General features: G+C 69.6%; 45 protein-coding genes (2 of these 45 only partly in view). 22 read left to right on the plus strand and 23 right to left on the minus strand.

Features of this window, described 5'->3' with window-relative positions; genetic code table 11:
- The 3 genes in view from AC0NZN_RS08220 to AC0NZN_RS08230 are tightly spaced (each overlapping or abutting the next) and all read left to right on the plus strand, a layout consistent with a single transcriptional unit that may run on beyond the window.
- Nucleotides 1-282 carry the 3' portion of a circularly permuted type 2 ATP-grasp protein gene (locus AC0NZN_RS08220; protein ID WP_474591803.1) on the plus strand. 1,410 nt of this gene lie to the left of the window's left edge, so only the last 282 of its 1,692 coding nucleotides appear in the window; its start codon lies off the left edge, out of view; the stop codon is at nt 280-282.
- Nucleotides 276-1,208: an alpha-E domain-containing protein gene (locus tag AC0NZN_RS08225; protein ID WP_474591804.1), complete on the plus strand. Its 933-nt coding sequence runs from the start codon at nt 276-278 to the stop codon at nt 1,206-1,208. The genes AC0NZN_RS08220 and AC0NZN_RS08225 overlap by 7 nt, the downstream gene beginning before the upstream one ends.
- Entirely contained in the window at nt 1,205-2,050 is an 846-nt protein-coding gene (locus AC0NZN_RS08230) for a transglutaminase family protein (RefSeq protein WP_474591805.1), read from the plus strand. The genes AC0NZN_RS08225 and AC0NZN_RS08230 overlap by 4 nt, the downstream gene beginning before the upstream one ends.
- Before the next feature lie 4 nt (nt 2,051-2,054).
- Here AC0NZN_RS08230 and AC0NZN_RS08235 read toward each other — a convergent pair whose 3' ends face one another.
- The 7 genes from AC0NZN_RS08235 to AC0NZN_RS08265 form a co-directional block, all read right to left on the minus strand.
- A complete protein-coding gene (locus AC0NZN_RS08235; RefSeq protein ID WP_474591806.1) occupies nt 2,055-2,816 on the minus strand; it encodes a hypothetical protein in 762 nt (253 codons plus the stop codon).
- A 126-nt stretch (nt 2,817-2,942) separates the two neighbouring features.
- Entirely contained in the window at nt 2,943-4,202 is a 1,260-nt protein-coding gene (locus AC0NZN_RS08240; RefSeq protein ID WP_474591941.1) for an MFS transporter, read from the minus strand.
- Between the two features lie 5 nt (nt 4,203-4,207).
- Nucleotides 4,208-4,642, minus strand: coding sequence for a MarR family winged helix-turn-helix transcriptional regulator (locus AC0NZN_RS08245; RefSeq protein ID WP_474591807.1), 435 nt, complete (start codon nt 4,640-4,642; stop codon nt 4,208-4,210).
- Nucleotides 4,643-4,754: 112 nt separating this feature from the next.
- Nucleotides 4,755-6,161, minus strand: coding sequence for a rhamnulokinase (locus AC0NZN_RS08250; protein WP_474591808.1), 1,407 nt, complete (start codon nt 6,159-6,161; stop codon nt 4,755-4,757).
- The gene (locus AC0NZN_RS08255; protein ID WP_474591809.1) at nt 6,158-8,212 is read right to left on the minus strand and encodes a bifunctional aldolase/short-chain dehydrogenase; all 2,055 of its coding nucleotides are present in this window, start codon (nt 8,210-8,212) and stop codon (nt 6,158-6,160) included. The genes AC0NZN_RS08250 and AC0NZN_RS08255 overlap by 4 nt, the downstream gene beginning before the upstream one ends.
- 80 nt (nt 8,213-8,292) lie before the next feature.
- Nucleotides 8,293-9,459: an L-rhamnose isomerase gene (gene rhaI / locus AC0NZN_RS08260; RefSeq protein ID WP_474591810.1), complete on the minus strand. Its 1,167-nt coding sequence runs from the start codon at nt 9,457-9,459 to the stop codon at nt 8,293-8,295.
- Entirely contained in the window at nt 9,452-9,853 is a 402-nt protein-coding gene (locus AC0NZN_RS08265; RefSeq protein ID WP_474591811.1) for an L-rhamnose mutarotase, read from the minus strand. The genes rhaI and AC0NZN_RS08265 overlap by 8 nt, the downstream gene beginning before the upstream one ends.
- A gap of 164 nt (nt 9,854-10,017) precedes the next feature.
- Here AC0NZN_RS08265 and AC0NZN_RS08270 point away from each other — a divergent pair, with 164 nt between their 5' ends.
- Nucleotides 10,018-10,800 carry a nucleotidyltransferase domain-containing protein gene (locus tag AC0NZN_RS08270; RefSeq protein ID WP_474591812.1) on the plus strand — a complete coding sequence of 261 codons (783 nt, stop codon included), beginning with the start codon at nt 10,018-10,020 and terminating at the stop codon, nt 10,798-10,800.
- A gap of 25 nt (nt 10,801-10,825) precedes the next feature.
- On the opposite strand, the gene AC0NZN_RS08275 is transcribed toward AC0NZN_RS08270, so the two are convergent.
- The 3 genes from AC0NZN_RS08275 to AC0NZN_RS08285 all read right to left on the minus strand — a co-directional run bounded on the left by AC0NZN_RS08275 (nt 10,826) and on the right by AC0NZN_RS08285 (nt 14,063).
- Nucleotides 10,826-11,662, minus strand: a complete 837-nt coding sequence (locus AC0NZN_RS08275) for a carbohydrate ABC transporter permease (RefSeq protein WP_474591942.1) — start codon at nt 11,660-11,662, stop codon at nt 10,826-10,828.
- Nucleotides 11,663-11,730: 68 nt separating this feature from the next.
- Nucleotides 11,731-12,663 carry a carbohydrate ABC transporter permease gene (locus AC0NZN_RS08280; protein ID WP_474591813.1) on the minus strand — a complete coding sequence of 311 codons (933 nt, stop codon included), beginning with the start codon at nt 12,661-12,663 and terminating at the stop codon, nt 11,731-11,733.
- Nucleotides 12,664-12,734: 71 nt separating this feature from the next.
- On the minus strand, nt 12,735-14,063 hold the full coding sequence (locus AC0NZN_RS08285) for an ABC transporter substrate-binding protein (RefSeq protein WP_474591814.1): 1,329 nt from the start codon (nt 14,061-14,063) through the stop codon (nt 12,735-12,737).
- Nucleotides 14,064-14,312: 249 nt separating this feature from the next.
- Here AC0NZN_RS08285 and AC0NZN_RS08290 point away from each other — a divergent pair, with 249 nt between their 5' ends.
- From AC0NZN_RS08290 to AC0NZN_RS08310, 5 genes are all read left to right on the plus strand, one after another.
- Nucleotides 14,313-16,955 (plus strand): family 78 glycoside hydrolase catalytic domain, encoded by a 2,643-nt coding sequence (locus tag AC0NZN_RS08290; protein ID WP_474591815.1) that lies wholly within the window; start codon nt 14,313-14,315, stop codon nt 16,953-16,955.
- Nucleotides 16,956-17,005: 50 nt separating this feature from the next.
- On the plus strand, nt 17,006-18,007 hold the full coding sequence (locus AC0NZN_RS08295) for a LacI family DNA-binding transcriptional regulator (RefSeq protein ID WP_474591816.1): 1,002 nt from the start codon (nt 17,006-17,008) through the stop codon (nt 18,005-18,007).
- A gap of 141 nt (nt 18,008-18,148) precedes the next feature.
- Nucleotides 18,149-20,638 carry a beta-glucosidase gene (locus tag AC0NZN_RS08300; RefSeq protein ID WP_474591817.1) on the plus strand — a complete coding sequence of 830 codons (2,490 nt, stop codon included), beginning with the start codon at nt 18,149-18,151 and terminating at the stop codon, nt 20,636-20,638.
- A gap of 202 nt (nt 20,639-20,840) precedes the next feature.
- A complete protein-coding gene (locus AC0NZN_RS08305; RefSeq protein WP_474591818.1) occupies nt 20,841-21,854 on the plus strand; it encodes a LacI family DNA-binding transcriptional regulator in 1,014 nt (337 codons plus the stop codon).
- 64 nt (nt 21,855-21,918) lie between these two features.
- Nucleotides 21,919-22,926: a LacI family DNA-binding transcriptional regulator gene (locus AC0NZN_RS08310; protein ID WP_474591819.1), complete on the plus strand. Its 1,008-nt coding sequence runs from the start codon at nt 21,919-21,921 to the stop codon at nt 22,924-22,926.
- 25 nt (nt 22,927-22,951) lie between these two features.
- Here the strand turns inward: AC0NZN_RS08310 and AC0NZN_RS08315 are convergent, their stop codons facing one another.
- On the minus strand, nt 22,952-26,419 hold the full coding sequence (locus AC0NZN_RS08315; RefSeq protein WP_474591820.1) for a DUF7507 domain-containing protein: 3,468 nt from the start codon (nt 26,417-26,419) through the stop codon (nt 22,952-22,954).
- A gap of 185 nt (nt 26,420-26,604) precedes the next feature.
- Here AC0NZN_RS08315 and AC0NZN_RS08320 point away from each other — a divergent pair, with 185 nt between their 5' ends.
- Nucleotides 26,605-28,881, plus strand: a complete 2,277-nt coding sequence (locus AC0NZN_RS08320) for an alpha-L-rhamnosidase (protein ID WP_474591821.1) — start codon at nt 26,605-26,607, stop codon at nt 28,879-28,881.
- Nucleotides 28,882-28,957: 76 nt separating this feature from the next.
- Here AC0NZN_RS08320 and AC0NZN_RS08325 read toward each other — a convergent pair whose 3' ends face one another.
- Nucleotides 28,958-30,166: a sialidase family protein gene (locus AC0NZN_RS08325; RefSeq protein ID WP_474591822.1), complete on the minus strand. Its 1,209-nt coding sequence runs from the start codon at nt 30,164-30,166 to the stop codon at nt 28,958-28,960.
- 335 nt (nt 30,167-30,501) lie between these two features.
- Nucleotides 30,502-31,128, minus strand: a complete 627-nt coding sequence (locus AC0NZN_RS08330) for a 2'-5' RNA ligase family protein (protein ID WP_474591823.1) — start codon at nt 31,126-31,128, stop codon at nt 30,502-30,504.
- Between the two features lie 168 nt (nt 31,129-31,296).
- Between AC0NZN_RS08330 and AC0NZN_RS08335 the strand changes: the two genes are divergently transcribed.
- The gene (locus AC0NZN_RS08335; RefSeq protein ID WP_474591824.1) at nt 31,297-31,965 is read left to right on the plus strand and encodes a cation diffusion facilitator family transporter; all 669 of its coding nucleotides are present in this window, start codon (nt 31,297-31,299) and stop codon (nt 31,963-31,965) included.
- A gap of 125 nt (nt 31,966-32,090) precedes the next feature.
- Entirely contained in the window at nt 32,091-33,107 is a 1,017-nt protein-coding gene (locus AC0NZN_RS08340; RefSeq protein ID WP_474591825.1) for a synaptic vesicle VAT-1 family membrane protein, read from the plus strand.
- Nucleotides 33,108-33,139: 32 nt separating this feature from the next.
- On the opposite strand, the gene AC0NZN_RS08345 is transcribed toward AC0NZN_RS08340, so the two are convergent.
- Both AC0NZN_RS08345 and AC0NZN_RS08350 read right to left on the minus strand, forming a co-directional pair.
- Nucleotides 33,140-33,550: a hypothetical protein gene (locus AC0NZN_RS08345; protein ID WP_474591826.1), complete on the minus strand. Its 411-nt coding sequence runs from the start codon at nt 33,548-33,550 to the stop codon at nt 33,140-33,142.
- A 197-nt stretch (nt 33,551-33,747) separates the two neighbouring features.
- Nucleotides 33,748-33,984 carry a hypothetical protein gene (locus tag AC0NZN_RS08350; RefSeq protein WP_474591827.1) on the minus strand — a complete coding sequence of 79 codons (237 nt, stop codon included), beginning with the start codon at nt 33,982-33,984 and terminating at the stop codon, nt 33,748-33,750.
- Between the two features lie 186 nt (nt 33,985-34,170).
- On the opposite strand from AC0NZN_RS08350, the gene AC0NZN_RS08355 reads away from it, so the two are divergent.
- The gene (locus tag AC0NZN_RS08355; protein WP_474591828.1) at nt 34,171-34,548 is read left to right on the plus strand and encodes a VOC family protein; all 378 of its coding nucleotides are present in this window, start codon (nt 34,171-34,173) and stop codon (nt 34,546-34,548) included.
- A gap of 18 nt (nt 34,549-34,566) precedes the next feature.
- On the opposite strand, the gene AC0NZN_RS08360 is transcribed toward AC0NZN_RS08355, so the two are convergent.
- The gene (locus AC0NZN_RS08360; RefSeq protein ID WP_474591829.1) at nt 34,567-34,974 is read right to left on the minus strand and encodes a GNAT family N-acetyltransferase; all 408 of its coding nucleotides are present in this window, start codon (nt 34,972-34,974) and stop codon (nt 34,567-34,569) included.
- Nucleotides 34,975-35,170: 196 nt separating this feature from the next.
- On the opposite strand from AC0NZN_RS08360, the gene AC0NZN_RS08365 reads away from it, so the two are divergent.
- From AC0NZN_RS08365 to AC0NZN_RS08380, 4 genes are read left to right on the plus strand one after another with little or no spacing between them, the layout of a single operon-like run.
- Nucleotides 35,171-36,055 carry an alpha/beta fold hydrolase gene (locus tag AC0NZN_RS08365; protein WP_474591830.1) on the plus strand — a complete coding sequence of 295 codons (885 nt, stop codon included), beginning with the start codon at nt 35,171-35,173 and terminating at the stop codon, nt 36,053-36,055.
- A gap of 19 nt (nt 36,056-36,074) precedes the next feature.
- Entirely contained in the window at nt 36,075-37,124 is a 1,050-nt protein-coding gene (locus AC0NZN_RS08370; protein WP_474591831.1) for a lipoate--protein ligase family protein, read from the plus strand.
- A complete protein-coding gene (locus AC0NZN_RS08375) occupies nt 37,103-37,984 on the plus strand; it encodes a DNA-methyltransferase (RefSeq protein ID WP_474591832.1) in 882 nt (293 codons plus the stop codon). The genes AC0NZN_RS08370 and AC0NZN_RS08375 overlap by 22 nt, the downstream gene beginning before the upstream one ends.
- Nucleotides 37,985-38,014: 30 nt before the next feature.
- Nucleotides 38,015-39,001, plus strand: coding sequence for an LLM class F420-dependent oxidoreductase (locus tag AC0NZN_RS08380; protein ID WP_474591833.1), 987 nt, complete (start codon nt 38,015-38,017; stop codon nt 38,999-39,001).
- A gap of 75 nt (nt 39,002-39,076) precedes the next feature.
- Here AC0NZN_RS08380 and AC0NZN_RS08385 read toward each other — a convergent pair whose 3' ends face one another.
- Nucleotides 39,077-40,564, minus strand: coding sequence for a carboxylesterase/lipase family protein (locus AC0NZN_RS08385; protein WP_474591834.1), 1,488 nt, complete (start codon nt 40,562-40,564; stop codon nt 39,077-39,079).
- Nucleotides 40,565-40,614: 50 nt separating this feature from the next.
- Nucleotides 40,615-41,226: a TetR/AcrR family transcriptional regulator gene (locus tag AC0NZN_RS08390; protein ID WP_474591835.1), complete on the minus strand. Its 612-nt coding sequence runs from the start codon at nt 41,224-41,226 to the stop codon at nt 40,615-40,617.
- A 103-nt stretch (nt 41,227-41,329) separates the two neighbouring features.
- Here AC0NZN_RS08390 and AC0NZN_RS08395 point away from each other — a divergent pair, with 103 nt between their 5' ends.
- A complete protein-coding gene (locus AC0NZN_RS08395) occupies nt 41,330-42,622 on the plus strand; it encodes an MFS transporter (RefSeq protein ID WP_474591836.1) in 1,293 nt (430 codons plus the stop codon).
- A gap of 70 nt (nt 42,623-42,692) precedes the next feature.
- On the plus strand, nt 42,693-44,969 hold the full coding sequence (locus AC0NZN_RS08400) for a beta-glucosidase (protein WP_474591837.1): 2,277 nt from the start codon (nt 42,693-42,695) through the stop codon (nt 44,967-44,969).
- A gap of 199 nt (nt 44,970-45,168) precedes the next feature.
- Here the strand turns inward: AC0NZN_RS08400 and AC0NZN_RS08405 are convergent, their stop codons facing one another.
- The 3 genes from AC0NZN_RS08405 to galT all read right to left on the minus strand — a co-directional run bounded on the left by AC0NZN_RS08405 (nt 45,169) and on the right by galT (nt 48,424).
- Nucleotides 45,169-46,005 carry an alpha/beta fold hydrolase gene (locus AC0NZN_RS08405; RefSeq protein ID WP_474591838.1) on the minus strand — a complete coding sequence of 279 codons (837 nt, stop codon included), beginning with the start codon at nt 46,003-46,005 and terminating at the stop codon, nt 45,169-45,171.
- Nucleotides 46,006-46,067: 62 nt separating this feature from the next.
- Nucleotides 46,068-47,246 carry a galactokinase gene (gene galK / locus AC0NZN_RS08410; protein ID WP_474591943.1) on the minus strand — a complete coding sequence of 393 codons (1,179 nt, stop codon included), beginning with the start codon at nt 47,244-47,246 and terminating at the stop codon, nt 46,068-46,070.
- A 23-nt stretch (nt 47,247-47,269) separates the two neighbouring features.
- Nucleotides 47,270-48,424, minus strand: coding sequence for a galactose-1-phosphate uridylyltransferase (gene galT, locus AC0NZN_RS08415; protein ID WP_474591839.1), 1,155 nt, complete (start codon nt 48,422-48,424; stop codon nt 47,270-47,272).
- Nucleotides 48,425-48,502: 78 nt separating this feature from the next.
- Here galT and AC0NZN_RS08420 point away from each other — a divergent pair, with 78 nt between their 5' ends.
- Nucleotides 48,503-49,477, plus strand: coding sequence for a LacI family DNA-binding transcriptional regulator (locus tag AC0NZN_RS08420; protein ID WP_474591944.1), 975 nt, complete (start codon nt 48,503-48,505; stop codon nt 49,475-49,477).
- Between the two features lie 102 nt (nt 49,478-49,579).
- Nucleotides 49,580-54,163 carry a family 43 glycosylhydrolase gene (locus tag AC0NZN_RS08425; RefSeq protein WP_474591840.1) on the plus strand — a complete coding sequence of 1,528 codons (4,584 nt, stop codon included), beginning with the start codon at nt 49,580-49,582 and terminating at the stop codon, nt 54,161-54,163.
- A gap of 131 nt (nt 54,164-54,294) precedes the next feature.
- On the opposite strand, the gene galE is transcribed toward AC0NZN_RS08425, so the two are convergent.
- Together galE and AC0NZN_RS08435 are read right to left on the minus strand one after the other, a co-directional pair.
- The gene (galE, locus tag AC0NZN_RS08430) at nt 54,295-55,269 is read right to left on the minus strand and encodes a UDP-glucose 4-epimerase GalE (protein ID WP_474591841.1); all 975 of its coding nucleotides are present in this window, start codon (nt 55,267-55,269) and stop codon (nt 54,295-54,297) included.
- 91 nt (nt 55,270-55,360) lie between these two features.
- Entirely contained in the window at nt 55,361-56,050 is a 690-nt protein-coding gene (locus AC0NZN_RS08435; RefSeq protein WP_474591842.1) for a hypothetical protein, read from the minus strand.
- 124 nt (nt 56,051-56,174) lie between these two features.
- Here AC0NZN_RS08435 and AC0NZN_RS08440 point away from each other — a divergent pair, with 124 nt between their 5' ends.
- Nucleotides 56,175-57,025, plus strand: the 5' portion of a protein-coding gene (locus tag AC0NZN_RS08440) for an adenosine deaminase (RefSeq protein ID WP_474591843.1). 154 nt of this gene lie beyond the right edge of the window; 851 of the gene's 1,005 nt are visible here — the first part of the coding sequence; the start codon lies at nt 56,175-56,177; its stop codon lies off the right edge, out of view.

Below are 57,025 nucleotides of genomic sequence, written 5' to 3' on the forward strand. Positions count from 1 at the left end.
CTCGTGGTCAACTCCAGCCAGGGCGGTGGATCGAAGGACACGTGGGTCGTCGGCGGCATCGCTCCCGCGCACATCGAGTACGGCCAGGGCCTGGGGCTCGCGGGCCTCGTCGCCGACCAGGCGTCGGCGCCCGGCCCGGAGGCGACCGACGAACAGGACGCCGGCATCCCGGAGCCCGTGCATCAGGTCGCGCACTCGCCACAGGACCAGCCGGCGAGGAACCGCCGCCAGGAGGAGCAGCAGCAGCAGGGCTCCGACCGGAACGAAGGTGCATCATGCTGAGCCGGATCGCCGAGAGCCTGTTCTGGATCGGCCGCTATATCGAGCGCAGCGACGGCACCGCCCGCATCCTCGACGTCCAGCTGCAGCTCCTGCTCGAGGACCCGTGGATCGACGAGGACACCGCGTGCCGTTCCCTTCTCGCCGTCATGGGTGCGTCGCTCACCGACGACGTCGAGCGCGTGACGCGCGACCAGGTGCTGGCCCGGCTGGCGGTCGACCGCATGACCCCGTCGAGCATCGCGTACTCGCTCACGTCGGCGCGCGAGAATGCGCGCCGCGCGCGCGAGATCCTCTCGACGGAGCTGTGGGAGTGCCTCAACACGACGAGCGCGCGGATGCCGCGGCGCCTGCAGATCGACAAGGTGCACGACTTCTTCCACTGGGTGCGCGAGCGCGCGGCGCTCGCGGTCGGCATCGTCGACACCTCGACGAGCCGCGACGAGGCGTGGCAGTTCTTCACCCTCGGCCGCGCGATCGAGCGGGCCGACATGACCGCGCGCCTGCTGGCGACGCGGACGCTGACCGAGGCCTCCGGCCCGTCGTGGACCACCATCCTGCGCTCGTGCGGCGCGTACGAGGCGTACCTGCGCACCTACCGCGGCACGCCGAGTGCCCGCAACGCCGCGGAGTTCCTGCTGCTCGACCGCCTCTTCCCGCGCTCGATCATCTACTCCATCTCGCAGGCGGAGGGATGCATGAGCGCCATCGACCCCCGCGCCGACCGCGTCGGGCACTCCAATCAGGTGCTCCGGGCGCTGGGACGCATCCGCAACGACCTCGAGTACCGCCCGCTGGGCGAGGTCCTGAGCGAGCTCCCCGCCCAGATGGATCAGGTGCAGAAGGTAACCCGCGAGGCGTCGGAGGCGATCCGCCAGCGGTTCTTCCCCGCCCAGGCCGAGCCGAGCTGGATCGGAGAGATCTCATGAAGCGCCTCCGCATCGAGCATTCGACCGGCTTCTCGTACCCGGGCGATGTGTCGGCGTCGTACAACGAGGCGCGCATGCTGCCCGGCACCACCGACAGCCAGTTCGTGCTGAGCTCGGCGATCGACGTCGAGCCGTCGACATCGGTCAACTCCTACGTCGACTACTTCGGCACCCGGGTCACGGCCTTCGACGTCATCGCGCCCCACAGCCTGCTCGCGATCACCGCGCGCTCGCTCGTCGAGGTGCGGCCGCGCCCCATCGAGCACGCGGGCATCACGTGGGAGGGCCTCGCGCGCGAGGCGCAGCGCTCGATCGGCACGGTGGAGCAGATGGCGCAGACCGGCCGCACCCGGCCCCACGAGGAGGTCGTGGAGATCGCCAAGGCGATCGCCGCGCAGCATGACGACCCCGGCATGGCCGCGCACGAGATCTCGATGGCGATCGGGGATGCCGTCGAGTACATGAGCGGCGTCACCGGCGTCCGCACCACCGCGCACGAGGCGTGGGAGGCGCGCAAGGGCGTGTGCCAGGACATGGCGCACATCGCCATCGGCGCGCTGCGGGCGGTCGGCATCCCGGCGCGCTACGTGTCGGGATACCTCCACCCGCGCCCGAATGCCGAGATCGGCGTCGCCGTCACCGGCGAGTCCCACGCGTGGATCGAGTGGTTCGCCGGCGAGTGGCAGGGGTTCGATCCCACCAACAACATCGAGATCGGCGACCGGCACGTGCTGGTCGGCCGCGGTCGCGACTACGGCGATGTCCCGCCGCTGCGCGGCGTCTACGCCGGCCCGTTCAAGTCGACCCTCAACGTCAAGGTCACGATCACCCGCGAGGCGTAATCCGTCAGGCGGACGTCACCGCCGCGAGGTCGGCCTTCAGCTGCGCCATGTTGAACCCCTCGGGGCTCTTGCCGCTCTTGAGGTACTCCGCCGAGACATACGCGTAGCTCTCGTCGTTGTACTTCTGGAGGAAGGCATCCGTCATCGGGTGCTCCTTGCCCCACGTGACGATGACGAGCATCCCGTTCCGGCGCGCGACGCCGCTGATGTAGTGGCCGCCCTCGATCTTCGAGCCGGGCACGACGTCCCACGGCTTACCGGCGTTGAACTGGTCCATCGCGCTCTGCGGGAATTCGACGCCGACACCGACCGCGCCGAACAGGTAGAGGGCCAGCAGGTGCTCCTGCACATCGCCCGGCGTGAGGGCGAGGTAGGCGCCGATCTTGTGGCGCTTGCCGGCGGCGTCGAGGATGCCGGTCTTGCGGCGGTAGCTCGCTGCCTTGGCCGGGTCGGTGCCTTGATCGGTGTTCGGGTCGTTCGGGTTGTAGCCCGTGATCGCCGAGTAGTTCTTGATCGCGGCGTCGGTGGACACCGGGATCACGGTGCTGCCGTTCGCCGTCCAGAGCATCGTCTCGTGCAGGGCGCCCGCGATCACGCAGTCGCCGACGGTGTCGTTGCCGAGCATCTCCCATTGGGCGACGGTGGTGTCGTGCCCGAACTCGGGTGGAGGAGTGGGCAGCTGCGGCTTCTCCAGATACGTGGAGAGCTTGAGCTTCACCGCTCCCGGGACTGCGGGGAGCTTTCCGAGTTTGTATGTGCCGGGCATGTCGACCTCCTGCGGTCTGGCGGGTGGATTCCAACGCAGGGAAGAGGGCGGCGCGGCGGGTTCTGATACCGGCGGCGGCCTGACGACCCGTCCGGCGCGACCCCGTTGTCGCGTCGGCCGGGTGGCCTACTTCGTGACGACCCGCAGCGGTCGTGTCTCGTCGATCACGACGCCGAATCGGGTAGAGCTGTCGCGGTGGACGCGACCCGACCACAGCATAGTCGTGAGTCCGATCGCGCACGCGATGAGTCCGACGGTCGCCCCGAGCTGGATCGCCGTGCGCGGCCCGTAGGCGGTGGCGACCCATCCCGCGATCGGCGCGCCGATCGGGGTCGCGCCCATGAGGATCGCCATGTAGAGGGCGAGCACGCGACCGCGCAGCGCGGGGTCGGTCGTCGTCTGGACGTAGCCGTTCGCCGTCGTGAGCATCGAGACGGTGCTGAAGCCGACGAACACGAGCGTCACGGCGTACAGGCCGTACAGCGGCATGAACGACGAGATCATCGAGGCGATGCCGAAGCCGCCGGCGGCGAAGGTCACGACCCGCATCCGCGCCCGCTCGCGGCGGGCGGCCATGAGTGCACCCGCGAGCGAGCCGATCGCGAGGACGGAGCTGAGGAGGCCGTAGCCGTCCGCCTTCTGACCGAACTCGAGCGCCATCGTGGAGGCGAAGATGGGGAAGTTCATGCCGAACGCGGCGATGAGGAACACCATCACGAACAGCACGACGAGGTCGCGACGCCCCGCGACGTAGCGGAACCCGTCGGCCAGGCGCGCGCGGGTGTGGCTGTGGATGCGGGGGATGAGCTCCGCGGGGCGCATCACGAGCAGGGCCACGATCATCGCGAGGAACGTCACCGCGTTGACGATGAACATCCAGCCGGTGCCGACGAGGACGATCATGATGCCGCCGATGGCCGGTCCGATGAGGCGGGCCATGTTGAAGGATGCGGCGTTCAGCGCCACCGCGTTCGATGCGTTCTCGCGCGAGACGACGTCGGAGACGAAGGCCTGGCGGGCGGGCCCGTCGAACGCGTTCGCGATGCCGAAGCAGAGAGCGAAGACCCACATCAGCGGCAGGGTCATGACGTGGGTGAGCAGGAGCACGCCGACGGTGACGGCCAGCAGCATCAGGCTCGACTGGGTGATCATCAGGAGCTTCCGGCGCTCGAAGCGGTCGGCGACCCAGCCCGTGACGCTGACGAGCACGAGGGGAGGCCCGAACTGGAGCGCCATCGTGACGCCCATCGCCGTCGCGTCGTTGTGGGTCAGCTCGGTGAGGACGACCCAGTCCTGGGCGGTGGACTGCATCCATCCGCCGATGTTGGAGATGAGCGCGCCGATGATCCACACGCGGAAGTTGAAGAGCCCGAGCGACCGGAACATGTTCTTCACGCGTCGGCCACCTTCCGCAAGATCGCGGCTGCATCGGCGAGCGCGGCGCGCTCCTGGTCGCTCAGCGCGGCGAGCGCCTGCTCCAGCCAGGCGTCGCGGCGACGCACCGTCTCCTCGACGACGGCGAGACCCTCGGGCGTCAGCTCGATGTTGACCTTGCGCCGGTCGCCCTCGTCGGTGGTGCGGGTGAGGTAGCCCGCGTCCTCGAGGCAGTTGACGGTGCGGTTCATCGAGGGGGCGGTGACCCGCTCGCGGTCGGCGAGTTCGCCGAGGGTGTGGATGCCGTGCATCTTCAGCGCGGCGAGCACCGCGAACTGGCCGTCGCTCATACTGTCGACGGCGCGCTGCGCCCGAAGCCGGCGTGCGAGTCGGAAGGTCGCCATCCGCAGGTCGGTGGCTGTGCTCGTCTGCAGGTCGGTCGTCGCGCTCATACGACCCTCAGCATAACTCATTAGTTGCGCTAAGTAAACAATTGGCAGCGCGCAACCGCACTCGTCGCCGGTCACGCACCTGCCCTGCGGCCCGCGACGGTGAGGCGGCGAATCAGGCGCGCGGCAGGAAGACCGCGGGCTCGTGGGTGCGGGCCACGAGGTCGCGCAGCGCGTCGAGCGATCCGTCGACGAAGCCGGCCGCCCGCGCCTGCACCAGGACGTTGCCGAGCGCCGTCGCCTCGACCGGGCCTGCCGCCACAGGCAGACCCGACCGGTCGGCCGTGCGCTGGCAGAGGAGCGCGTTCAGCGCCCCGCCGCCGACGATGTGGATCGTGCGCACATCGACCCCGCCGATCCGGCCGGCGTCGGCTGCGGCATCCGCGAAGGCCTGTGCGAGGGACTCCACGATGCTGCGGGCGTACTCGGCGCGTGTGCGCGGGGCGGGCATCTCGCGCTCGGCGAACCACGCGTCGATGCGCGAGACCATGTCGCCCGGCGGGAGGAACCGCGGGTCGTCGACGTCGAGCAGCGGAGCGTGCACCTCGGCCGCCTCCGCGAGCAGCGCCGACAGGTCGATCGCCTGACCGTCGCGCTCCCACGTGCGCACGGTCTCGCTGAGCACCCACAGTCCCATGACGTTGCGCAGCAGGCGGACGCGCCCGTCGACGCCGCCTTCATTCGTGAACCCCGCGTCGCGGGCGGCGTCGGACAGCACCGGCCGCTCCACTTCGACGCCGACCAGGCCCCACGTGCCGCACGAGATGTAGGCCGCGGCATCCGGTCGCATCGGGACGGCGACCACGGCGGACGCCGTGTCGTGCGACCCCACCGCGGTCACGGTGGCGCTGCCGCCGAGATCGGCGGCCAGCTCGGGGCGCAGCGCGCCGAGCGCCTCGCCGGGCGAGATCAACGCGGGAAGGATGCGACGGGGGATGCCGAGCGCCCGCGCGAGCTCGTCGTCCCACTCGCCTGAGCGCAGCAGTCCGGTCGTCGAGGCGTTCGTGCGCTCGGCCCGCGCGACGCCGGTCAGCCAGTACCCGATGAGGTCGGGGATGAGCAGCGCGGTATCCGCGAAGGCCAGGACGTCGGCATCCTCCGCGGCGAACTGATACAGGGTGTTGAAGGGCAGGAACTGCAGGCCGTTGCGGGCGAACAGGTCGGGGTGCGGCATCCGCTCGTGCACGCGCTCCACACCCGTGGACGTGCGGGCGTCGCGGTAGTGGAAGGGCTCGCCGAGCAGGCGCCCGCCGTGCAGGAGACCGTAGTCGACCGCCCATGCGTCGATGCCGATGCTCGCGATATCGGCGTTGCCGCGGAAGGCCTCGCGCAGCCCGTTCGTGGCACCCGCGTACAGCGAGAGCATGTCCCAGTGCAGCCCGTCGGGCGTCTGCACCGGAGTGTTCGGGAACCGTGCGACCTGCGCTGTCTCGAGGGTGTCCGCGCCGACGCGGCCGACGATGACCCGGCCGCTGGTCGCGCCGAGGTCGATCGCCGCGACGGTCCCGCCCCGCGCATTCATCGGAGGAAGGCGGCGGCGACGCCGGAGTCCACGGGGATGTGCAGGCCGGTCGTGCGGCTGAGCTCGGGGCCGGTGAGCACGTAGACCGCGTCGGCGACGTTCTCGGGCACGACCTCGCGCTTGAGGATCGTGCGGTTCGCATAGAACTGGCCGAGGTCCTCTTCCTTGACGCCGTAGGTCGCGGCACGGTTCGCGCCCCAGCCGGAGGCGAAGATGCCCGAGCCGCGGACGACGCCGTCGGGGTTGATGCCGTTCACGCGCACCCCGTGCTCGCCGAGCTCGACCGCGAGCAGACGCACCTGGTGCGCCTGGTCGGCCTTCGTCGCCGAGTACGCGATGTTGTTCGGGCCGGCGAACACGCTGTTCTTCGACGAGATGTAGATGATGTCCCCGCCCATCCCCTGGTCGATCAAGGCGCGAGCGGCGGCCTTCGAGACAAGGAACGAGCCCTTGGCCATGACGTCGTGCTGCAGATCCCAGTCCTTCTCGGTGGTCTCCAGCAGCGGCTTCGACAGCGAGAGGCCGGCGTTGTTGACGATGAGGTCGATGCCGCCGAACGCGAGGAGCGTGGCGTCGATCGCCGCCTGCACGCCCTCGGCGTCCGCCACGTTCGCCGCCACGCCGATGGCGACGTCGGTGCTGCCGAGCTCCGCGGCGGCCGCCTGCGCCTTCTCGAGGTCGAGGTCGGCGACAACGACGCACGCGCCCTCGGCCGCGAGGCGGGTGGCGATGGCCTTGCCGATGCCGGAGGCGGCCCCGGTGACGAACGCGATGCGGCCCTGGTGGGTCTTCGGCTTCGGCATCCGCTGCAGCTTCGCCCCCTCGAGGGCCCAGTACTCGATGCGGAACTTCTCCGCGTCGGAGATCGGCGTGTACGTCGACAACGCCTCGGCGCCGCGCATGACGTTGATCGCGTTGACGTAGAACTCGCCGGCGACGCGGGCGGTCTGCTTGTTCGCGCCGAACGAGAACATGCCCACCCCGGGCACGAGGACGATCAGCGGGTCGGCGCCGCGCATCGCGGGGGAGTCGGCATCCGCGTGCGCCTCGTAGTAGGCCGTGTAATCGGCGCGGTACTGCTCGTGCAGCTCCTTCAGGCGGGCGATGGATGCCTCGACCGTCGCCGCGGCGGGCAGGTCGAGGATCATCGGCTTGACCTTCGTGCGCAGGAAGTGGTCGGGGCAGCTCGTGCCGAGCTCGGCGAGCGCGGGCGCCTTCTGCGACGCGAGGAAGTCGAGCACGACGTCGCTGTCGGTGACGTGGCCGACCATCGGCCTGTCGGTCGACGCGAGCCCGCGGATCGTCGGGGCCAGGGCCGCGGCCTTCGCGCGCCGCTCGCCCTCGGGCAGAGCCTCGAAGCCGGCGCGCACCGGGCCGAAGGGCTCGGCCTTCCCATGCTCGGCGATGTAGGCCTCGGCGGTCGCGATGATCCAGCGTGAGTTCTGCTCGGCCTCGTCGCTGGTGTCGCCCCAGGCGGTGATGCCGTGGCCGCCGAGGATCGTGCCGATCGCCTGCGGGTTCTTCGCCTTGATCTCCGCGATGTCGAGACCCAGCTGGAATCCGGGCCGCCGCCACGGCACCCACACGACCTTCTCGCCGAAGATCCGCCGGGTGAGCTCCGCACCGTCGGCCGCCGTCGCGATCGCGATGCCCGAGTCGGGGTGGAGGTGGTCGACGTGCGCCGCATCCACCAGCCCGTGCATGGCGGTGTCGATCGAGGGGGCAGCGCCGCCCGTGCCGAACAGGCAGTAATCGAACGCCGCGACCATCTCGTCCTCGCGGTCGACCCCCGGGTAGACATCCACAAGGGCGCGCATCCGGTCCAGGCGCAGCACGGCCAGGCCTTCGGGCTTGAGGGTGCCGAGGTCTCCGCCCGAGCCCTTCACCCAGAGCAGCTCGACCGGCTCGCCGGTGACCGGATCGATCGCGGTGCCCTTGGCGGACGTGTTGCCGCCGGCGTAGTTCGTGTTCCGGGGGTCGGCGCCCAGGCGGTTGCTGCGCGCGACGAGGTCGCCGGCCGTCGGGTTCGCGCTGACCATCGAGTGCGTCATGGGGTGGTCCTTTGTCGTTCGGGTCGAAGTGGAACACCGGGAAGGGCGAGATCGGGCGCGACCTCCCCGGTGGGTCTGTGTTACGCGCCCCAGCCGGCCTGGACGCCGCCCACGCGGTCGGCCTCGATCCGCTGCTGGTAGCCGGAGGCGGCGTAGGCGGCCATCGGGTCGGCGGGAAGGCCGCGCTCTTCGCGCCAGGAGGCCAGGGCGGGCCGCACGTCGGTGTAGAAGGCATCCATCAGCACCGCGTTCGCGGCGAGCACGTCGTTGGCCGTCTGCGCGGCGGCGAGCGCCGCGTGGTCGATGAGCAGGGCCCGCGCCGTCATCTCCTGCACGTTGAGGACGGAGCGGATCTGGCCCGGGATCTTCGCCTCGAGGTTGTGGCACTGGTCGAGCATGAAGGCCACGTCGGGGTTGTTCAGGCCGCCGCCGCGGATCACCTGGTCGATGATGCGGAACAGCTGGAACGGGTCGGCGGCCCCGACGATGAGGTCGTCATCGGCGTAGAAGCGCGAGTTGAAGTCGAACGAGCCGAGCTTTCCGAGGCGCAGCAGCTGCATCACGATGAACTCGATGTTGGTGCCGGGGGCGTGGTGGCCGGTGTCGAGGCACACCATCGCCTTCTCACCGAGCGCGGCGACCTGCACGTACGACGTGCCCCAGTCCGGAACGTCGGTGTGGTAGAACGACGGCTCGAAGAACTTGTACTCGAGCACGAGACGCTGGTCGTCGCCGAGCCGGTCGTAGATCGTGCGCAGCGAGTCCGCGAGGCGGTCCTGGCGGGCGCGCAGGTCGTTCTGGCCCGGATAGTTGGAGCCCTCCGCGAGCCAGATCTTCAGGTCGCGCGAGCCGGTGGCGTTCATGACGTCGATGCACGCGAGGTGGTGGTCGATGGCCTTCCGGCGGATCCGGTCGTCCTCGTGCGTCAGGGCGCCGAACTTGTACTCGTCGTGCTGGAACGTGTTCGAGTTGATCGTGCCGAGGCTGACGCCGAGGTCTTCGGCATGTTTGCGCAGGTCGTCGAACGAGTCGACCATGTCCCACGGGATGTGCAGAGCCACCGACGGGGCGAGGGCCGTGAAGGCGTTGACCTGGGCGGCATCCGCGATCTTCTCGTACGGGTCGCGCGGTGTGCCTGCCGTCGAGAAGACCTTGAACCTGGTGCCGGAGTTGCCGAACGCCCAGCTGGGGAGCTCGATGGCCTGCTGCTCCAGTGCGGCGAGGTGGTCAGGGGTGAGGTCAGCCATGTGCGTCGCCTTCTCGTGTGGTCGTGGTGCTCTGGGGGGAGTCGGATGCCGCGGCCAGCTGGTCCGCGAGGTGGAAGATCTCGGTCAGGACGGGGGCGTCCTGGTCGGGGCGGCCGCCGAGGCCCGCGAAGAAGGGGGCCATCTCGGCCTCCCAGCGGGCGGCGACCGCGGAGTCCGCGAGGTACGCCCGGGCCGCTTCGTCGTCGTCGGTCTCGTAGTAGCCGATGAGGCGCCCCTCGTCGCCGAGGAAGATCGTGTAGTTGCGCCGGCCGGCGGCCGCGATCTCGTCCAGCATCTCGGGCCAGACCGCTCGGTGCCGCTCGACGTACTCGTCGATCAGGTCGGGGCGGACGCGGAGCTCGAAGCACACTCGCTGCGGTGACGTCGTCGTCATCGTCGCACCTCTCGCCGGTCGTTCGCGGTCTCCGTCGGCGTCTGCGCCGATGGAGAATGAATCGTTTCAACGATAGGGGTCCGCGACCGATTCGTCAAGCCGCGGTATAACGTTTCATCCGACGGGCGCGCACGCCCGGGACGACGCGGTGCGAGGAGGCGTGGATGGAGCAGCAGCGGAGGGCGCTGGCGGCATACGTGGAGTCGGTGCGCGACGATCCGGACGTGATCGCGGTCGTGCTCGTCGGCTCCGTGGCGCACGGCCGGGCGCGCCCCGACTCGGACGTCGACGTCTACCTCGTCGTCTCCGACGAGCGCTTCGCGCAGGAGACGGCCGCCGACCGCTTCGCCTGGGTGGAGCGGCGGGATGCCGACTACCCCGGGTCGTACATCGACATCAAGCTGGCGTCCCCGGGGTGCCTCGAGGCCGCCGCGGAGCGGGGCGACGATCCGACGCGGGCCTCGTTCCAGGGTGCCGAGGTCGCCTTCTCGCGACAGGATGGCATCGCCGCGGTCGTGCGCCGCATCCCGGAGCTCTCCGACGATGTGTGGGACGACCGTGTGCGCTCCTACGTGGCGCAGGCCCGCCTCTACGGCGGCTACTTCCTGCGGCAGGGCGCCGAGCACGGCGACGCGTTCCTGGTTCGCCACGCGGCGGTCCACCTGACGCTCGCGGCGGCACGTGCCGCTCTCGCGAGGGCACGCGTCCTGATGCAGGGGCCGAAGTACGTGTCGCGGCTCGTCCGCTCGGTCCCCTCGCCCGACGGGTTCGTCGACGCGTGGGACCGAGCGGTGATGGAGCCGGGCACGGCGACGGCGGAGCCGCTGCTGCGCCTGCTCGACGACTGGCTCGCCGACGGGATGGACGGCGATGAGGCGCTCTCCACCTTCATCCGCGACAACGAGCTCGCGTGGCTCCGCGGTGGGGTACCCGTCGAGTTCTCCTGACGGCGACGCTGAGGGCGGCACGGGGTCATCCCTTGACTGCGCCGCTCGTCATGCCTGCGACGATCTGCCGGTTGAAGAAGATGTACATGATCAGCGGCGGGATCGTGATGAGCAGCATGTACATGAACAGCAGATTGAACTGGCTGACCGACTGGCTCTGGAAGTTGTACAGGCCGAGCTGCAGGGTCGGGGTGTCGCTTCCGGGGAGGAAGTACAGCGGTCCCTGGAAGTCGTTGAAGACGAACACCGACTGAACGACGATGATGGTCACGACGACAGGGCGAAGCAGCGGCAGGATCACCTGGAAGAACAGCCGCATGGGGCCCGCCCCGTCGATGATGGCCGCTTCGTCCAGCTCGCGCGGGATCGTGGCGACGAAGGCGCGGAACAGGAGCACGGCGAACGCGAGCCCGAACGTCGCCTCGATGAGGATCATGCCGGGAAGCGTCTTGAAGAGCCCGATGCCCTGCAGCACCCAGATCGTCGGCACGACGGCGGGAGGCACGATGAGCGCGGCGAGGAGCATGAAGTTGACGAGGGGGTTCCACCGGGACTTCTTGCGCTGCAGCACATAGCCGACCATCGCCGCGAGCACGACCATGATCGCGACGCTGAAGACGGTGATGATCACCGTGTTGATGAACGCCCACGCGACTTGGTAGTCGTTGTACTGGACGGCGGTGGAGAGGTTCTCGAAGAACTGCCAGTTCGTGGGGAGGCTGAAGGCCATCAGGCCCGCCTCGCGCGGATCCTTGGCGGCCTGCAGCACGATGAAGGCGAATGGCAGCAGGAACACGACGAACGACACGAGGATCGCGATGATCCCCACGAGGTACTTGCGCGCGAACCGGCGCGCGGTCATCGGACGGCGGTCGCCCTTGAGCTTGGGAAGGCCGTCGATGTCGGCGGTGGTGATTGCCCGGGTGACGCTCACAGCTCCGCCTCCCTTCTGTTGAGGAACCACGAGACCGGCCACATCACCGCCGTGACGACGATGAACAGGATGACGTTGCCCGCGGTGGACAGGCCGAAGAAGCCCGCCTGGTACTCCTTGTAGATCACCGAGGCGATGACGTCGCTGGAGAAGCCGGGGCCGCCATTGGTCATGGCCCAGATGAGGTCGAACGAGCGCAGGCCGCCGATGAGGGACAGGATGATGACCGTGCCCATCGCCGGTCGGACCAGTGGCAGGGTGATGTTGCGGAACACCTGCCACGCGTGGGCACCGTCGACGCGGGCCGCCTCGAAGTACTCGGACGGGATGGCCACGATGCCGGCCATGAAGATGAGCGTGGCGATGCCCACCCCCTTCCAGATGTCGACGCCCGCGATCGTCAGCAGCGCCAGGTTCGGATCCGTGTACCAGCCAGGCTGCGGGAGGTGCAGGAAGCCGAGGAACGCGTTCACCGGTCCGTGGAACGGGTCGAGCAGGGCCTTGAAGGTGAGGCCGACGCCGACGGTCGACACCAGCACGGGGAAGAACACCACGGCTCGCAGGTATCCGCGCCCCAGGACCGGGCTCGTCAGGAGCAGCGCGAGGGCGAGGCCGAGGACGACCTTTGCGCCGGAGGTGACGAATCCGTAGATGAACGTGTTGACGAACGCCTGCGACAGCGCGGGGTCCTGGAAGAACTGGACGAAGTTGTCGAGGCCGATGAACTGCTGGGTGAACAGGGTCCACCGCGTCAGCGAGAAGTAGAACGATGCGAACGTCGGGACCGCGAAGAAGATGAGGAACAGCACGGCCGCCGGGATGTAGAACCAGGACGGGTAGGGGCTGCGGATGCCTTTGCGCTTCTTCGCCGAGCGCTCGGCCTTCTTGTCCCCTCGGACGGTGCCCGTGGGGGCGATTGCGGTTGTCATGTCACTCCTTCGTGAAGAGGGGCCGGCGGCGACCTGCGCCGCCGGCCCCTGCGCTCCCGATCAGGTCGGGCTCACCAGCCCTTGATGCCGAGCTGCTGGGCCTGCTTCTTCACGTCGGCGTCGTACTGCGCGGCGCCGTCCTTGGCGGAGGTGATGCCGGAACCCACGGCGACGAGGATCGTCTCCAGGTTCGGGCCCTTGATGGGCGAGAGGAACTCGAGGGCCGGGCTCGCCTTGCCGTCCGAGATGTACTTCTGGATGTCGCCGATCAGCGCCGGAACGTCCGAGGGCAGCGTGCACGACGAGATCGAGTACGGGCCCGACGCGGCACCCGTCTTGTTCTGCACGTCGCAGCCCTCCGGCGAGTTGACGAACGCCACGAACTTCTTCGCCGCATCCAGCTTGTCGCCGGCGGTCTTCGCCGAGATGTAGACGCCGTTGGGCTCCCAGATCGTGAGCGAGGTGTCGGAGGCGTTGGCGGCCGGGATGGCGAACACGCCGATGTCGTTGACGGCATCCGGCTCGTTCTGCTCGACGGTGGCGATCGTGGCGGACAGCATCGGATATTGCGCGCCCTCGCCCTTGGCCAGGGCATCCATCGCCTGCGCGTTGGTCATCGAGGCGAAGTCCTTGTTGACGAGCCCCTTGCCCTTGATCTCGGCGGTGTGCTCGAAGCCGGCGAAGGCGGGCTGGTTGACGTACTTCGCGTCGCCCTTGTTGTTCGTGTAGTTGTCGGCCCACTTCGGGTCCTGCTTCGCGACATTGGCGAAGTCGCCGAGCACGAGCAGCTGGCTCGTCCAGGTGTCGCCGTAGGACTGCAGGATGGGGGCGACGTTCGGGTCGGACGCCTTGATCTTCTCGCTGTTCGAGATGAACTCGTCCCAGGTCGTCGGCACCGAGAGTCCGAGCTTGTCGTAGATCTTCTTGTTGTAGAGGATCGCGCCGGCGAACGACGTCCCGACCGGTGCGCCGTAGACCTTGCCGTCGGCGGAGACGACTTCCTTGAAGTTCTTGTCGAGATCCTTCACCCAGGCCTCGTTCGAGAGGTCGGCCATCGTGGTCTTCGGGTTCAGCGCCTGGAACAGCGAGCCGGAGTTGTAGTGGAACACGTCGTCCATCGACCCCGTCGACAGCTTCGTCTTCATCAGGTTGTCGCCCTGGGTGCCGCCGGGCTGGGTGTCCATCTTGACCGTGATGTTCGGGTACTTCTTCTCGAACGCCTGGATCAGGGCCTTGCCCTGGGCGGTGTTGGCGGCGTCGTTCTGGGTCAGGTAGCTGATCTGCACCTTGCCGCCCGAGCTGCTGCCGCCCGAGCCGCCGCTGCAGGCCGCGAGGGGAAGCGCGAGTGCGGCGAGCGCCGCGGTGGCGACGACCACTTTCCGCGTGGGGGAGCTGTTCATCCCGTACCTCCTTGTAAGTCGGCGGTCCATTCCGCCGATTCGGGTATGTCTTGCTGTCGAGGGCTATTGAAACCATTCAACTGACGCCCACCGTACGCGGAGGGGCCCGGATGGTCAAGGGTGGAATTGAAACGCTTCATCACGAATCGGTAACGCTGTCGCCGTGGCGGTGCGCGCGATTGACATCGTTGCATGAATCGTTTCAGGATGGGGGCGGGAATGCGATGGCGCTTCCCGGAAGGATCAACGATGCCCGCTCTTCCCGACCTCTCGACGGTCGACTCCACCACCCGCGTGACCGGGCTGCGGTCGCAGTACGGCGATCTTCTCGGCGTCCCGGCGAAGGGCCTGCGCCTCGATTGGCGCATCGAGGCCGACGATCCCGCCGCATCCATCCGCCAGGTGGGCTACCAGCTCGCAGATGCGCCGATCGGCGACCCCCTCCGCGAGCACGAGCCGGTCGCCGGCAGCGCATCGATCGGCGTCCCGGCCGGCGACCTCGCCCCGGGAGAGCGTCGCGGGTTCTCCGTGCGCGTCGCGACCGAGGCCGGCTGGTCCGCCTGGAGCGACACGCTCACGGTCGAGGCGGGCCTCGCCGGCGCCGGCCTCGCCGCGCAGGTGATCGGCATCCCGACCCCGATCGAAGGCCCGGTTCAGCTGCTGCGCCGCGAATTCACCCTGAGCGAGGCGCCCGCTCATGCCCGTCTGCGGCTCTCGGCGCTCGGTCTCGTCGACGCCTGGGTCAACGGCGTCAAGGTGAGCAACGTGCTGACGCCCGGGTGGACCTCGTACCAGAGCCGCGTCCTCATCGACACGATCGACGTGACCGACGTCGTGCGGGCCGGCCCCAACGTCATCGTGCTCGCGGTGGGCGATGGCTGGTACCGAGGTCGCTTCGGCTTCGCCAACCGCACCGAGATCTACGGCGACCGTTCCGGCGCCCTCGCCCAGCTCGAGACCGAGCGCGGTGTCACCGTCGCGACCGACGAGTCGTGGCGCGGGGGCTTCGGCGCCGTCCGCGGTGCGTCGCTCTACGACGGGACGACCGTCGACCTGCGCGAGACGCCCGAGGGCCTGCACGAGCCCGGCTTCGACGACTCCGCCTGGGCGGCGGCATCCGTCATTCCGGCCGACCCGACCGTCTTCGAGCCGCGCGTCGCGCCGCCCGTGCGGGTGGTCGCCGAGCTGCCGATGGCGGCGACCGCGCACAACGGCGCGACCCGGCTCGACGCAAGCCAGAACATCAGCGGCTGGGTGCGGGCCACCGTACGCGGCACGGCCGGCGACACCGTCACCGTCCGGCACGCCGAGATCCTCGATCCGAAGAACGGCGACCTCTACACGGCGGCCCTGCGCACGGCGAAGGCGGTCGACCGGTATGTGCTCGACCGCGACGGCGAGCACGTGCTCGAGCCCGTCTTCACCTTCCACGGCTTCCGCTACGCCGACATCGAGGGCGCGGAGGTCGTGTCCGCCACGGCGATCGCCGTCTCGAGCGACCTTCCGGTTCGCAGCAGCTTCCGCAGCTCGCATGAGGCGCTGAACCAGTTCCACTCGAACGTCTTCTGGTCGCAGCGCGACAACTTCGTGTCGCTGCCCACCGACTGCCCGCAGCGCGATGAGCGCCTCGGCTGGACGGGCGACGCGCAGGCGTTCGCGCCGACCGCGAGCACGCTGATGGATGCCGAGACCTTCTGGATCTCGTGGCTGCGCGACCTCGAGATCGACCAGACCGACGACGGGGGCGTCGCATCCGTCGTCCCGAACATCATCGGCCCCGGCGACATGCACATGGGCGGTCGCGAGGAGGACGGCATGGGACTCGCCGGGTGGGCGGATGCCGCCACCATCGTGCCGCTCGCCGTCTATGACGCGTACGGCAGCGCCGAGGTGCTGACCCGGCAGCTGGGCAGCATGCGCCGGTGGGTCGACACGCTGCGCCGGCGCGCGGGAGAGGGCGTCGTGCTGCCGACGCTGCCCTTCCAATACGGCGACTGGCTCGATCCGGATGCGCCGGGCGACCGCCCCTGGCAGGCCAAGGTGTCGAGCGACTACGTCGCGAACGCGTTCTACGCTCAGTCCGCGCGGCTGCTGGCGCGGGCGGAGCGGATCGTCGGAGACCCCGAGCGCGCCGTCGAGATGGACGAGCTCGCCGATCGCGTCGCCGCCGGCACGTGGGAGGCGTGGGGTGAGGAGGCCGTCACCACCCAGACGGGCGCCGCGATCGCCCTCGAGTTCCGCATCGCACCCGCGGGGCGTCGTGACGGGATCGCCGCCGCGCTCGCGGAGGATGTGCGGCGCACGGACGGGCGCATCTCGACCGGGTTCCTCGGCACGCCGCTGGTGCTCTTCGCCCTGTCGCACGCCGGGTACTTGGACGAGGCGTACCGCATGCTGCTGCGTCGGGACGCTCCCTCATGGCTGTACCAGGTCGACCGCGGAGCGACCACGGTGTGGGAGCGGTGGGATGCGATCCTCCTCGACGGGTCCATCCACTCGGGTGCGATGGACACCAAGGAGGGCGACAGCATGCTGTCGTTCAACCACTACGCCTACGGCGCGATGATCGACTGGGTCTACCGGACGGTGGCGGGTCTCGAGCCTGCCGAGCCCGGCTACCGCACGGTGCGCATCGCGCCGCGACCCGCGGTCGGACTCGAGCGTGCGGAGGCCTCGATCGAGACGCGCCTGGGCACGCTCTCGATCTCGTGGACCGCCACGGACGACGCGTTCGAGGCCGAGGTGGAGATCCCGTTCGGGTCGCGCGCGCTGCTGGACCTGCCGGTCACCGCGCGGTCCACTGTCGAGGTGGACGGAGGCGGCCCAGCCGACGAGCTCGGCGCCGGGCGTCACCGCATCCGCGTCACGGACCCGAGGCTTGCGCGCCCTTGAATCGCGGTGCACCGGTCGCCGGTATGGTGTAGCGCACGGGAGGGGATGACGTGGGAGTGAGCGTACGGGACGTCGCAGCCGCTGCGGCCGTCTCGGTGGGGACCGTCTCGAATGTGCTGAACCGGCCGGCCAAGGTCGCGCCGGCGACGGTCGAGCGGGTCATGCAGGCGATCGACGAGCTGGGATTCGTCCGCAACGACGCGGCGCGCCAGCTGCGCGCGGGTCGCAGTCGCAGCATCGGCATCGTCGTGCTGGACGTCGGCAACCCGTTCTTCGCCGAGGTCGTCCGCGGCGCCGAGGCGCGCGCCGCGGAGGAGGGCATGTCGGTGCTCGTCGGCAACAGCGACGAGAACGCCGACCGCGAGGACGGGTACCTCGACCTCTTCCGGGAGCAGCGGGTCAACGGCGTGCTCATCACCCCCGCCTCGAGCGACGTGCCGCGATTGCAGCGGGTTCAGGATGCCGGCATCCCGGTGATCCTCGTCGACAGCGAGATCGGCGACGGACGCTTCGTCTCCGTCGCGGTGGATGACGTCGAGGGCGGCTACCTCGCCGCCGCGCACCTGCTCGCGCAGGGACGCAGGCGCCTGGCGTTCGTCGCGGGGCCGCCGTCGATCCGGCAGGTGTCCGACCGGCTCGAGGGTGCTCGACGCGCCGTTGGCGAGGTGCCCGGTGCCGTGCTCGAGGTGATCGAGACCGCGGCGCTGACGGTCCTCCACGGCCGCACGGCGGGCGAGGCCATCGCGGCCCGCGCCGCGGCCGATCGCCCGGACGCGGTCTTCGCCGCGAACGACCTGCTCGCGGTGGGCGTCCTGCAGGCGCTCAGCCTCGCCCCCGACATCACGGTGCCGGGCGACATCGCGCTGATCGGCTACGACGACATCGACTTCGCCGCGTCCACGACCGTCCCCTTGAGCTCGGTGCGCCAGCCCGCGCACCTCCTGGGGTACACGGCGGTGGACCTGCTCATGAAGGAGCTCGACGATGCGTCGGGCGAGAGGCACGTGCGCTTCCGGCCTGAGCTCGTCGCGAGGCAGTCGACCGCCGGGTGAGCGTCTCCTGACGGTGCATCGTCGCGGAGCGCGTGGGCGCAACCCCTTGACACCGTGATCCCGCAGGCGTCAATGTAGAGCGATCTACACGACGTAGATCGGTCCACGCGATCGACACCTTCAAGGAAGAGGGATCCGCCGATGACTTTCTCCGACCACCTCCGCACGCGCTGGACCGGACGCAGACGGCGTCGCAGCGCCGCGCTGCTTCTGGGTGTGACGCTCATCGCCGGGGCCGGCACCGTCGCGGTTGCGACGCCGGCTGCCGCGCTCGATTGTTCGAGCGTCCCGTGGATGGACAAGACGAAGAGCGCCGCCGACCGCGCCCAGGCGCTGCTGGACGTGAGTTCGCAGTACCAGAAGTACCGCTGGCTCGATGAGCAGGCAGCCAACTCGCCTCAGCAGACCACGTTCTCCACCGTCGTCTACCCTGCCCAGGTCGACTGCACGCCGACGGTCGTCTACACCGACGGTCCCGATGGCGTCCGGTCGACGGCCGGGGTGACCGCGTACCCGGCGCCGATCGCGTATGCCGCGACGTGGGACCTGGGTCTCACCCGACAGCGCGCCGCGGACATCGGGAACGAGGCGTTCAACAAGCGCAAGAACGGCGTCCTGGGACCTGGCATCTCCGGAAGCCGCACACCTCTCGCCGGCCGCACGCCGGAGTACTTCGGTGAGGATCCGCTCCTCAGTGGCAAGCTCGCCGCGTCGTCGATCGACGGACTCCAGAGCGTGCCGGGTGTCATGGCGGACATCAAGCACTATGTCGCGAACGAGCAGGAGCTCGACCGTCAGACGAGTTCGTCGATCGTCGACGAGCGCACCCTGCGCGAGGTCTACGACCTGCCCGTGGAGATTGCGGTGAAAGACAGCGACCCGGCGAGCGTCATGTGCTCGTACAACCAGATCAACGGCGCGTATGCCTGCGAGAACCCGATCCTTACGAGCGATCTGAAGGACGAGGTCGGACTCCAGGGCTACGTCATGTCCGACTTCGGTGCCGTCCATTCGACGGCTGCCTCGCTGAACGCGGGCCTTGATCAGGAACTGAACCGTCCCAAGTTCTACACCCCGACCCTGTTGGACCAGGCTCTCGCAGCGGGTCAGATCACTCAGGCGCGGGTCGACGAAGCAGCCAAACGGGTCATCACGGCCTACATCCGGCACGGGGTCTTCGACAACCCGATCCCCACGTCGGCCGCGGCGAACGCCTCGACGCCGGATCACGTCGCGAATGCGCTGCAGGGCGCGCAGGAGAGCGCGGTTCTCCTGAAGAACTCGGGAGTGCTTCCGCTCACGGCCGGGTCCGGTGCGAAGATCGCCGTCATCGGCGCGACCGCGGCGACCGCCGCGAGCGGCGTGAGCGCGAAGACCGTCTGCAGCATGGGCGCCAGCACCACGGGCGGCACCATGACCTGCGAGAACGTCGTGTCGGCGCTGCAGGCGATCACGGATCGGGCTGCCGCGGCGGGTGCGAGCGTGACCTACAACGCGGGAACGGATGTCGCGTCCGCCGCGGCACTCGCCGCATCGGCGGATGTCGCGATCGTCTTCGGCTACCAGAAGACGGGAGAATTCAGCGACCTGGCCAACCTGAACCTGCAGGGCAACGGCGACGCGCTGATCGACGCGGTCGCGACGGCCAACGCGCACACGATCGCAGTGCTCAACACCGGCTCCGCTGTCGTCATGCCGTGGCTCGGCAAGACCGCCGGTGTCATCGAGGCCTGGTACTCCGGGCAGCAGATGGGGCCGGCGCTGGCCGGCATCCTGTGGGGCGATGTCAACCCCTCGGGCAAGCTGCCGATGACGTTTCCGAGAGCTGTCGCCGACACGCCGACGGGAAGCGACCCCGCGCGGTACCCGGGCATCTTCTCCAACGGAACGACCACACGGCCGGCCGGCACGAGCGAGATCCGTCAGGTGAACTACACCGAGGGACTGCAGGTGGGCTACCGCTGGTATGACCAGCAGAGCATCGACCCGCTCTTCGCATTCGGCTACGGGCTCTCGTACACCACCTTCGCCTACAGCGGTCTCGACGTGCAGCAGTCTCACGACGCGACCACGGGCAAGGTCGTCTCCACGGTGTCTTTCACGGTGAAGAACACCGGTGACCGGGGCGGTGCCGAGGTGCCCCAGGTGTACCTGACGCTCCCAGCGGCCACGGGCGAGCCCGGCAAGCGACTGGTCGGTTTCGACCGCGTGCAGCTCGCGGCGGGCGAGAGCAGGCAGGTCACGGTCGTCATCGACTCGACGGCGAGCAGCCAGCCGTTCTCGACGTGGGACGCGAACGGCCACAAGTGGGTCGTCGCCGACGGCAGCTATGGCTTCTCGGTCGGATCCTCCTCGCGGGATCTGCCGCTCACGACGACCGTCTTCGTCGACCGCGTGGCACCGACGATCACGTCCGTCACTGTGAACCAGCGGCAGGAGCTCGTCGTCGCCGCATCCGACGAGCTCAGTGGTCTGGCCCGCATCGAGTACTCGATCGCGAAGAACAAGCAGGATGCGTCGGCCTGGACCCTGTACACCGGGCCTCTGCAGATCGATTCCAAGAGCGTGGTGTCGTTCCGCGCGATCGACAACTCCGGGAACGTGAGCGGGGTCACGCAGTTCAACCGATGAGTCACAGGCGGTCGGGGGAGAGCGCCGATGCGGGCCCTCTCCCCCGACCGTGTCCCGTCCCGGCGAGCGCTCGTCGCCGGCGCGGCTGCGGACGCGGTCATGCGTGACGCCTCGCCCCTGGCTAGGCTCGGCGGCGGAAGTGTCGATCCCGTGCCCGAGAGGTGGCAGGAATCCCCGTGGTGTCTCACTGCAAGGAGCTGCGATGACGGATGGCTCCGTGCGGCGGTCCCCGACGATCATGGATGTCGCCCAGGCCGCCGGCGTGTCCCGCGCGGCCGTGTCCAAGGTGCTCCGCAACGCCTACGGCGTCAGTGACGGCATGCGCGAGCGGGTCACGGCCGCGATGCTCGAGCTGGACTATCGGCCGCGCGTGGCCGCGCGCGCGATGCGGGGCAAGACGTTCACGATCGGCATCGAGATCCCCGACCTCGGCAATCAGTTCTTCACCCGGATGCTCGATGGCGTCATGCAGGTGCTTCGCGATACGCCATATCAGCTCGTACTCGCACCCGCCGAACCCGGATCGCGGCAGGGGCTGCGCGCGATCGAGGCGCTCGTCGATCGGCAGGTGGACGGCGTGATCGCCGTGTCACCGCGGGTCGACCAGGCAGCGCTGGAACGGGTGGCGGAGGGAATGCCTGTGGTGATGTTCGGCCGTCCGGACGCGTCGGAGGCCTACGACAGTGTGGCTGTCGACGACGTCATCGGCACGCGCGCCGCGATGACGCATCTGCTCGAACTCGGCCACTCGCACATCGCGCATCTGACGCTCCTCGAGTCGGATCCGGGGGAGACGCTGCCTCACGGCGTGCGACTGCGCGAGTACATCGCGGCGATGCAGCAGGCCGGGCACGTCGAGGACATCGACGTCTGGCGCACCGACGAGGGCCAGCAGGCGGCATACGAAGCGGTGCGGGACGCGCTGGCCGCCGATGACCAGGTGACTGCGGTCTTCGCCGCGCACGACGAGCTGGCCATCGGGGCCATGCGTGCGACCGCGGAGGCCGGGCGGGAGCTCTCGATCGTCGGATACGACGATGTGCCCATGGCGGCGCATCCCGCGCTCGGCCTCACGACGGTCCATCAGCCGGGCGATCGGATGGGTGCGCGGGCGGCGGAGCTCCTGCTCGAGCGGTTCTCCGGTCGAGCCGTCGCCGTCAGCGAGGTGTTCCTTCCGGAACTGCGGGTGCGCACCTCGACGCGACGCCTGGACTGAGGCGGGAGCGGCTACCCGGGATACTGGAGACAGGACGCCGGCAACACGTCCGTGAGGAGGCATGGTGGCGGGTACGCGGGTTGCTCTGCGAGACGTGGCGGAGCGCGCCGGAGTCTCGGTCGGCGCGGTGTCGCACTACCTGAACCACCCTGAGCGGGTCGCGGCCGCCACGGCGGAGCGCATCGGCGAGGCCATCGACGCCCTCGGCTATGTCCCGAACATCGCGGGCCGGCACCTCCGCCAGGGCGTCAGCGACGTCATCGGGTTCGTGGCGCCCGACCTCAGCAACCCCCACTTCCTCGAACTCTCATCGAGCATCGAGGACGTCGCGCAAGAGCGCGGCATCCGGGTGTTCCTCGCGAACTCGCGGGGCGTGACCGAGCGTGAGAACGCCTACCTGTCGCTCTTCGAGGAGTACAAGGTGCGCGGAATCGTCATCGCCTCGCACCAGCCGATCGAGCATCGCCTGGCGGGGCTCCGGCGGCGGGGCACGCCCACGGTCCTCGTCGGCCAGCGTGCAGAAGCACCCGAGCAGATGTGGGTGTCGACCGACAATCTCCGCGGCGGAGAGCTGATCGGGCAGCACCTCGTCGCGACCGGACGTCGCCGTGTCGTCTTCGTCGGGGGTCCCGCCGACGTCCCCCAGGTCGCGGATCGGCTCGCCGGCCTCCGGCGCGCGCTGGAAGGCACATCGACGGCGCTGGAGGTCGTCTCGGTCGATGACCGCACCGTGGATGTCGGCAGCGAGGTCGCGACGAGCATCCTCTCCCGTCCGCCGACAGAGTGGCCGGATGCGGTGGCCTGCGCGAACGACCTCCTCGCCCTCGGGTTCCTGAGGACGGCGATCGCCCAGGCGGTTCGCGTGCCTGAGGACCTGGCGATCACGGGCTACGACGACACGGTCTTCGCGCAGGCGTCTCTGGTGCCTTTGACGAGTGTGGGACAGGACTCGCCCGGGGTCGCGAAGCGGGCGGTCGCCGCGCTCCTCGATGGAGCACCGGAGTCGGGCTTCGGCCAGCTGACCGAGCCGCGGCTCGCCGTGCGGCAGAGTTCACGACCAGCCGCGGACTGACGTTCTCTCCTCCACAAGGACATCATCAGCCGGTTGGTGTGCGCCTGCGCGAGAGGAGCAGCAGTGTGCCCATCAGGAGGCCTGTCGCGGCGGTGACCAAGCCGACGATGACCACGGCGAAGGTGATTCCCGTCTCGGGCAGTGTCCCAACGGACGGAGCTCCGGCACCCGTGCCGGGCGGTGTGGTGACGGTGGTGGTGATGGTGGATCGGGCGGAGGTGATCGGGGCGCCGCCGGGCTGGGTGCCGACTGCGATCGCGGTGTTGGTGAGCGTCCCGATCGCCGCGTCTGCGGGGGTCGTCGTGTACGTGCTGGTACAGGTCGCGGTGTTGCCCGGGGCAAGGGTGATCGTTCCGTTCGTAGCGCCGTTGTCGCAGGTGATCGGGCCGAGTGCACCGGCGCCGGTGAACGACGTGTCCGTGATGTTCACATTCGCGAGGGTGACGTTGCCCGTGTTGGTGACGGTGAACAGGTAGTTCAGCACTGCGCCGGGGTGGACGGTGCCGGTGGGGGTCACGGTCTTCGACAGTGTCAGGCCGGGCCCCGCGGCGGGAAGCACCGTGTCGAGTGTCACGGACGCGGGCGCGATCGACGGGCCCCCGGGCGGCGTGCCGGTGCCCGTGGCGATGTTCACAACGTGACCTGCATCGATGTCGGCTTGTGTGAGCGGGTACGTGGCGGTGGCGGTGACCTGCTCGCTGAGGCCGAGGGTGCCGGCTGTGCCCGGCCACGTGTATGAAAGCGCGCTCAGTCCGGGGAGCGGGTCGGTGATCGAGACGGCGGTCAATGGCACGTTGCCGGTGTTGGACTCGACGAACGTGTAGGTGATGACGTCCCCGACGTGCGCGGGCGAGGCCACCGCCGACGTGTCCGCGGACTTCGTCAACGACATCGCAGGTCCGGGTGGGATCGTCGTGTCCACCACGCGCCGTGGGGGAGAGACGGCGGCGCCGGTCGGCGGCGTGCCGGTTCCGGTGGCGGTGTTTGCGACATGCCCCGCGGTGATGTCGGCTTGGGTGATCGAATATGTTGCAGTGGCCGTGACCTGCTGCCCCGGGAGAAGGGTGCCCGTGGCACCGGGCCAGGTGTACGTCAACGCGGAGAGTCCGGGCAGCGCATCCATTATCGCGACGTTCGTCAGCGTGACGTTGCCGGTGTTGCTCTCCACGAAGTTGTAGGTGATGACGTCCCCGGGGTTGGTCGGATTCCCGACAAGAGACGTGTCGGCCGCCTTCGTCAATGTCATCGACGGGCTCGGCGGAAGCGGGGTGAGAGTCGGTGTCGGGAGCGGGAACGAGATCGGGTCACCTGTGGGAGGCGTGCCGACTCCGGTTGCGGTGTTCGACACGACTCCGGCGTCGATGTCGGCCTGGGTGAGCGGGTAGGTCGCGGTGGCGGTGACCGCCTGTCCCGGGGCGAGGGTGCCCGGTGTGCCGGGCCAGGTGTAGACGAGCGGGCTCAGGCCCGGCAGCGGGTCGGCGATCGCGACGCCGGTCAGCGTGACGTCCCCGGTGTTCGTCTCGGTGAAGTGGTAGGTCACGGGATCGCCGGGACGCGCGGGAACCGACACGCCCGTGTCATCCACGGTCTTCGTCAGGGTGATCCCGGGCAGAGTGGGGACCGGGGTGTCCAGCGTCGGGGGCGGCGGTGAGACCGGCGGCTGTCCGCCGGGCGGCGTGCCGGATCCGGTCGCCGTGTTCACCACGCGCCCGGCATCCAGATCCGCCTGCGTCAACGCGTATGTCGCCGTGGCTGTCACCGACTGGCCCGGCGCCAAGACGCCCGGCAGCCCGGGCCAGGTGTAGGTCAGCGCGCTCAGCCCCGGCAGCGCGTCCGCGATCGACACATCGGTCAACGTCACGTTCCCGGTATTGGTCTCCAGGAACGTGTAGACGACCGTCGCGCCGGCGTGCCCCAGGGTGCCGACCTGCACGACGTTCGCCGTCTTCGTCAGGGTCATCGCCGGCGCGCCCGGCGTCACAGGAGTGTCCACTGTCGCCGTCGGCGACGGCACGGGCGCCAAGCCGGGTGGCGGAGTGGCGGCCGCCGTTGCCGTGTTCGTCACACCCCCGGCATCGATGTCCGCCTGCGTCAGGGCGTACGTCCCGGTCGCCGTGACGGACTCTCCCGGGGCAAGCAGGCCGGGCGTGCCCGGCCACGTCGAGGTCAGCGCCGACAGGCCCGGCAGTGGATCCGCGATCGTGACACCGGTCAGCGGCACGTTCCCCGTGTTCGTCGCGGTGAAGTTGAACGTGATCTGCTCGCCCGGATGCGCCGGCGCCGTCAGCGCCGAGGTGTCCGCCGACTTCAGCAGAGTCAGTGCGGGGGATCCCACGGTGTTCGTCACCGTACACGTCACCACATCACCGATCGCGAGCACGATGCTCTGGCTGGTGCCCGGGCCGAAGGGGAGAGCCGTCGCCGACCCGGTGTTGTCGTTCGTGCACGACCATGACGGCACATACGCCGCCAGGCCTGTCGAGCCCGGCGAGGCCGCCTCGGCAATCGTGAAGGGCTGCGACCCGGGAAGAATCGTCACCGGCCCGGTCGACGACGTGTCCGCCGTCCCGGTCGTCGCCGACCCGAGGACCGTGCCCTGCGGCGAGGTGATCGACGTGTCGAACGAGTCCCCCGGATTCACCCGCCCCGCGACCGACTTGTTCACCGTGAGCGTCGCCGTCTGGATGCCGAACGCCGCGGCCTCGATCCCCAGAGTGCTGTTCTGGAACTGCACCCGATAAGACGTGGGATTCGTGGTCGAGAACACCGCCGTGCCGTACCCGCCCGGATTCTGCGGGGCGAACCCGTGGCACGCGACCACTTGGGTGCCCAGGCCCGTGATGTTCGCCGCGCACCCGTTCGCGGCTTTGGTGACAAGCCGCCACGGGGTGCCGTCCGTGATGAACTGCAGACTCTCCGTTGCGGCGGTGGACTCCGCATCCGCCGCCACCATCGCGAAATTCGGCACTGCGGCACCGGCCGCATCCCGAACCACGAAATCGGACAGCTGAATGAATGTGTTCCCGGTCGCGTTCCGCTGCAGGTCGGGCTTTCCCGGCACCCCCGGGTAGACGTTCTGCCAGTATCCCGCGTTGCTGTTCTGCGCCCCAGCCGCGATTCCGCCCGCGTTCGCCCCGGATGTGTTCACCGTGAAATCGGCGGTGTACCCGCCCGGAAGGCCGACATGGAACGACTGCCCCGCGGTCGTCGCCGCGACCGCCGCATTGAACGCGCTGAAATCCAACCAGCAGATCGACGTCGCCTGCGGGCCCGCGGACGCATAACCGCACCCCGTCGCGGGAGGAGCCGCCGCCGCCGGTGACGGTCCACCACTCAGAAGCGCGAATCCGCACGTCGCCACGGCCAACACCGCAGCCAGCCCGAGACGCGTGACGCGCGACGCCCGCCGCCCGCGGGCATGGCCGGCCACATCGTCGCGTGGGCGCCCCTTGGTGGACGGTGTGCGGGCGAGTCGAGCACCTGTGCGGATCATCTGGTTCCCCTCGCCCACAGATCACATGTGGCCGAAAGGCTATGGCACCCCGGCCGACGGCACCAGAGCAGGGCGGTGAGGAGCCACATTTGTGAATCGATTCAATACCTGTTAGATTCCACGGGAAGCCGTCTCCGCGCATCGTGCGCGTGGATCGTGCGCTGCAATCGTTCGAAGGAGAACCGATGGCCGTCACCACGCCGAACACCCTCTCCCGCCTCGACCCGGAAGCCGTTCTCGGGGAGGCGCGGTTCCTCACCGCCGACGCCCCGCGTGCGGCTGCCGTGCGGTTCTCCACCGCGGCCGCGCTCGATCGCCCGCGCTCCGAGGTCGCGTCCGCCGTGCTCGTGGCCACCGCGCATGGCGTGTACGAGGCCCGCGTCGACGGGGAGCCGGCATCCACGTCCGTCCTCGACCCGGGGTGGACGTCGTACGAGTGGCGCCTGAACGTCCAGCGCCACGACGTCACGGCCCTCGTGCAGGGCGGCGAGGGCAGTGTGCGCATCGACCTGCTGCTCGGCAACGGGTGGTACCGCGGCGATCTCGGCTTCCGCGGTGCCGACGCGAACTACGGCACCGAGATCGCGGTCGCGGCGGTGCTCGAGGTTTCGTTCGCCGACGGGTCGACCCAGCGCATCGCGACCTCGAACGACTGGAGCGCAGAGACCACCGAGGTCACACGCAACTCCCTGTACAACGGCCAGACGATCGACGCGCGCCTGCGCGGCGCCGCGGGCGAGCGCCTGACCGTTCGCGAGACCGACATCGACCGCGGCACCCTGGTGGAGCTGAGCGGCCCGCCGATCGTCCGCCACGAGGTGCTCGGAGTGCAGAAGAGCTGGAGAGCACCCAGCGGCGCCACCCTCGTCGACTTCGGGCAGAACCTCGTGGGCTGGATCCGCGCCACGGTCCAAGGCCCCGCGGGGGCCGAGGTCACGATTCGCCACGCCGAGGTGCTCGAGCACGGCGAGCTCGGCACGCGCCCCCTGCGCGGTGCGGAGGCGACGGACGTCTTCATCCTCTCCGGCGGCGTCGACGTCTTCGAGCCGACGCTCACGTTCCACGGCTTCCGCTACGCCGAGATCACCGGGTGGCCCGGGGAGTTCGACCCTGCGGCGATCGAGGCCGTGGTCGTGCACTCCGAGATGCGCCGGACGGGCAGCTTCGAGTGCTCGGAGCCGCTCGTCAACCGGCTCATCGAGAACTCGATCTGGGGTCAGAAGGGCAACTTCCTGAGCGTCCCGACGGACTGCCCGCAGCGCGACGAGCGGCTCGGCTGGACCGGTGACATCGCCGCGTATGCGGCCTCGGCATCCTTCCAGTTCGACACGTCGGCGTTCCTCGACAACTGGCTGCGCGACCTGCTCGCCGAGACCGCGGGCTCCGAGAAGAAGGTCGTGCCGATGGTCGTCCCCGACGTGCTGAAGTACGCGCACTTCGACGAGGACTTCGCCCATTTCGACATCGGCGCGACCGCCATCTGGGGCGACGCGGCCCTCTGGGTGCCTGAGGCTCTGTGGCGCGCCTACGGCGATCGCGAGCAGCTCGCCGAGCAGTACCCGGGGATGGTCCTTCACCTCGACTCGGTCGAGAGGGTCCTCTCGCCGAACGGGCTGTGGGATACGGGCTTCCAGTTCGGCGACTGGCTGGACCCGGATGCGCCGCCCCACGACCCTGCCGCGGCGAAGGCCGACCCGCACGTCGTCGCGACGGCCTGTCTCTACCGGAGCGCCTCGTTCGCGGCGGAGGTGGCCGGCATCCTGGACCTTCCCGAGGACGCCGAGCGCTGGACGGCCCTCGCCGACGGCACGCGCGCCGCTTTCAACGAGCACTACGTCTCGGACGGCCGCGTGCACTCGGACTGCACGACCGTCTACGCGCTCGCGATCTCGTTCGGTCTGCTCGACGAGGCCGACCGCGCCGCGGCGGGCGACCGGCTCGCAGAGCTCGTGCGTGAGGGAGACTTCCGCGTGACGACGGGATTCGCCGGCACGCCGTTCATCACGTGGGCGCTCACCGACACGGGGCACGTCGACGAGGCGTACGGCCTGCTGCTCGAGCGGGAGTGCCCGTCGTGGCTGTACCCGGTCACGATGGGAGCGACCACCGTGTGGGAGCGCTGGGATTCGATGCTTCCCGACGGCACGATCAACCCGGGCGAGATGACCTCGTTCAATCACTACGCGCTGGGCGCCGTCGCGGACTGGACCTACCAGGTCGTCGGCGGGATCCGGCCGGCCGCGCCCGGCTACGAGCGCGTGCGCATCCAGCCGGTTCCCGGCCCCGGCATCGACTGGGCGAGGACGTCGTACGAGTCGGCCGCCGGCACGATCTCCACGTTCTGGAAGACGGATGCCGACGGGTTCACGCTGGACCTGGCGCTGCCGGACGGCGTGCCCGCGGAGGTCGTGCTGCCCGACGGGTCCGTGCACGAGGTGACCGGAGGGTCGCACTCGTTCTGAGGCGCGTGCGGTGTGCGCCCGGTCCTGTTCGGACCGGGCGCACACCATCGCAGGGGGCCGCTGAGCCGGATGAGGCTCAGTCGGCCACCGAGACGATGCCCGACGTGATAGGGGTCGAGGTCCCGTACGGCGCGCCGGTGATCACGAACACGAGGCCGCGGTCCTGGGGGTTGCCCGGTCCATCGAGCGGGATCGTGAACCGGCTGTACCCACGCGGCATCGGCGACGACAGTCGCGTCCACTTCGAAGGATCGCCGAGGTCGCGGTTGATGAAGAAGTCCGCGTCGTCGTTGTCGGTGACGACGATGGCTCCATTGGTGTCGCCCGTGTCCGACCACGACACGATCGGCGCCGCGTTCGGGGCGTAGCCATTGGGATCGAGCAGCGGGATGGTCTCGGAGAATCGGAACGACTCCGGGTCCGCCGCCAGGCGGTAGTGCACGTGGTACGTGTAATTGGCCTGGTTCGGGTTCACCGGGTCGACGGGCTGACCGTACTCGAAGGTCATGATCCAGAGGTCTCCCCGCAAGCGCGCCACCGACGTCATGCCAGGACGCTCCGCATAGGTCGTCCCCGTCACGTCATCGACGACCGGACCCCAGGTGACCAGGTCCGTGCTGGTCTGGTGGGAGAGCTTCTGTCCGAAGTTCGGGTCACGCTGATCGGAGTAGTAGCAGATCAGCACGTCGTTGTGGAGAAGCAGGAACGGCTCCCAGACCGGCGTGGCGCCGTTGGTGGTGTTGGCCGGCCCACCCTGAGCCACCGTGCTGAGGAACTGCCACGTGAGCCCGCCGTCCGTGCTCGCGTAGAGCTGGATGTTGGTGCCGACTCCGCCGAGCTGATTGCACGAGAAGAGCAGTGCACCCTTGGGCAGGCCCGCGAAGGCACGGGGCAGCTCGTACAGGAAGGGCTGCAGGGCGAATCCGGTGGTGGGGATGCTGCTGTACGGCGCCCAGGTCTGGCCGTTGTCGTCGCTCCGGTAGACCGTGAATCCGCGTCCGCCCTGATACGTGGCGAGGATCGTCTGGGCCTGCCCCGCAGGGGCCGACGCAGTGAGTCGCACGGCGCGAGCGTACGACCCGCGCGCAGTTCCCATCGGAATCGGACCGAAGGTGCTGTCACCCGTGGACGGTGAGCCGGGAACGCCCGAGTCTGCGAACGCCGGCATCGCCGACAGCCCCAGGCTCGCGCCGGCGACCAGGGTGGCGCTCGCCCCGAGGAACGCGCGCCGTGAGAGCCGCGAGCTGCGTGTAGTTCCGTCTTCCTGAGATGCGTGGTATTGCATGGTTCCTCCTCTGTGAAGTACCCCGGCCGCCAGACACCGTCGTGTGGTTTGCATTGCGTCGGGGAAAACGTTGGAAGGTTATCTTGTGTTAAATTTCGCGCGCAAACTTTTTGGAAAGGTCTGCCTCTCAGAGAGATTCGAGCGATCGCCGCAGTTTTGGAAAATAACACTTGAGTTGGGATTTTCTCCCTCCTTTGCGTGCCAGCTATGGGGGAAACGTGAGATTCGTCCGAGTTGCCGCCATGCCCAACAGATTGCGAGTGCCAGCGAGACTCCTCTCGGTCAATTCCATCGTTGTACCGTAGCGCTCGAAGCCGTGACTGCCGGTCCTGGCGTCAGCCGCCGAGCGCGAGCTGGCGGAGGATGCGCCACGTATACACGTGGTCATCTCGCCCGAGTTCGATGAGCGAGAGGCGCGGACGGGCGACCGAGATGTCCTGCTCGGGCAGGCTCCGCGCAGCGTCCTCGACACGGGCGAGATCCGTGTCGCCCGAGAAGTAGGCAAGCGTCACGTGCGGCTGGAAGATGCTGTCGTCCCGCACATCGCGAACTGTGCTCACGGCACGGGACTGGACGGCCTTGAGGTCGTCGAGCCAGGAGGCGGGCCTCGTCGCGAGCCCGAACCCTTCGCTGTAAACGAACGACCGCGAGAACCGCAGCGGGCTTGTCACGGTCGTCTCTGCCCAGGTGAAGACCGTGTCTGCCAGGGCGTCGAGCGCGCGATCGTCGACCTCGGTGGTGAACCCGACGCCCGTCATCGTCAGGTGCAGCCACTCGACCGGAACGATGTCGACAGCCGTGGCGCCCCGAAGATCGGCGGCGACTGGCCGCACGGCGTCGTGCAATTCGGCCGCGTCCTCGAAGGTGAGGTGGAACGTCACGTACCGAGAACCGGGGCGCCATCCCGGACGCCACCACCAGTGATCGCGCGTCCCGTCGACGGTCCTCTGCGTGCTCTCCATCGGCCGATGCTACCGACTGCCGCCGCGACGCCCTGCTGGTGATCCGCATGACTCAGTTCGCCGAGGCCTGCACCGCGAATCGCACGGAATACGTCGCGCATGCGCCCTTCGGACGCTGAGCCGACAGCAGGCCGTGACGCGACGCGGGTAGCCTGATCGCCGCAGGCGATGAACGGAGGCGGCGAGATGGATGCGGAACGCGCCGCGCCGCGACGGAGCCAGCGTCGTCGTATCGTGATCGTCCTATGCCTGAACGCGGCGCTGATCGTCGGTCTCGTGATCGCCGGCCTGGTGGCGAACTCGGTGAGCGTGCTGGCCGCGGCCGGCGACACGGTGGCCGATTGCTTCGGACTGATCGTGGGCCTGATCGCGATCAGACTGCGCGACAGAGACCCCGACCACCCGCTCGCCCAGCGGCCCATTGCGGTCGCCGCCCTCGTGAACGCGACGCTTCTCCTCGTCGTCGTGGCCACGATCGCGGTCGAGGCGGTCTCTCGTCTGCTCGAGGGAGCACCGCCGGTCGAGGGTCTGCCGATGATCATCGTCTCCGTCATCACGATGCTGGTGATGCTCGCCGGCGCTGTCGTGCTGGGAAGGTCCGCGGCGACCGAAGACCTGCACATGCGGTCGGTGCTGCTGGATTCGCTCGCGGATGCGGCCGCCGCGGCCGCGATCGCCGTGGCGGGGCTCATCATCCTGGTGACCGGTGGACTGTACTGGCTCGATCCGGTGCTGGCCCTCGTCGTGTCCGCGGTGGTCGCGGTGGCGGCGATCCAGCTGCTGGTCAAGGCGATCGCATCGCTGCGCGGTGCGGACGTCGACTTCGACGACGACTGAGGGGATGCCGATCCCGATCGTAGGGAATCGGCTCCGCGAGCGGCGAGGCGGCCGGCGTAGGCTCGGCCCGATGTCGTCGGCGTTCGCGCCGGTCGCACGGACAGTCGCTCCACGAGAGGGGTCTCATGCTCCAGGCGGTCATCGTGGGTCACGGCGGCCCGGAGAAGCTGCGGCTGCGCGAGGGTCTTGACCCCGAGCCAGGCTCGGGCGAGGCGCGCATCCGCGTCAGGGCGAGCGGAATCAACTTCGCCGACATCCTCGCCAGACAGGGCCTGTACCCCGATGCGCCGAAACCGCCCGTCGTGGTCGGCTACGAGGTGTCGGGCTCGGTCGACGCGGTCGGCGGCGGAGTCGACCCCGCATTGGTCGGCGCCGAGGTCATCGGGCTCACGCGTTTCGGCGGCTACGCGGACGTCGTCTCTGTTCCCGTGGGACAGGTCTTCGCGAAGCCGCCCGGCTTGACGCACCAGGAAGCAGCCTCCCTCCCCGTGGCGTATCTCACGGCGTGGCAGCTCCTGGTGGTGATGGGCGGGTTGAAGCCGGAAGAGACCGTGCTGATCCACAACGCCGGCGGAGGCGTGGGCTTGGCGGCCATCGACATCGCCCGGCATATCGGCGCGACGATCTACGGCACGGCCAGCGGCGCGAAGCATCCGTTCCTGCGCGAGCGCGGCGTTCACGAGCTCATCGACTACCGCACGACCGATTGGACGACAGAGGTCGACCGTCTCACGGGCGGCAGGGGTGTCGCGCTCGTGACCGATCCGCTCGGCGGCACTCACTGGAAGAAGAGTTACCGTGCGCTGCGTTCAGGCGGTCGGCTCGGGATGTTCGGCGTCTCGACCGCGACGTCGTCGAAGCTGCCAGGCCCGCTGCGCCTGGGCAGGGCCGCGGCCGGCATGCCGTTGTTCCATCCCGCGGCGCTCATGAACGCGAACAAGGCCGTCTTCGGCGTCAATCTCGGTCACATGTGGGGCGAGGTCGAGATGATCGCGGGGTGGATGCTGACTCTGCTCGAGGGGGTGGATGCGGGGTGGGTCCGGCCGCACATCGACCGCAGCTTCCCGCTCGCGGAGGTTGCGGCAGCCCACCTTTACATCGAGCAGCGCAGGAACATCGGCAAGGTCGTGCTGACCAGCTGACGGGGCTTCCGCGAGCGGGGATCCTGATCCGGCTATGAGTCGCGCGTTGTCTCGTCGACGATGCGTTTCGTGAACTCGTCGGTCAGCCGTGCGGTCTCAGCCTTCTTCTCAGCCACGTTCTCCGCCGTCGCTGACTGCCATTCAGCCGACAGCCGGTCCTCCAGATCCTGGATCTGGAGGCGGATCGCCTCGTTCGTCTGCTGGCCCGCTTTGCGGACCACGCGCACCGCGCTGTCGACGATCCGGCGCTCCAACAGCAGCACGACGCCCACCAGCATCAGCGTCGTGCCGATGTTGGCCAGTACCCCGGCGACGTAGCCCGAGCGCGCGGCCGCGGGCACCGCGACCGCCCCGAACGCGATGGCGGCCAGACCCAGCACGATGCAGGTGACGAACCACCCCCAGCGGATGCGGATCGGGCTGGGCTTCGGCGACTCCGTCATCCCGCCAGCGTAGGCTCCCGCCCCGCACGCGGATCACATCGGCGGCGGTCTGTCACCCTGCGGCGGCGAGGCATTCGGGGCGCCCTGCTCGTCTCGGGTCTCCCCGTCAGCATGTTCGGACGTGGCGGGGGCGGCCGGGGCCAGGAACGGTGCTGCGCACGCGACGCCGAGCAGCAGCATCAGGCCCGTCACGAGTGTCACCAGCCATGCACCTTCCGGCGCTGCCAAGCGAGGGCGAGCAGCGTGCCGGACAGTGCACCGGGGAAGAGGATGGCGCCGAACGTGCCCCACCACGTGAAATGCGAGTCCGGTCCCGCGATTTCGACCATGTACGCCCTCAGCGCCGCGGCCCACGTCACACCGGCGAGTGCTCCGAGCACGATCGTGCCCACGCGCCCGAGCCCCCATCCGATCGCACCGCCTCCGGACCGCATGTACGCACACTAGTGCGATCAGCGCTGCCCGGCACTCCCCGTGCATCATCGGGTGCCGCCTGGCGGCGGCTCGCGTTCGGCTGGACGGGAGTCGGCTCACGCGAGTGACCTTGCCGTGGAAACCCGGATGTCGGATGCTGGCACCGTCACCCGCTCGAGCGCCTGACGCGATCAAGGAGGACAGCCATGCTTCAGCAATTCCGATTCGATGCGATCATTCCGGCAACGGATCTCGAACGAGCGCGACGCTGGTATGCCGACAAGCTGGGGCTCGATGAACCCAGAGTGGCACCGGAAGGGCTCTACTACGACTGCGCTGACGGAACGCGGTTCCTTCTCTATCAGGCCGGTGGGCCCGCGAGCGGCCAGCACACGCAAGGCGGCTGGGTCGTGCACGACATCGAGGAGGTCGTGGCGGACCTGAAATCGCGCGGCGTCGAGTTCGAGGAATACGATCTCCCGGGCCTGAAGACCGTCGACTCGATCGCCGACTTGGGCGGAGAGCGCGGAGCGTGGTTCCGCGACAGCGAGGGCAACGTATTGACTGTCGGGCAATTGGTGTGAGCGCGCAGCTCGTTCTTGTCACCGTGCGGGGCGCACCATGGCGGTGTCGTCCGGGTGCCCGAATCCGAACTGTTCGTAGAGACCGTGGGCGTCACCTGTGAACAGGGTCCAGCGGAAGTCGCGTCCGGGACCGTCGTCGATCATCAGTTCCAGGATGCGCTTGCCCAGGCCGTTGCCCCGGTGCCCTTCGAGCACGAAGACATCCGCGAGGTAAGCGAAGCCGACGCCGTCGGATACGGCACGCGCATAGCCGACCTGCGCGCCGTTGTCGGTGCGGTAGGCCCCGACAACGCGCCATGCACCCACGATCTGCGCGTCGACATCGGCGCGGCTGCGCTGGCGACCCCAATACGCCTCGGTCGACAGCCAGGCCCAGACTGCGTCCGGCTGGATGCGGGCGGGGTCATCGTCGACTTCGTAATCCATGCGGCCATTCTCATGCCGGGTTCGCGGGCCGAGCTGCTGGAGTTGCGCTCCGGGCTCGAGATCTCAGTCGTACGGCTCGCGGCCGGCCGGCGACCCGTCTCGCCGCTGCATCCGCCGCCTCCGGCGGCCTCGGCTCCGAGCCCCTGGCGGCGGCGACGACTTAGGCGCCGAACTCCTCAGCGGATACGCTGGCCCCATGCCCCCCTCCGGCGATGCAGGCACCTCCGCGGTCGAGCGCTCCTTCACGGATGCGCACGACATCCAGATCGTCTTCGACGCCTACCCCGCGGCGGGCGAGGCGCGCGGCGTCGTCCAGCTGCTCCACGGCGTGGGCGAGCACGCCGGGCGCTACGTCAACCTCATCTCGGCGCTGACGTCGGCCGGCTTCGCCGTCTACGCCGACGACCACCGCGGCCACGGCCGCACCGGCATGGGACACCATGGCGAGGCGTCGAAGCTCGGGCAGCTCGGACCGGGCGGCCATCGCGCCGCGGTGGACGCCGTGTGGATGCTCACCCAGCTCATCGCGGTGGAGAACCCCGGCCTGCCGATCGTCCTCCTCGGCCACTCGTGGGGCTCGTTCCTCGCGCAGAAGCTCATCAACGCGCATCCGGACGCCTACGACGGGCTCGTACTGTCGGGATCGTCGCTGCTCTGGCCGGGGGCCTTGAACGCGGGCGATCTCAACAAGCCCTGGCGGGGGAAGGATGCGACAGGCCTCGAGTGGCTCTCGAGCGACCCCGCCGTCGCCGCCGAGTTCGCCGCAGATCCCATGACTGTCGACAAGCCGCTGCCACAGCTGTTCGGCATCGTAGAGGCGGCTCGCCTGTACGGAAAGCCGCGTAAGAACCTCGGCCGCGACATCCCGACGCTCCTGATGGTGGGCGGTGAGGACACAGTCGGGGGCCCCCGCAGCGTCCATATGCTCGCAGATGCATACCGCACCCGCTCCCGCTTCACCGACGTGACGACGCTCGTCTACCCCGGCGACCGCCACGAGATCTTCAATGAGAAGGACCAGGCCGAGGTGCGTGCCGACCTCCTCGCCTGGCTCGACAGGCACTACCCCTCGCGCGACTGACGACCCGTACGCTGGGATGATGCACGGCGAATACAAGGTCCCCGGCGGAAAGCTCGTCGTCGTCGACCTGGAGGTCCGCGACGGCCGAATCTCGGACTTCCGCCTCGCGGGCGACTTCTTCCTCGAACCCGACGAGGCCCTGAACGACATCGACGCCGCGGTCGACGGCCTCCCGGCCGAGACCGACGCGGCGGGCATCGCCGCCGCTGTCCGGAAGGCGCTCCCGGAAGGCGCGCAGCTGCTCGGCTTCACCCCCGAATCCGTCGGCACCGCCGTGCGCCGCGCACTCGTGACGGCTCCGGGGTGGCGCGATTTCGCGTGGGAGGTCGTGCGCGAGCATCCCGTGTCGCCGCGCATGAACCTCGCCCTCGACGAGGTGCTGACCACACGCGTCGGCGACGGGCGCCGCAACCCCACGCTGCGCGTGTGGGAGTGGAACGAGTCCGCCGTGGTGATCGGCTCGTTCCAGTCGGTGAGGAACGAGGTCGACCCCGAGGGCGCGAAGCGGCACGGGTTCGACGTGGTCCGGCGGATCTCGGGCGGCGGAGCCATGATGATGGCCGCGAACTCGATCGTGACCTACTCGCTGTATGTGCCGGCATCCCTCGTCGCGGGCATGACCTTCGCCGACTCGTATGCGTTCCTCGACGACTGGGTGCTGCAGGCGCTCCGCGCCCTCGGCATCGACGCGGTCTACCAGCCGCTCAACGACATCGCCGGGCCGCATGGCAAGATCGGCGGCGCCGCGCAGAAGCGCCTCGCCAACGGGGGAGTGCTCCACCACGCGACCCTGAGCTACGACATGGACGGTCAGGTCATGACCGAGGTCCTGCGCATCGGTCGCGAGAAGCTCAGCGACAAGGGCACCGTCTCTGCCGCGAAGCGCGTCGACCCCCTTCGCAGCCAGACGGGCCTGCCGCGCGAGGCCATCATCGGGAGCTTCATCGACACGTTCTCGAACCTCTACGGCGCCGTTGCCGGATCCATCACCGATGAGGAATATGCCGAGGCCGAAGCGCTCGTCGCCTCGAAGTTCGCCACGGATGCATGGCTGAACCGCGTGCCGTGACGGGCGGGGGTTCGCCGACGGCGGTCCAGATCCGTCAGGGCGACAACCTCGCGATCATGCGCACGCTGCCGGCCGGCGCCTTCACAGTGGTCTACCTCGATCCGCCGTTCAACACCGGTCGTCTGCAGACGAAGGCCGTGGTCACCGCGCGGACGATGACGTCGACGCCCGAGGGACCGGGAGAGGTGCGCCGGGGCTTCCACGGCAGGGACTACGAGCGTCTGCGCGGCGACCTGCGGACCTACGACGACCGGTTCGACGACTACTGGGGCTTCCTCGAGCCGCGGCTCGCCGAGGCCTGGCGTCTGCTCGCCCCCGACGGGACCCTCTACCTGCACCTCGACTACCGCGAGGCGCACTACGCCAAGGTCATGATGGACGCCCTGTTCGGCCGCGAGTGCTTCCTCAACGAGCTCATCTGGGCGTACGACTACGGCGCCAAGACCAGGCGGCGCTGGCCGACCAAGCACGACACGATCCTCGTGTACGTGAAGGATCCCCAGCGCTACTGGTTCGACGCCGACGCCGTCGACCGCGAGCCGTACATGGCGCCGGGGCTGGTCACGCCCGAGAAGGCCGCGCGCGGCAAGCTTCCGACAGATGTGTGGTGGCACACGATCGTGCCGACGACCGGGCGCGAGAAGACGGGGTACCCGACGCAGAAGCCGGAGGGGATCCTGAGGCGCATCGTGCAGGCATCCAGCCGTCCCGGCGACAGCGTGCTCGATCCGTTCGCCGGCAGCGGCACGACGGGAGCCGTCGCGTCCGCGCTCGGCCGGAACGCCGTGCTCATCGACGAGAACCCTGAAGCGGTCGCCGTGATGACCGCCCGAGTGCCGAATGCCACCGTCATCGCCTGACAGTTAACAGGCGGCAATAGTGTGGGGGGCATGCGCTTCGGAACATTCATCCCGCAAGGCTGGCGATTCGACCTCGTCGGCATCGACCCGAACGAACACTGGAACACCATGCGCGCCCTCGCCGAGCGCGCAGACGCCGGACCCTGGGAATCCCTGTGGGTCTACGACCACTTCCACACGACGCCCGTGCCGAGCGAGGAGGCGACGCACGAGGCCTGGACCCTCATGTCCGCCTTCGCGGCGTCGACCCGACGCATCCGTCTCGGTCAGATGTGCACCTGCATGGGCTACCGCAATCCGGCCTACCTCGCGAAGGTCGCCGCGACCGTCGACCATGTGTCGGGAGGCCGCGTCGAGATGGGCATCGGCGGCGGCTGGTACGAGCACGAATGGCGTGCGTACGGATACGGGTTCCCCGAGGTGCCCGAGCGGCTCCGGAAGCTGCGCGAGGGCGTCGACATCATGCGCCAGGCATGGACGACCGGGACGGCGACGCTCGACGGCCGCGAGTACCAGGTGGACGGTGCGATCGTGCGGCCGCTGCCGGTGCAGGAGGGCGGCATCCCGCTGTGGATCGCGGGCGGCGGCGAGAAGGTCACGCTGAAGGTCGCGGCCCAGTACGGCCAGTACACGAACTTCGCGGGCTCGATCGAGGAGTTCGACCACAAGGCGGCGGTGCTCCGCGGCCACTGCGAGAACCTCGGCCGCGACGCGGGCGAGATCACGATGTCGTCGAACTTCAACACGATCATCGCCTCGACCGAGGCCGAGGCGCGCGACCGGCTGGCCGCGGTCAAGGACCGGCTGGTGCCGTTCGTCGGGCCGGACCGCGCCGGTGCGATCGAGCACGACTACCTGGGTTCCGACGCGTTCGGCACGCCGGAGCAGATCGTGGAGAAGCTCCGCCTGCGCGGCGAGCACGGCATGGGCTACAGCATCCACTACTTCCCGGAGCTCGCGTACGACGCCTCGGGTCTGGAGCTGTTCGAGCGCGAGGTCATCCCCGCCCTCGGCTGAGCGTTCCCGTTTCGTCGTGCTCGTTCCCCGCTCGCTCGACGACCGGTCGATCGCCGGTCGTCGAGCGAGGGGGCGCTACAGCAGGGGGCGCACCCCGGCGAAGCCGTCGCGGACCACGTCGGGGCGGGATGCCGGCCCCCCGAACACACGGGTGACGCCTTCATCGTCCGACCACGCCGGCCACTCTGCACGGCCCTCGCGGACGAGCACCACGGCGGCGCCGTGCGTGGCGTCCGCCAGGGACTGCGGGGGGTTCTCGCCCACGAGCGCCGGGATGCCGACGGACGAGTCGAGGCAGTCGAACCAGAACGGCACGTCGATGCAGTGGATCGCCAACCCGGACGGTGAGCCCGCGTACGAGTAGCGGTACACCCAGGTGGGGGCATTCCCGCGGGCATCTGCCGTGCGCACGACCCCGAGCTTGAACGCCTTGTCCGAGACGTAGCGGCCGAGCACGGCCGCGTGGCCCTCGGCCACCGCGTCGGTGTTCGCGGCGAGGTAGGCCTTGCGTGCATCCGCTCTCAGGCCCAGCCTGCCGAGGAGGAGCGACAGCGGAATCCACCGCAGCTTCTTCTCGTGACCCGCGAGGACCATCGAGAACTCGTCGTCCGCCGCACCGACCACGAGCGGCTTGTCGGCACCGACTCCGGCGCGCAGCGAGTCCGGGATCGGGCGCACGACGAGGTCGCCGTCGATCGACGGACCGAGCCCGAGGCCGCCGTCGAGGAGTGCCGTGATGTCGCGCCTCGCCCGGGCCGCCGCCGTCTGCGCCTCGATGAGCCGATCCTCGTCGATCGCCTCGAACGCGGCGCGAGTGGGCTCGACGCCGAGGTGGTTCGCCACCTTCGCCGTCAGGGTCCGCGCCCGCTCCGCGGAGATGTCCGTGATGGCGGGCGACAGCGCCCACGCGCCGTGGAACAGGTGCTGCGCCTTCTCGCTGGCGAGCAGCGTCAGCACGGCTCCGCCGCCGGCGGACTGCCCCGCGATCGTGACGCGGCCCGGGTCGCCGCCGAACGCGCGGATGTTCGTCTGCACCCACTCGAGCGCGGCGATCCAGTCGTGCATGCCACGGTTGTCCGGCGCGCCGTCGACATGCCCGAACCCCACGAAGCCGAGGCGGTACGAGAGCGAGACGGTCACGACGCCGTCGCGGTTGAAGTTGCGGCCGTCGTACCACGGGCTCGCGGGCGAGCCCGAGACGTAGCCGCCGCCGTGGATCCACACGATCACGGGGAGCGCGGCATCCGTCTCTCCGGGCGCGGGAGTGAAGACGTTGACGTTCAGGGTCGCGTCGCCCGCCACCGACGGCTCGGGGATGAGCGTCACGCCGGCGTCGCCGCGCTGCGCGGTCGGGCCGAACTCGAGCGCATCGCGCACGCCCTCCCACGGCTCGACGGGCACCGGGGCGGCGAACCGCAGCTCGCCGACCGGCGGCTGGGCGAACGGGATGCCGAGGAACGCCGCGCTGCGCACGCGCGAGCCCACGGTCGGCCGCCATTTGCCGCGCACCCGGCCGGACGCGATCTCGACCTCGACGTGCGTGTCCACCTCGGTATCGCTCATGCGGGAGATCCTCTCGGTCCTGGATGGATGCGGCGACCTCACCGCGCGGGTCAGCTGGCGGCGGCGTCCGCGGGTGCCGGCACCGGCGCCAGCAGCTGGAACAGCGCGTCGATCGTCGCCGCCATGTCGACATCGGGATCGAGGAGCCACTGCAGCTGCATCCCGTCCGACGCGGCCTGGAGCAGGCGCGCGACGACCTCGGCGTCGACCCGGTCGCTGATGCGTCCGGCCTCCTGCTCTCTCCGCACCGTCTCGGTGAACAGGCGACGAACCAGGGCACTGCGCTGCAGGTAGTACTCGTGCGCCGGATGCGTCGTATCTCCGGCCTCGACGGCGAGCCTCGAGAACAGCTCGACCACGCCGGGCACCTCGCTGTTGTGCCGGATGACGCGCAGGTAGCCCTCGCGCATCGAGGCGAGGTCCACCTCGCCGGGCTCGAACTGGCCGGCGTCGATCTCGTCGCGCTTGCGGAGGATCTCGACGAACAGCTGCTCCTTCGAGCCGAAGTAGTGGAGGAGTCCCGCCTGGCTGAGGCCGACGGCATCCGCGATCTCACGGACGGATGCGCCGCGGAAGCCCTCGCGGGCGATCACCTCGAGCGCGCGCGTGAGGATCTCCTCGCGCTTTGCGACGCCCTTCGCGTACGAACCCCTCTTCGCCATGACATGAGATTAAACCCGAACGGCACTTGAAATCTCAAAACCGAATGTCGTATGGTTTTGCTTGCGCTCAGAGGCGAGCGTTCCTTCACCCCCGAGGAAACCCATGACACTGCCGTCCGAGTCGGTCCTCCCGATCACCGAGACCACCTTCGTCGCCACCGCATCCGGCAACGACGATCCGCCCACGCCCGTGAAGGGACTCCGCCGCCTCATGTGGTGGATCATCCCGGCAAACCTCGGGATCTTCCTCGTCTGGGGGGCCGTGCCCGGCATCTTGCTGCCGCAGCAGATCGCGCTGCAGTTCGGCGACGCGAACAAGGTGGCGACCTTCACGGTGGTCGCGACCGTCGGCGCCTTCGCCGCGATGATCGCTCAGCCGATCGCCGGCCAGATCTCGGACCGGACGCGGTCGCGCTGGGGTCGCCGCGCGCCGTGGATCGTCATCGGCGCTCTCGCAGGCGCGCTGTCGCTCGTCGGCCTGGCCTTCGCGAACACGGTGGTCGGCCTGATCATCGCCTGGACGCTCGTCCAGATCTGCTTCAACTTCGCGCAGGGGCCGCTGTCGGCCGTCATGCCCGACCGTGTGCCGCTCAAGCGGCGCGGAACCTTCGCGGCCCTGTCGGGGATCGGCCTGATGGTCGGCGCCCTCGGCGGATCGATCGTCGCCTCGTTCTTCTTCCACAGCATCGCCCTCGGCTACATCGTGTTCGCGGTGATCGCGGTCGTCGCCCTGATGCTGTTCGTCGCCTTCAACCCCGACCACCCGAGCACGAACCTCGCGAGGGAGCCGTTCAGCTTCGGCGACTTCCTCCGCACGTTCTGGGTCAACCCCGTCAGGCACCCCGACTTCTTCTGGGCGTTCACCGGGCGCCTGCTGCTCTACACGGGCTACTTCGCGGTCACCGGGTTCCAGCTCTACCTGCTCACCGACTACTTCCACGTCGCCAAGCCGGAGACGGTCATCCCGCTGCTCGGCATCCTGAGCCTCGTCGGCATCCTGATCTCGACCATCGTGTCGGGTCCGCTGTCCGACAAGGTCGGCCGTCGCAAGCCGTTCGTGTTCGCGTCGGCCGTCGTCGTCGCCCTCGGCTTCCTGCTCCCCTGGATGTGGCAGGACCTCACGGCGTGGATGATCATGACCTTCGTCGCGGGCTTCGGATTCGGCATGTTCCAGGCGGTGGACACGGCGCTCATGAGCGAGGTGCTGCCCTCGGCGAAGTCCTTCGCGAAAGACCTCGGCATCGTCAACATCGCCGCCACGCTCCCGCAGACCCTCGCGCCCGGCGTCGCCGGTGCGATCGTCCTCGCGTTCGGCTACAAGGCGCTCTTCCCGATCGCGATCGTGCTCGGCCTTCTGGGGGCCTTTGCGATCTGGCCGATCAAGGCGACCCGCTGATCGACTCCCGGGGGCGGCGGGATCGCCCGTCGCCCCCGGGCCACCACCCCTCCCACGAAAGGACGAGCGCATGGCCGACGTCACCGCATCAGATCTGACCCTCGAGGAGAAGGCGTCGCTCACGAGCGGCGCGAGCTTCTGGTACACCAAGCCCATCGAGCGTGTGGGCGTCCCCGCCATCATGGTGACCGACGGCCCCCACGGACTGCGCAAGCAGCGCGAGTCGGGCGACCACCTCGGCATCGGCGACAGCGTGCCGGCGACCTGCTTCCCGCCCGCCGTCGGCCTCGGCTCGTCGTGGGACGTCGACCTGATCCGCCGCGTCGGCGAGGCGCTCGGCACCGAGACGTCCATCGAGAACGTCGCCGTCCTCCTCGGCCCGGGCATCAACATCAAGCGCTCGCCGCTGTGCGGCCGCAACTTCGAGTACCTCTCCGAGGACCCGATCGTCTCAGGCGTCCTGGGAGCGGCGATCGTCAACGGCATCCAGTCGAAGGGCGTCGGCACCTCGCTGAAGCACTTCGCCGCCAACAACCAGGAGAACGACCGGATGCGGGCATCCAGCGACGTCGACCCGCGCCCATTGCGCGAGATCTACCTGCGTGGCTTCCAGCGCGTGGTCGAGGACGCGCAGCCGTGGACCGTCATGTGCTCCTACAACCGCATCAACGGCGTCTACGCCTCGGAGGACGCGTGGCTGCTCACCGAGGTGCTGCGCGACGAGTGGGGCTACAAGGGCCTCGTCGTCTCGGACTGGGGCGCCGTGAACGAGCGCGTCCCGAGCCTCGCCGCCGGCATGGATCTCGAGATGCCCTCGTCGAACGGCGTCACCGACGCGCAGCTCGTTGCCGCCGTCCAGGACGGCTCGCTCGACGAGGCCGTGCTCGACACCGCCGTGAACCGCGTGCTCGACCTGGTCCGCAAGGCGACCGACGGCGCGGGTGCTGTCGAGGGTCCCCTCGACGTCGACGCGCACCACGCGCTTGCCCGCGAGGCCGCCGGCCGTTCGATCGTGCTCCTGAAGAACGACGGCGACCTGCTGCCGCTGGCGAAGGACGCGAAGATCGCCGTCATCGGCGAGTTCGCCGAGAAGCCGCGTTACCAGGGCGCCGGCTCGTCGATGATCAACCCGACGCGTCTCGACTCGGCGCTCGAGGAGATCCGCGCGCTCGCGACGCAGGAGGTCGAGTACGCGCAGGGCTTCAGCAACGCGCTCGAGGTGTCCGACGCGGAGGCCAAGGCGCTGCGCGAGGAGGCGGTGATCGCCGCATCCCGCGCAGACGTGGCGGTCGTGTTCCTCGGATTGCCCGCCCGCCTCGAGTCCGAGGGCTACGACCGCGAGGACATCGACCTCCCCGCCGGGCAGCTGGAGCTGCTCGACGCGGTCATCGTCGCCAACAAGAACGTCGTCGTGGTGCTCTCGAACGGCGGCGTCGTGGCGCTGCCGTTCGCGGCATCCGTTCCCGCGATCCTCGAGGGTTGGCTGCTCGGCCAGGCCGGCGGCGGCGGGACTGCCGACGTGCTGTTCGGCGAGGTCAACCCCTCGGGCAAGCTCACCGAGACGATCCCGGTGCGGCTCGAGAACACCCCGGCGTTCCTCGACTTCCCGGGCGAGTTCTCGCACGTCCGCTACGGAGAGGGCCTCTTCGTCGGCTACCGCTGGTACGACGCGCGCCGGATGGAGGTCGCCTACCCGTTCGGCCATGGCCTCTCGTACACGACGTTCTCGTACGGGGATGCCACGGCCGCGGTCGACGCCGACGGCGACGTCGAGGTCACCGTCGAGGTCACGAACACGGGTGACCGCGCCGGCCGCGAGGTGGTCCAGGTCTACACGTCGCTGCCCGGCTCGTCGGTGCAGCGCGCTCCGCGCGAGCTCAAGGCCTTCGCGTCGGTGGAGCTGCAGCCCGGGGAGACGCGGACCGTCACGCTGAGCGTGCGCCGCCAGGACCTCGCGTACTGGGACATCCGCGCCGACCGCTGGGTCGTCGAGGGCGGCGAGTACACGGTGGATGTCGCCGCATCCAGCCGCGACATCCGCTCCTCGGTCTCGGTTGCGGTCGAGGGCGATGCGTTGGTCCTCCCGCTCTCGCGCACGTCGTCGCTCGGCGAGGTCATGCGTCACCCGGTCGCGGGTCCGATCGTCCAGGCCCAGATCGCCCAGATGATGGCCGGCATGGGCGACGGCGCGGCCTCGATCATGCCGGAGGGCGTCGACTTCATGAAGATGATGGAGTCGTTCCCGATCGGCCGCATCGGCATGATGGGCGCGCTCGCCGGAGACGGCGCCGGCGCGAGCCCCGAGATGATCGACGGCCTCATCGCGATGGCGAACGCCCAGGCCTGACCCCTCCTCCTGACCCCTCCTCCTGACCCCTCCGACACCGCGAGCCCGCATTCGTTTCCCGAGCCCGCACCCGATATGCGTGCATCGAGTGCGGGCTGGGAAATCGAGTGCGGGCTCGCGGGCGTCAGGGCGGGCTCGAGGGCGTCCGGGCGGGCTCGCGGGCGTCCGGGTGAGGGTCCGGGGGCGGGAGGGCGAGGGGTCAGCGGCGCAGGAAGGAGAGCAGCGCCTCGTTGACCTCGGCAGCGTGGGTCAGCAGCATCCCGTGCGGTGCGCCCTCGATCTCGACGTACTCCGCGTCGGGCAGCAGCTCGCGGAACCGCCGCGCGGTCGCGTCGATCGGCAGGATGTTGTCCGCCGTGCCGTGCAGGATGAGCGCCGGCACGTCGATCTTCGGAATGTCGGCGCGGAAATCCGTGGGCCACGACAGCGGCGCCGCGACGATCGCGACGTTGCCCATCTGGTTGGCGACCTGAACGCTCGCGGCGACCGCCTCGGGCGAGATGCGCGATCCGAGCAGGTCGTCGAGGTTGTAGAAGTCGTGGAAGAAGCCGGTGAGGAACGCCCACCGATCGGCGCGCACAGCCGCCGACACGCCGTCGAAGTACTCCTGCGGAGCGGCGCCGGCGGGGTTGTCGTCGGTGAGGAGCAGGTAGGGCTCCAGTGAGCTGATGAACACGGCCTTCGCGACGCGCGCGCTGCCGTACGTGGAGAGGTACCGCGCGATCTCGCCCGTGCCCATCGAGAAGCCCGCGAGCACGGCATCCCGCAGGTCGAGCCGCTCCATCAGGACGTTGAGGTCTGCGGCGAACGTGTCGTACCAGTAGCCCCAGCCGGCTTTGGTGGATGCGCCGAACCCGCGCCGGTCGTACGCGATGACGCGGAAGCCCGCATCCAGCAGTGCGGCGGACTGCGCCGCCCATGACTCGCCGTTCAGCGGGAACCCGTGGATCAGCACCACCGGCTGGCCGGTGCCCTGGTCGGTGTAGAAGAGGTCGATGTCGACGGAGTTCTCGTGGTCGACCGTGATGTATGCCATGACACTCCCTTCGGGGCGGGCGGGATGCCGGCACCCCGGTCCGACGTTAGTCCCCTCCCGTCTCAGGAGTCCCGGCGCGCGCCCTCCGAAGGCTCGACCATGAAGACGACGGGCTCGGCGAAGCCGGCGTCGGCGAAGGCCCGCGTGACGGCGCGGGAGACCGCATCCGCATCCTCACGGCGCACCAGCGCGATCGCACTGCCGCCGAATCCGCCTCCGGTCATGCGGGCTCCGACGGCTCCCGCGGCGAGGGCCGCGTCGACAGCCGTGTCGAGCTCGGGGCACGAGACCTCGAAGTCGTCGCGGAGCGACACGTGCGATGCGACGAGCAGATCTCCGATGGCCAGCGGACCGTCCTCGCGCAGGAGGCGCACGGTGTCGAGCACGCGCTGGTCCTCGGTCACGACATGGCGCACCCGGCGGTAGGTCGTCTCGTCGAGCACCTCGCGCGCGCGGTCGAGGTCGTCGGGGGAGAGATCGCGCAGCGCCTTCACCCCGAGCGCTTCCGCGCCGCGCTCGCACGCCGCACGGCGATCGCCGTAGCCGCCGGTCGAGTGGGCGTGCGCGACCCGCGTGTCGATCACGAGCAGCTCCAGGCCCGCGGCGGCGAAGCCGAGGTCGACCGGCGTGCCCTCGAGCGACCGGCAGTCGATGAAGATCGCCGCATCGCGGCGGCCGAGCATCGACGCCATCTGATCCATGATCCCGGTCGGTGCGCCGACGGCCTCGTTCTCGGCACGGCGGCCGATGCGGGCGAGGGCGGTGGCGTCGAGGTCGAGTGCCCAGACGTCGCGCAGGGCGGATGCGGTGGCCCCCTCGATCGCGGCGGACGACGAGAGTCCGGCGCCGACGGGAACGTCCGAGGCGAGGGCGATGTCGACGCCGACCGCGTCGTCGACGCCTCCGGCGAGTAGCGCCCAGGCCACCCCGAGGGGGTATGCCGCCCATTCGGGAACGGCATCCCGCGGGAACTCTCCCACGGCGAGGTCGGCGAGGTCGATCTCCACGGGCTCGGGGTCGAACGTGGATGCCACGCGGATCCGCCCGTCGTCGCGCACGCGCACGGCTGCGACGGTGCGGCGGTCGATCGCGAAGGGCAGAACGAACCCGTCGTTGTAGTCGGTGTGCTCGCCGATGAGGTTGGCCCGGCCGGGCGCGGACCAGATGCCGTCGGGCTCGGCGCCGGTCATGACGGCGAGCAGGGCGCACGCGGCGCCGATGGGGTCTTCCGGCGCGATCATCGCGTCGGGACGGGCGTTCGCGGTCATACGGTGACTCCTTCCACGGCCTCGCGCAGGCGCGCGGCAGATGTCTCCGGCGGGATCTCGGCGGTCCATGCCCACATGGCGGCTTCGGATCCGGCGAGGAATTTGAGCTTGTCCGCGGCGCGCCGCGGTGAGGTGAGCTGCAGGTGCAGGCGCACCGCATCCCGTCCCACGTGCACGGGCGCCTGGTGCCAGGCCGCGATGTACGGCGTCGGCGTCTCGTACAGGGCGTCGACGCCGCGCAGCAGTCGCAGGTACAGCGGGGCGAGCTCGTCGCGCTCCTCACCGCTGAGCGCCGCGAAGTCCGCCACCTGCCGGTGCGGCATGAGGTGCACCTCGAGCGGCCAGCGGGCGGCGAACGGCACGAAGGCCGTCCAGTGCGAGCCCTCGAGGATGACGCGCTCCGACGCGCGCTCGAACTCGAGGATGCGGGTGAACAGGTCGGGGCCGGTCTTCTCCACCGCGTCGAGCACCCGGCGCGTGCGCGGCGTGACGTACGGGTAGGCGTAGATCTGGCCGTGGGGGTGCGGGAGCGTGACGCCGATCGCCTCGCCGCGGTTCTCGAACGGGAAGACCTGCTCGATGCCGGGGATCGCCGAGAGGGCGGTCGTGCGATCCGCCCAGGCCTCGATCACGGTGCGGGCGCGGGTGACCGACTGCGTGCCGAACGACCCGGAGTGCTCAGGGCTGAAGCACACGACCTCGCAGCGCCCGACGCTCGTGCGGGTGCGGCCGAGGCCGAGACGGTCGAGGTCGTCGAGGCCCCGGGGCGGGTCGATCGCCGCGGGTGCCGTGCCGACGGCGACGGGCAGAGCCGGGCCGAACGACGGCGAGCGGTTCTCGAACACGGCGACGTCGTAGCGCGAGGGGATCTCACTCGGATTGGTCGGCGTCTGCGGCGCGAGCGGGTCGGCGTCGGCGCTCGGCAGCATCACGCGGTTCTGGCGCGCGGCGGCGATCGTGATCCAGTCGCCGGTCAGCACGTCGAGGCGCATGGTCGCGGTCTCGGGCCGGGGGTCGAGCGTGCGGGCGTCGACCGACCGGTCGGGACCGAGCCGAGTGTCGGGATCGTCGTAGTAGACGAGGTCGCGGCCGTCGGCGAGGACGGTGGCTCGCTTGGCGACTCCTGCGCCGAGGATCTCCGGTGTGTTCACGTCAACACGGTAACAGGACTGCTATGTTATCGTCAACACGAGAGTGGAGGGGATGCTGTGGAGCCGAAGCGCGTCTCGATGGCCGACGTCGCCGCCCTCGCCGGCGTCTCGGGTCAGACGGTCTCGCGCGTCGTCAACGACAGCCCGCGCGTCGACCCCGCGACCCGCGCCCGCGTCGAGGCCGCGATGCAGCAGCTCGACTACCGCCCGCACCGCGCGGCTCGAGCCCTGCGCACGGGCCGCACGCAGACGATCGGCCTCGTCGCCGCGACGCTCGCGACGGTCGGCAACTCCCGGATGCTGCAGGCGGTGGCGGATGCGGCCGCATCGCGCGGCTACGCCCTCGCGGTCGTGACCCTCGGCGTCTCCGGAGCCGTGGGCGATGCCTTCGAGCAGCTGCGCGAGCAGGGTGTCGACGGCGCGATCGTGCTGAACGAGGCCACACGTCTCGCACAGGATGCCGTCATCCCGTCCGGCCTGGCCCTGGTCGTCGTCGACGCTCCCCCCGGCGCGCGCTTCGGCGACGCGCGAGCCGGAGTCATCGCCACCGACCACGCCGGGGGAGCCCGCGCCGCGACGGAGCACCTGCTCGCCCATGGCCATCGAACGGTCCGCCACATCGCGGGACCCGAGGGCTCGTTCGCCGCGGCCGAGCGTCAGCGCGGATGGCGCGAAGCGCTCACAACGGCGGGCGCCGACATCCCGGAACCGGTCCGCGGCGACTGGAGCTCCGCATCCGGATTCGCGGTCGCCCGCGACCTGCCCGTGAACACGACGGCCGTCTTCGCAGCCAACGACCAGATGGCGCTCGGCGCGCTGCGCGCACTCGCCGACACCGGCCGCCGTGTGCCCGAGGACGTGAGCGTCGTCGGCTTCGACGACATCGCGGATGCCGCGGAATACCGGCCCCCGCTGACCACCGTCCGGCAGGATTTCGACTCGCTGGGCGAGCGTGCGCTCGAGATGCTGGTGGCATCCATCGAGACCGGATCGACACCGGCGCCCGAGCTGATGCCGGCGCCTCTCGTGGTCCGCGCGAGCACTCGCCCGTAACGACGTTTGACGCGCGCGGCGTCCGCCCCTATCGTGTCCGACGAGGATTGTTACCGCTAACAATTCTCGTACTCCGACGCAGGAGCAGACAGAGGAGCAAAGATGCCCACGATGTTCGGCAGGTCGAGAACCGCCGCCGCAGCACTGATCGCCACGGCCGTCGTCGCGGCCGGCTTCACCGCAGGAGCGGCACCCGCCGCCGGGGCGGACGCCGGTCTCGTGCTGCGCTACGCGCTCGACGGCACGACCGGGACGGCCGCGGTCGACAGCTCCGGCAACGGCCGGGACGGCACGCTCACGGGCGGCGCGACCCTGACCGGCAGCGAGGGCCTGGCGCTCAACGGGTCCACCGGATACGTCAAGCTTCCCGACGACGTGATGTCCGGTCTCAGCTCCATCACCGTCAGCACGCAGGTGCTCGTGAAGCCCACGCAGTCGACGCCGTACATGCTCTGGGCGTTCGGCAACACCGACTCCGGCGGTGTCGGCAACGGCTACCTCTTCGCGACCGGCGACAGCTACCGAGCCGCCGCCGCGACCGGCAACTGGTCGACCGAGCAGGGGGTCAATTCCAACGCCGCCCTCGCCCGGGGCACCTGGAAGACGCTCACCTACACGATCGACCACGCCACGAGCACCGCGACCCTCTACCTCGACGGCACCCAGGTCGCCCGCAGCACATCGGTCACGACGACCCCCGGCGGCATCGGCGGCGGCCACACCACCGCCGACTACATCGGTCGTTCCGTCTACAACGCCGACAAGTACCTGAGCGGCAATGTCCGCGACTTCCGCATCTACGACCACGCGCTCACCCCGGCCGAGATCGCGACGCTCCAGCCGTCCGACTCCGACCGGGTGCAGCGGGATGCCGCGGCCCTCTCGCTCGGCGACCTCAGCGCCATCACCGCCGACGTGACCCTCCCGACCACGGGCGCGAACGGCGCGGCGATCTCGTGGGCATCCAGCGACCCCGCGATCTCGAACACGGGCACGGTGACCCGGCCCGCGGCGGACACCCCCGACGCATCCGTCACCCTCACCGCCACGATCTCCCGGGGCGGGGCGTCGACGACCCGAGCCTTCACGGCGACCGTCCTCGCGCTGCCGAGCGACACCGCCGCCCTTGCCGATGCTGCGGCTGCGCTCAGCATCACGAACATCGACGACGTGCGCGGAAACCTGACGCTGCCGGCCGCCCCCGCCGGCATCCAGCTCTCCTGGCAGTCCTCGAACGTCGACGTCGTCGCCACCGACGGCGTCGTGCACCGGCAGTCCGTCGACACCGACGTGACCCTGACCGCGACGCTCGTCAAGGGCGCCGCATCCACCACCCGCGCGTTCACGGCGCACGTGCGCAAGGCCGTCCCGCCCAGCCCGATGGCGGGCTACGCCTTCGCGTACTTCACGGGCGACACGGTCGCGGGCGAGAACATCTACTTCGCCGCCAGCCAGGGCAACAACGCGCTGAAGTGGAACGAGGTCAACGGCGGCCGTCCGGTGCTCACCTCGCAGTTCGGCACGAAGGGCCTGCGCGACCCGTTCGTCATCCGCTCTCCCGAGGGCGACACGTTCTACCTGATCGCGACCGACCTCTCGATCGGCAGTGGCACCTCGTGGGACGCGTCGCAGCGCACCGGAAGCCTGTACCTCGAGGTGTGGGAGTCGCACGACCTCGTGCACTGGGGCGCGCAGCGGCACGTGAAGGTCTCGCCCGACACCGCGGGCAACACGTGGGCGCCCGAGGCGTACTGGGACGACACCATCGGCGCGTACGTCGTCTTCTGGGCCTCGAAGCTCTACGCGGCGAACGACCCCGGGCACACCGGCAGCACGTACAACCGGATGCTGTACGCCACGACCCGCGACTTCACGACGTTCTCGACGCCGCAGATCTGGCAGGACGGCGTCTCGCGCATCGACTCCACCGTCATCAAGGCGAACGGCGTCTACCAGCGGTTCACCAAGGACGAGGGGGCCGGAACGACGGGATGCAGCGACATCATCCAGGAGAGCTCGACGTCGCTGCGCGCGACCCTGCCCGACTGGAAGATGGTCGCCTCGTGCATCGGCAAGAACGCCGGCACCGCGGCCGTCGAAGGTCCCACCGTGTTCAAGTCGAACGCGGGTGACGTCAACGGCGACAAGTACTACCTCTTCGTCGACGAGTACGGCGGGCGCGGCTACATCCCGCTCGAGACGGCCGACATCGCCGCCCCGAACTGGAAGGTGTCGTCGAACTACACGTTGCCGACCAAGCCGCGCCACGGCACGGTCCTCCCGGTGACGGCGGCCGAGCTCGCGGCGCTGAGCGCCGGCCCGGCGCCGGCGACGGCGGATGCGGACGGGCAGATCCTGCGCTACGACTTCAGCGAGGGCTCCGGCAGTGTCGTGCACGACCGCACCGGCAACGGCCACGACGGCACGATCGTGGGCGGGACGACCTGGTCGTCCGGCTCCCTGACCCTGAACGGCACCGACGGCTACGTCGACATGCCCGACGACCTGCTCGCCGGGATGACCGACACGACCGTCGAGGCGGACGTGTGGGTCGACCCCGCGCAGGCCGGCAGCTACTTCATCTACGGATTCGGCAACACGGATGCGTCGGGCGCCGGCAGCGGCTACCTCTTCACGACGGGCGACTCGGCCTACCGTACAAGCATCGCGACCGGCAACTGGACGACCGAGCAGACGGCGACCCAGGGCACGGCCCTGCCCCGCGGCCGGTGGGCGCACCTCGCCTACACGCTGCAGGGGGGCACCGCGCGCATCTACCTCGACGGCGTGCAGGTCGCGGTCAAGACGGGTGTGACGACTCTGCCGAAGGACATCGGCAGCGGCTTCACCGCGGCGAACTACCTCGGCCGGTCGATGTACTCGGCTGACAAGAAGTTCATGGGCAGGTTCCGCGAGTTCGCGCTCTACAACCGGGCGCTGAGCCCGGCGGAGATCCTCGCCGATTCGGGCAACACGACGGCGCTCGTGGGCGCGTCGCTGAGCGACCCGAGCGTGCTGAAGACCGATCCGGTGACGCAGGCGACCGGTCGCACAGTGGTCTACCCGGTGAAGCCGGGCACCGACCTGACGAGGCTGGCACCGACCTTCACGGTCGGCGCCGGGGTCACCGCATCCCCCGCCTCCGGCGACATCGTCGACCTGTCGAAGCCCGTGGCGTACACCCTGACGGCGGCGGACGGCAGCACGGCGACGTGGACGCTGCGGGCCGAGCCGGTCAACAGCCCGGTGCTGCCGGGGCTGTATGCCGACCCGAACATCGCGGTCTTCGGCGGCACGTACTACATCTACGCGACATCCGACGGCTACGCCGGATGGGGCGGCAACACCCTCTACGTGTGGAAGTCCACCGACCTCGTGCACTGGTCGCGCTCCGACACGCCGGTGCTGACGCTCGACGGGGCGAACGGCAACGTGCCGTGGGCGACGGGCAACGCGTGGGCGCCGACGGTCATCGAGCGGGGCGGCAAGTACTACCTGTACTTCAGCGGGCAGAATCCGACCTACAACCGCAAGACGATCGGCGTCGCGGTGGGCGACAGCCCCGACGGGCCGTTCGTCGCGCAGCCGACGGCGATGATCCTGAACAACGAGTCGGTGACGAGCGGTCAGGCGATCGATCCGGCGGCGTTCCGGGACCCGCAGACGGGCAAGTACTACCTGTTCTGGGGCAACGGCAAGCCCGTCTACGCCGAGCTGAGCGACGACATGACGTCGATCAAGCCCGGCACGATCGCCGCGATCTCGGGGCTCACCGACTTCCGCGAGGGCATCTTCATGAATTACCGGAACGGCGTGTACCACCTGACCTACTCGATCGACGACACCGGGTCGGCCGACTACCGCGTCGGCTATGCCACGTCCACGAGCGTCAACGGCCCGTGGACCTCGAGGGGGGTGCTGCTGCAGAAGGATCCGTCGCAGGGCATCCTGGCGACCGGTCACAGCTCGATCATCAACGTCCCGGGCACGGACGACTGGTACATCGCGTACCACCGGTTCGCGATCCCGGGCGGTGACGGCCAGCACCGCGAGACGACGATCGACCGCCTCACGGTGGGTGCCGACGGGGTCTTCCAGCCGGTCACGCCGACGCTGTCGAGCGTGGCGCCGGAGACCGTGCCCGACCCGCAGCCGCTGACCGTCTCCATCGCCGGCACGCCGATCGTGGGCCGCACGCTGACGGCGACGCCGTCGACGCCGTGGACGGCCTCCTCGATCGCGTGGACGCGTGACGGCGCACCGATCGACGGTGCGAACAGCGCGACCTACACGCTGACGGCGGCGGATGCGGGGGCCACCATCGCGGCGGTGGTCACCGGCACGAAGCCGCTCTGGCCGGGCGCCACGGCATCCGCGAAGGTCGGACCCGTCCTGCCGTTCGAGGTGCGGCTGAGCGTCACGACGAAATGCGTGGCGGACCGGGTGCAGCTCTTCGTCGCGGCGGCGAATTCTGCGGCCACCCCGCTCGACGTGGCGGTGACGACCGACTTCGCCACCAAGACGCTCACGGGGGTCGCGGCCGGAACGACCGAGAAGCTCGCCTTCCCGGTGAAGACGGCCGTGCTGCCCGCCAGTGGAGGGACCGCGGTCGTCACGGGCCTGCTGGAGGGCAAGACCGTGAGCGGGACATACTCCTTCTCGTACGACGGCGTGCTCTGCGGGTGAGCGCGTGACACGACCCGGCCGGGGCCTTCGGCCTCTGGCCGGGTCGTGTCAGGCGGCGGCAGGGTGCTGGTGCGCGAAGCGCGCCACGCCGTTGCGCACGGCGGTGGACTCGAGATGGATGCCGACAGGCATCAGACGGTGGATGCGGCGCGCCGGGCCTCCCAGCCCGTGCGGACCATCTCGTCCACGGTGTACCGGTTCTTCCAGTTGAGGTCGCGGGCCGCGAGGTCGCCGGTGGCGACGATGCGGTCGGGATCGCCTGGCCGGCGCGCCCCGATCTCGGGGGTGAAGTCGATGCCGGTGACGCGGGCCATCGCATCCATGATCTCGCGCACGGAGAGACCGTTCTGCGAGCCCAGGTTGTACGCCGGCTCGATCGGCTCCCCCGAGGCGAGGCGCTGAGCGGCGACGACGTGTGCGGCCGCGATGTCGGCGACATGGACGTAGTCGCGCACGTTCGTGCCGTCCGGGGTGTCGTAGTCGTCGCCGTTGATGCGCGGCGTCTCGCCGGCCAGCAGCTTCTCGAACACGATGGGGAAGAGGTTGTGCGGGCTCGTGTCGTACACGGACGGATCGCCCGAGCCGACCACGTTGAAGTACCGCAGCGACGTGTGCCGCAGCGCACCGTCCGTCGCGATCGCCTGGTCGCGGATCAGCCATTCGCCGATCAGCTTCGACTCGCCGTAAGGGGATGCCGGCCGCTTCGGCAGGTCCTCGGTGACGAGCGGCACGTCCGGCGTGCCGTAGACGGCGGCGGACGACGAGAAGACCAGGTTCGTGACATCCGCCGCCTGCATGGCCTCGAGCACGATCCGCGTCGCCTCGACGTTCTGCTGGTAGGTGTGGAGGGGTCGCCGCACCGAGACGCCCGCGTACTTGTATCCCGCGACGTGGATGACGCCCTCGACGTCCTGCTCCCGCAGGGTGCGTTCGACGAGGTCGCGGTCGAGGATGGTGCCCTCGGCGAACGGCACGCCGTCCGGCACGAAGGATGCGTGCCCGCTCGAGAGGTCGTCGATGACGACGGGTTCGAGCCCCGCGGTCGAGAGAGCGCGGACGATGTGCGCGCCGATGTAGCCGGCGCCGCCGGTGACAAGCCAGGTCATGTCACCATTCTGCCCGCGTGAGGTCACCGTCCGTGTGCCGGTGGAGGACACCGGGCCCGCGAGCCTCGTCGGCCACGGTCGTCCGCCGAGGTCAGCGCGTGAGCCCCAACGTCCGCTCGGCCGTCGTCCAGTCGGCGGCCATCGCGTGCTGCGCGGCCTCCAGCGTCACCCGCCCCGAGCACACCGCCTGATGCAGGATGTCCTCCACGTCGTCTTTCGGGTTCCGTGTCGAGGTCGCTCCGGACCTGTTGGGCTCCACCCACAGATTCGAGGTGCTGCTGGACCCGCCCAGCCCGAGGCTGATCAGATGGTCCTCCTCGATGCTCCGCGCGTAAGCCTGCCCGTACGCGACCAGCAGCCGGTGCTTGAGCGCATCGGTCTGCTCGACCGGAGGGCGCACCGTCTTCGTGTATCCGGTCCGGCAGATCGTCTGCTGGATGTTCGCCTGCGTGACCGCGGGATCGATGCCCCCCGGCGTGCATGCCGGGTCCGGGAGCACCAGCCCGGCCTGCGCGTCGACCACGCGGGCGTGGCAGGAGCCGGCGGTGAGGTGCATGTCGTCGACCACCACAGCGGGGGTGTGCACCACGCGGATCGTTCCCGGCGCGGCCGGAGCCGCTGCCGATGGCGTGGTTGCTCCGCTCAGCGGGTGGGCGGTCAGGGGGTCCGGCGCGAAATACGCACCGAGAGCACCCTCGACATCGGCGCACCCGGTCAGCAGGCTCAGGCAGCACGCCGTCATCAGGACGGCGAGCGCGCGGCGGGTGGATGCAGAGGTCATCGTGCCCGATACTTCCATACGCGCCGGCGCCGAGGGCGGTGGGCCATCAGACCTCGCGCGGCATCGCGGCGGGACAAGCGCGACGCAGATGCGGTAGAAACGCACCAGGAAGGGACCGAGGCGAATGAGCGACGACGTGGAGACGGTGCACGTGAACCGCCCGTTCTGCGAGCTGCACCTGCACATCGAGGGGACGCTCGAACCGGCCACCATCTTCCAGCTCGCACGACAGCAGCAGCTGACACTGCCCTATGCCGACGAGGGCGACCTTGCCCGCCGGTATCAGTTCACCGACCTGCAGTCATTCCTCGATCTCTACTACGAGAACATGCGCGTCCTCCGCTCGGAGGACGACTTCTTCGCGATGACGTGGGCGTACTTCCTGCGGGCCCGGATCGCCGGTGTGGCGCACGTCGAGCTGTTCGTCGACCCCCAGGCGCATTCCGTTCGCGGTGTCGCGGAGACCACGGTGCTGCGCGGTCTGCGACGAGCGATGGACCGGGCCAGGGAGGAACTGGCCATCTCCAGCTCGATCATCGCGTGCGTTCTGCGCGACCAGTCCGTCGACTCGGCCCACGCCATGCTCGATGCCGTGCTCGCGGCGGACGTCCCCGTGACGGGGCTCGGGCTGGACTCTGCCGAGGTCGGCAACCCGCCGTCCAGGTTCGCGCGCGTGTTCGCCGATGCTCGGGCGGCCGGCCTGCACATCGTCGCCCATGCCGGTGAGGAAGGCCCGGCCGACTATGTGTGGCAGGCGCTCGACGTCCTCGGCGCCGAGCGCATCGACCACGGCATCCGCGCGCTCGATGACCCCGGACTCGTGGAACGGCTGATCGCCGACCGCATCCCGTTGACCGTGTGTCCGCTGTCGAACGTCCGCCTGCAGGTCGTTCAGGATGTGGCCGAGATCCCCATCCGACGAATGCTCGACGACGGACTCTGCGTCACGATCAACTCCGACGACCCCGCCTACTT

Source organism: Microbacterium sp. sgz311019 (assembly GCF_056135325.1).

What these genes read in the sequence shown, in the direction of transcription:
- AC0NZN_RS08265 (WP_474591811.1), bottom strand. Translation starts at nt 9,853, where the DNA reads ATGACGACGACGTCACCGCAGCGAGTGTGCTTCGAGCTCCGCGTCCGC.
- AC0NZN_RS08300 (WP_474591817.1), top strand. Translation starts at nt 18,149, where the DNA reads ATGACTTTCTCCGACCACCTCCGCACGCGCTGGACCGGACGCAGACGG.
- AC0NZN_RS08365 (WP_474591830.1), top strand. Translation starts at nt 35,171, where the DNA reads ATGCCCCCCTCCGGCGATGCAGGCACCTCCGCGGTCGAGCGCTCCTTC.
- AC0NZN_RS08330 (WP_474591823.1), bottom strand. Translation starts at nt 31,128, where the DNA reads ATGGAGAGCACGCAGAGGACCGTCGACGGGACGCGCGATCACTGGTGG.
- AC0NZN_RS08425 (WP_474591840.1), top strand. Translation starts at nt 49,580, where the DNA reads ATGCCCACGATGTTCGGCAGGTCGAGAACCGCCGCCGCAGCACTGATC.
- AC0NZN_RS08350 (WP_474591827.1), bottom strand. Translation starts at nt 33,984, where the DNA reads ATGCGGTCCGGAGGCGGTGCGATCGGATGGGGGCTCGGGCGCGTGGGC.
- galK (WP_474591943.1), bottom strand. Translation starts at nt 47,246, where the DNA reads ATGATCGCGCCGGAAGACCCCATCGGCGCCGCGTGCGCCCTGCTCGCC.
- AC0NZN_RS08240 (WP_474591941.1), bottom strand. Translation starts at nt 4,202, where the DNA reads ATGTTCCGGTCGCTCGGGCTCTTCAACTTCCGCGTGTGGATCATCGGC.
- AC0NZN_RS08360 (WP_474591829.1), bottom strand. Translation starts at nt 34,974, where the DNA reads ATGGATTACGAAGTCGACGATGACCCCGCCCGCATCCAGCCGGACGCA.
- AC0NZN_RS08280 (WP_474591813.1), bottom strand. Translation starts at nt 12,663, where the DNA reads ATGACAACCGCAATCGCCCCCACGGGCACCGTCCGAGGGGACAAGAAG.
- AC0NZN_RS08225 (WP_474591804.1), top strand. Translation starts at nt 276, where the DNA reads ATGCTGAGCCGGATCGCCGAGAGCCTGTTCTGGATCGGCCGCTATATC.
- AC0NZN_RS08275 (WP_474591942.1), bottom strand. Translation starts at nt 11,662, where the DNA reads ATGACCGCGCGCCGGTTCGCGCGCAAGTACCTCGTGGGGATCATCGCG.
- AC0NZN_RS08380 (WP_474591833.1), top strand. Translation starts at nt 38,015, where the DNA reads ATGCGCTTCGGAACATTCATCCCGCAAGGCTGGCGATTCGACCTCGTC.
- AC0NZN_RS08315 (WP_474591820.1), bottom strand. Translation starts at nt 26,419, where the DNA reads ATGATCCGCACAGGTGCTCGACTCGCCCGCACACCGTCCACCAAGGGG.
- AC0NZN_RS08290 (WP_474591815.1), top strand. Translation starts at nt 14,313, where the DNA reads ATGCCCGCTCTTCCCGACCTCTCGACGGTCGACTCCACCACCCGCGTG.
- AC0NZN_RS08385 (WP_474591834.1), bottom strand. Translation starts at nt 40,564, where the DNA reads ATGAGCGATACCGAGGTGGACACGCACGTCGAGGTCGAGATCGCGTCC.
- AC0NZN_RS08305 (WP_474591818.1), top strand. Translation starts at nt 20,841, where the DNA reads ATGACGGATGGCTCCGTGCGGCGGTCCCCGACGATCATGGATGTCGCC.
- galE (WP_474591841.1), bottom strand. Translation starts at nt 55,269, where the DNA reads ATGACCTGGCTTGTCACCGGCGGCGCCGGCTACATCGGCGCGCACATC.
- AC0NZN_RS08390 (WP_474591835.1), bottom strand. Translation starts at nt 41,226, where the DNA reads ATGGCGAAGAGGGGTTCGTACGCGAAGGGCGTCGCAAAGCGCGAGGAG.
- AC0NZN_RS08235 (WP_474591806.1), bottom strand. Translation starts at nt 2,816, where the DNA reads ATGCCCGGCACATACAAACTCGGAAAGCTCCCCGCAGTCCCGGGAGCG.
- AC0NZN_RS08420 (WP_474591944.1), top strand. Translation starts at nt 48,503, where the DNA reads ATGGCCGACGTCGCCGCCCTCGCCGGCGTCTCGGGTCAGACGGTCTCG.
- AC0NZN_RS08255 (WP_474591809.1), bottom strand. Translation starts at nt 8,212, where the DNA reads ATGACGCACTCGATGGTCAGCGCGAACCCGACGGCCGGCGACCTCGTC.
- AC0NZN_RS08345 (WP_474591826.1), bottom strand. Translation starts at nt 33,550, where the DNA reads ATGACGGAGTCGCCGAAGCCCAGCCCGATCCGCATCCGCTGGGGGTGG.
- AC0NZN_RS08325 (WP_474591822.1), bottom strand. Translation starts at nt 30,166, where the DNA reads ATGCAATACCACGCATCTCAGGAAGACGGAACTACACGCAGCTCGCGG.
- AC0NZN_RS08250 (WP_474591808.1), bottom strand. Translation starts at nt 6,161, where the DNA reads ATGAATGCGCGGGGCGGGACCGTCGCGGCGATCGACCTCGGCGCGACC.
- AC0NZN_RS08340 (WP_474591825.1), top strand. Translation starts at nt 32,091, where the DNA reads ATGCTCCAGGCGGTCATCGTGGGTCACGGCGGCCCGGAGAAGCTGCGG.
- AC0NZN_RS08400 (WP_474591837.1), top strand. Translation starts at nt 42,693, where the DNA reads ATGGCCGACGTCACCGCATCAGATCTGACCCTCGAGGAGAAGGCGTCG.
- AC0NZN_RS08285 (WP_474591814.1), bottom strand. Translation starts at nt 14,063, where the DNA reads ATGAACAGCTCCCCCACGCGGAAAGTGGTCGTCGCCACCGCGGCGCTC.
- AC0NZN_RS08270 (WP_474591812.1), top strand. Translation starts at nt 10,018, where the DNA reads ATGGAGCAGCAGCGGAGGGCGCTGGCGGCATACGTGGAGTCGGTGCGC.
- AC0NZN_RS08435 (WP_474591842.1), bottom strand. Translation starts at nt 56,050, where the DNA reads ATGACCTCTGCATCCACCCGCCGCGCGCTCGCCGTCCTGATGACGGCG.
- AC0NZN_RS08355 (WP_474591828.1), top strand. Translation starts at nt 34,171, where the DNA reads ATGCTTCAGCAATTCCGATTCGATGCGATCATTCCGGCAACGGATCTC.
- AC0NZN_RS08230 (WP_474591805.1), top strand. Translation starts at nt 1,205, where the DNA reads ATGAAGCGCCTCCGCATCGAGCATTCGACCGGCTTCTCGTACCCGGGC.
- rhaI (WP_474591810.1), bottom strand. Translation starts at nt 9,459, where the DNA reads ATGGCTGACCTCACCCCTGACCACCTCGCCGCACTGGAGCAGCAGGCC.
- AC0NZN_RS08405 (WP_474591838.1), bottom strand. Translation starts at nt 46,005, where the DNA reads ATGGCATACATCACGGTCGACCACGAGAACTCCGTCGACATCGACCTC.
- AC0NZN_RS08245 (WP_474591807.1), bottom strand. Translation starts at nt 4,642, where the DNA reads ATGAGCGCGACGACCGACCTGCAGACGAGCACAGCCACCGACCTGCGG.
- AC0NZN_RS08375 (WP_474591832.1), top strand. Translation starts at nt 37,103, where the DNA reads ATGGCTGAACCGCGTGCCGTGACGGGCGGGGGTTCGCCGACGGCGGTC.
- AC0NZN_RS08335 (WP_474591824.1), top strand. Translation starts at nt 31,297, where the DNA reads ATGAACGGAGGCGGCGAGATGGATGCGGAACGCGCCGCGCCGCGACGG.
- AC0NZN_RS08370 (WP_474591831.1), top strand. Translation starts at nt 36,075, where the DNA reads ATGCACGGCGAATACAAGGTCCCCGGCGGAAAGCTCGTCGTCGTCGAC.
- AC0NZN_RS08320 (WP_474591821.1), top strand. Translation starts at nt 26,605, where the DNA reads ATGGCCGTCACCACGCCGAACACCCTCTCCCGCCTCGACCCGGAAGCC.
- AC0NZN_RS08395 (WP_474591836.1), top strand. Translation starts at nt 41,330, where the DNA reads ATGACACTGCCGTCCGAGTCGGTCCTCCCGATCACCGAGACCACCTTC.